At 64.0% G+C, this 57,671-nt stretch carries 49 protein-coding genes (2 of these 49 running past the window's edge); 22 read left to right on the top strand and 27 right to left on the bottom strand.

The window, feature by feature from the left end:
• Positions 1–2,430, bottom strand: the 5' portion of a protein-coding gene (locus IVB48_RS22590; protein WP_247402957.1) for a CARDB domain-containing protein. 408 nt of this gene lie to the left of the window's left edge; only the first 2,430 of its 2,838 coding nucleotides appear in the window; the start codon lies at positions 2,428–2,430; its stop codon lies off the left edge, out of view.
• A gap of 199 nt (positions 2,431–2,629) precedes the next feature.
• Here IVB48_RS22590 and IVB48_RS22585 point away from each other — a divergent pair, with 199 nt between their 5' ends.
• On the top strand, positions 2,630–2,944 hold the full coding sequence (locus IVB48_RS22585; protein ID WP_247290327.1) for a hypothetical protein: 315 nt from the start codon (positions 2,630–2,632) through the stop codon (positions 2,942–2,944).
• A gap of 134 nt (positions 2,945–3,078) precedes the next feature.
• Positions 3,079–4,272, top strand: coding sequence for a CoA transferase (locus tag IVB48_RS22580; RefSeq protein ID WP_247402954.1), 1,194 nt, complete (start codon positions 3,079–3,081; stop codon positions 4,270–4,272).
• Positions 4,273–5,100: 828 nt separating this feature from the next.
• Here the strand turns inward: IVB48_RS22580 and IVB48_RS22575 are convergent.
• From IVB48_RS22575 to IVB48_RS22555, 5 genes are all read right to left on the bottom strand, one after another.
• On the bottom strand, positions 5,101–6,621 hold the full coding sequence (locus tag IVB48_RS22575; protein ID WP_247402951.1) for a tripartite tricarboxylate transporter permease: 1,521 nt from the start codon (positions 6,619–6,621) through the stop codon (positions 5,101–5,103).
• A 12-nt stretch (positions 6,622–6,633) separates the two neighbouring features.
• Entirely contained in the window at positions 6,634–7,176 is a 543-nt protein-coding gene (locus IVB48_RS22570; RefSeq protein ID WP_247290331.1) for a tripartite tricarboxylate transporter TctB family protein, read from the bottom strand.
• Between the two features lie 177 nt (positions 7,177–7,353).
• A complete protein-coding gene (locus IVB48_RS22565) occupies positions 7,354–8,328 on the bottom strand; it encodes a tripartite tricarboxylate transporter substrate-binding protein (RefSeq protein WP_247402948.1) in 975 nt (324 codons plus the stop codon).
• Positions 8,329–8,478: 150 nt separating this feature from the next.
• Entirely contained in the window at positions 8,479–9,276 is a 798-nt protein-coding gene (locus IVB48_RS22560) for an enoyl-CoA hydratase/isomerase family protein (protein WP_204511855.1), read from the bottom strand.
• Between the two features lie 44 nt (positions 9,277–9,320).
• Positions 9,321–10,520 carry an aminotransferase class V-fold PLP-dependent enzyme gene (locus tag IVB48_RS22555; RefSeq protein ID WP_247402946.1) on the bottom strand — a complete coding sequence of 400 codons (1,200 nt, stop codon included), beginning with the start codon at positions 10,518–10,520 and terminating at the stop codon, positions 9,321–9,323.
• A 231-nt stretch (positions 10,521–10,751) separates the two neighbouring features.
• Between IVB48_RS22555 and IVB48_RS22550 the strand changes: the two genes are divergently transcribed.
• The gene (locus IVB48_RS22550; protein WP_247402942.1) at positions 10,752–13,763 is read left to right on the top strand and encodes an FAD-binding and (Fe-S)-binding domain-containing protein; all 3,012 of its coding nucleotides are present in this window, start codon (positions 10,752–10,754) and stop codon (positions 13,761–13,763) included.
• A complete protein-coding gene (locus tag IVB48_RS22545) occupies positions 13,756–14,184 on the top strand; it encodes a heme-binding protein (protein WP_247402940.1) in 429 nt (142 codons plus the stop codon). Before IVB48_RS22550 ends, IVB48_RS22545 begins: the two co-directional genes overlap by 8 nt.
• A 150-nt stretch (positions 14,185–14,334) precedes the next feature.
• On the opposite strand, the gene IVB48_RS22540 is transcribed toward IVB48_RS22545, so the two are convergent.
• A complete protein-coding gene (locus tag IVB48_RS22540; RefSeq protein WP_247402938.1) occupies positions 14,335–15,117 on the bottom strand; it encodes an enoyl-CoA hydratase/isomerase family protein in 783 nt (260 codons plus the stop codon).
• 139 nt (positions 15,118–15,256) lie between these two features.
• The gene (locus IVB48_RS22535; protein ID WP_247402935.1) at positions 15,257–17,347 is read right to left on the bottom strand and encodes a molybdopterin-dependent oxidoreductase; all 2,091 of its coding nucleotides are present in this window, start codon (positions 17,345–17,347) and stop codon (positions 15,257–15,259) included.
• A 252-nt stretch (positions 17,348–17,599) separates the two neighbouring features.
• Here IVB48_RS22535 and IVB48_RS22530 point away from each other — a divergent pair, with 252 nt between their 5' ends.
• From IVB48_RS22530 to IVB48_RS22515, 4 genes are read left to right on the top strand one after another with little or no spacing between them, the layout of a single operon-like run.
• Positions 17,600–18,556 (top strand): tripartite tricarboxylate transporter substrate binding protein, encoded by a 957-nt coding sequence (locus IVB48_RS22530; RefSeq protein ID WP_247403054.1) that lies wholly within the window; start codon positions 17,600–17,602, stop codon positions 18,554–18,556.
• A gap of 15 nt (positions 18,557–18,571) precedes the next feature.
• Positions 18,572–19,042 carry a (2Fe-2S)-binding protein gene (locus IVB48_RS22525; protein WP_247290360.1) on the top strand — a complete coding sequence of 157 codons (471 nt, stop codon included), beginning with the start codon at positions 18,572–18,574 and terminating at the stop codon, positions 19,040–19,042.
• Complete coding sequence (locus tag IVB48_RS22520) at positions 19,039–21,171, top strand: molybdopterin cofactor-binding domain-containing protein (protein ID WP_247290362.1); 2,133 nt, start codon at positions 19,039–19,041, stop codon at positions 21,169–21,171. The genes IVB48_RS22525 and IVB48_RS22520 overlap by 4 nt, the downstream gene beginning before the upstream one ends.
• Positions 21,168–21,866 carry a substrate-binding domain-containing protein gene (locus IVB48_RS22515; protein WP_247290364.1) on the top strand — a complete coding sequence of 233 codons (699 nt, stop codon included), beginning with the start codon at positions 21,168–21,170 and terminating at the stop codon, positions 21,864–21,866. The genes IVB48_RS22520 and IVB48_RS22515 overlap by 4 nt, the downstream gene beginning before the upstream one ends.
• Positions 21,867–21,875: 9 nt before the next feature.
• On the opposite strand, the gene IVB48_RS22510 is transcribed toward IVB48_RS22515, so the two are convergent.
• The 4 genes from IVB48_RS22510 to IVB48_RS22495 all read right to left on the bottom strand — a co-directional run bounded on the left by IVB48_RS22510 (position 21,876) and on the right by IVB48_RS22495 (position 25,595).
• Positions 21,876–22,682: an SDR family oxidoreductase gene (locus IVB48_RS22510; protein WP_247290367.1), complete on the bottom strand. Its 807-nt coding sequence runs from the start codon at positions 22,680–22,682 to the stop codon at positions 21,876–21,878.
• Positions 22,683–22,706: 24 nt separating this feature from the next.
• Positions 22,707–23,999 carry a TRAP transporter large permease gene (locus IVB48_RS22505; RefSeq protein ID WP_247290369.1) on the bottom strand — a complete coding sequence of 431 codons (1,293 nt, stop codon included), beginning with the start codon at positions 23,997–23,999 and terminating at the stop codon, positions 22,707–22,709.
• Positions 23,990–24,538, bottom strand: coding sequence for a TRAP transporter small permease (locus IVB48_RS22500; protein WP_027566714.1), 549 nt, complete (start codon positions 24,536–24,538; stop codon positions 23,990–23,992). The genes IVB48_RS22505 and IVB48_RS22500 overlap by 10 nt, the downstream gene beginning before the upstream one ends.
• A gap of 85 nt (positions 24,539–24,623) precedes the next feature.
• On the bottom strand, positions 24,624–25,595 hold the full coding sequence (locus IVB48_RS22495) for a TRAP transporter substrate-binding protein (RefSeq protein WP_247402932.1): 972 nt from the start codon (positions 25,593–25,595) through the stop codon (positions 24,624–24,626).
• Positions 25,596–25,917: 322 nt separating this feature from the next.
• On the opposite strand from IVB48_RS22495, the gene IVB48_RS22490 reads away from it, so the two are divergent.
• Positions 25,918–26,694 (top strand): cyclase family protein, encoded by a 777-nt coding sequence (locus IVB48_RS22490; protein WP_247290372.1) that lies wholly within the window; start codon positions 25,918–25,920, stop codon positions 26,692–26,694.
• Here IVB48_RS22490 and IVB48_RS22485 read toward each other — a convergent pair.
• Together IVB48_RS22485 and IVB48_RS22480 are read right to left on the bottom strand one after the other, a co-directional pair.
• On the bottom strand, positions 26,691–27,419 hold the full coding sequence (locus IVB48_RS22485) for a Crp/Fnr family transcriptional regulator (RefSeq protein WP_027566711.1): 729 nt from the start codon (positions 27,417–27,419) through the stop codon (positions 26,691–26,693). The genes IVB48_RS22490 and IVB48_RS22485 overlap by 4 nt on opposite strands.
• A 493-nt stretch (positions 27,420–27,912) precedes the next feature.
• Entirely contained in the window at positions 27,913–28,623 is a 711-nt protein-coding gene (locus IVB48_RS22480) for a helix-turn-helix domain-containing protein (RefSeq protein WP_247290374.1), read from the bottom strand.
• Between the two features lie 148 nt (positions 28,624–28,771).
• On the opposite strand from IVB48_RS22480, the gene IVB48_RS22475 reads away from it, so the two are divergent.
• Complete coding sequence (locus IVB48_RS22475) at positions 28,772–29,089, top strand: cytochrome c (RefSeq protein WP_247290376.1); 318 nt, start codon at positions 28,772–28,774, stop codon at positions 29,087–29,089.
• Positions 29,090–29,095: 6 nt separating this feature from the next.
• Here IVB48_RS22475 and IVB48_RS22470 read toward each other — a convergent pair whose 3' ends face one another.
• Genes IVB48_RS22470 through IVB48_RS22460 form a run of 3 tightly spaced genes read right to left on the bottom strand, consistent with a single transcriptional unit; the run spans position 29,096 to position 32,106 of the window.
• Entirely contained in the window at positions 29,096–30,199 is a 1,104-nt protein-coding gene (locus IVB48_RS22470; RefSeq protein WP_247290378.1) for an ABC-type transport auxiliary lipoprotein family protein, read from the bottom strand.
• A gap of 3 nt (positions 30,200–30,202) precedes the next feature.
• Complete coding sequence (locus IVB48_RS22465; RefSeq protein ID WP_247290380.1) at positions 30,203–30,970, bottom strand: ABC transporter ATP-binding protein; 768 nt, start codon at positions 30,968–30,970, stop codon at positions 30,203–30,205.
• 2 nt (positions 30,971–30,972) lie between these two features.
• Entirely contained in the window at positions 30,973–32,106 is a 1,134-nt protein-coding gene (locus IVB48_RS22460; protein WP_247402929.1) for an ABC transporter permease, read from the bottom strand.
• Between the two features lie 175 nt (positions 32,107–32,281).
• Here IVB48_RS22460 and IVB48_RS22455 point away from each other — a divergent pair, with 175 nt between their 5' ends.
• Both IVB48_RS22455 and IVB48_RS22450 read left to right on the top strand, forming a co-directional pair.
• On the top strand, positions 32,282–32,557 hold the full coding sequence (locus tag IVB48_RS22455) for a hypothetical protein (protein WP_027566706.1): 276 nt from the start codon (positions 32,282–32,284) through the stop codon (positions 32,555–32,557).
• Positions 32,558–33,046 carry a phage holin family protein gene (locus IVB48_RS22450; RefSeq protein ID WP_247290384.1) on the top strand — a complete coding sequence of 163 codons (489 nt, stop codon included), beginning with the start codon at positions 32,558–32,560 and terminating at the stop codon, positions 33,044–33,046.
• A 7-nt stretch (positions 33,047–33,053) separates the two neighbouring features.
• On the opposite strand, the gene IVB48_RS22445 is transcribed toward IVB48_RS22450, so the two are convergent.
• Both IVB48_RS22445 and IVB48_RS22440 read right to left on the bottom strand, forming a co-directional pair.
• Positions 33,054–35,747, bottom strand: coding sequence for a bifunctional acetate--CoA ligase family protein/GNAT family N-acetyltransferase (locus tag IVB48_RS22445; protein ID WP_247402928.1), 2,694 nt, complete (start codon positions 35,745–35,747; stop codon positions 33,054–33,056).
• A 70-nt stretch (positions 35,748–35,817) separates the two neighbouring features.
• Positions 35,818–36,657 carry a universal stress protein gene (locus IVB48_RS22440; protein WP_247290397.1) on the bottom strand — a complete coding sequence of 280 codons (840 nt, stop codon included), beginning with the start codon at positions 36,655–36,657 and terminating at the stop codon, positions 35,818–35,820.
• Positions 36,658–36,850: 193 nt separating this feature from the next.
• Between IVB48_RS22440 and IVB48_RS22435 the strand changes: the two genes are divergently transcribed.
• Both IVB48_RS22435 and IVB48_RS22430 read left to right on the top strand, forming a co-directional pair.
• The gene (locus IVB48_RS22435; protein WP_247290399.1) at positions 36,851–38,383 is read left to right on the top strand and encodes a bifunctional aminoglycoside phosphotransferase/ATP-binding protein; all 1,533 of its coding nucleotides are present in this window, start codon (positions 36,851–36,853) and stop codon (positions 38,381–38,383) included.
• A 12-nt stretch (positions 38,384–38,395) separates the two neighbouring features.
• Positions 38,396–39,367, top strand: a complete 972-nt coding sequence (locus IVB48_RS22430; RefSeq protein ID WP_247290402.1) for a CHAD domain-containing protein — start codon at positions 38,396–38,398, stop codon at positions 39,365–39,367.
• On the opposite strand, the gene IVB48_RS22425 is transcribed toward IVB48_RS22430, so the two are convergent.
• Positions 39,364–41,208 (bottom strand): alpha/beta fold hydrolase, encoded by a 1,845-nt coding sequence (locus IVB48_RS22425; protein WP_247402926.1) that lies wholly within the window; start codon positions 41,206–41,208, stop codon positions 39,364–39,366. The two genes, IVB48_RS22430 and IVB48_RS22425, sit on opposite strands and share 4 nt — an antisense overlap.
• Before the next feature lie 190 nt (positions 41,209–41,398).
• On the opposite strand from IVB48_RS22425, the gene IVB48_RS22420 reads away from it, so the two are divergent.
• Positions 41,399–42,127 carry a CBS domain-containing protein gene (locus IVB48_RS22420; protein ID WP_247290406.1) on the top strand — a complete coding sequence of 243 codons (729 nt, stop codon included), beginning with the start codon at positions 41,399–41,401 and terminating at the stop codon, positions 42,125–42,127.
• A 32-nt stretch (positions 42,128–42,159) separates the two neighbouring features.
• On the opposite strand, the gene IVB48_RS22415 is transcribed toward IVB48_RS22420, so the two are convergent.
• The 3 genes from IVB48_RS22415 to IVB48_RS22405 all read right to left on the bottom strand — a co-directional run bounded on the left by IVB48_RS22415 (position 42,160) and on the right by IVB48_RS22405 (position 44,969).
• The gene (locus tag IVB48_RS22415) at positions 42,160–42,618 is read right to left on the bottom strand and encodes a RidA family protein (protein WP_027566698.1); all 459 of its coding nucleotides are present in this window, start codon (positions 42,616–42,618) and stop codon (positions 42,160–42,162) included.
• A 21-nt stretch (positions 42,619–42,639) separates the two neighbouring features.
• Positions 42,640–44,331, bottom strand: a complete 1,692-nt coding sequence (locus IVB48_RS22410; protein ID WP_247290408.1) for a benzoate-CoA ligase family protein — start codon at positions 44,329–44,331, stop codon at positions 42,640–42,642.
• A 146-nt stretch (positions 44,332–44,477) separates the two neighbouring features.
• Entirely contained in the window at positions 44,478–44,969 is a 492-nt protein-coding gene (locus IVB48_RS22405) for a MarR family transcriptional regulator (RefSeq protein ID WP_027566696.1), read from the bottom strand.
• Between the two features lie 277 nt (positions 44,970–45,246).
• Between IVB48_RS22405 and IVB48_RS22400 the strand changes: the two genes are divergently transcribed.
• On the top strand, positions 45,247–46,422 hold the full coding sequence (locus IVB48_RS22400; protein ID WP_247290410.1) for an ABC transporter substrate-binding protein: 1,176 nt from the start codon (positions 45,247–45,249) through the stop codon (positions 46,420–46,422).
• Between the two features lie 29 nt (positions 46,423–46,451).
• The gene (locus tag IVB48_RS22395) at positions 46,452–46,907 is read left to right on the top strand and encodes a cupin domain-containing protein (protein WP_027566694.1); all 456 of its coding nucleotides are present in this window, start codon (positions 46,452–46,454) and stop codon (positions 46,905–46,907) included.
• A 9-nt stretch (positions 46,908–46,916) separates the two neighbouring features.
• Here the strand turns inward: IVB48_RS22395 and IVB48_RS22390 are convergent, their stop codons facing one another.
• The 4 genes from IVB48_RS22390 to IVB48_RS22375 all read right to left on the bottom strand — a co-directional run bounded on the left by IVB48_RS22390 (position 46,917) and on the right by IVB48_RS22375 (position 52,310).
• Positions 46,917–48,167: a flavin-dependent oxidoreductase gene (locus tag IVB48_RS22390; RefSeq protein WP_247290413.1), complete on the bottom strand. Its 1,251-nt coding sequence runs from the start codon at positions 48,165–48,167 to the stop codon at positions 46,917–46,919.
• Between the two features lie 55 nt (positions 48,168–48,222).
• The gene (locus tag IVB48_RS22385) at positions 48,223–50,574 is read right to left on the bottom strand and encodes a bifunctional salicylyl-CoA 5-hydroxylase/oxidoreductase (protein ID WP_247290415.1); all 2,352 of its coding nucleotides are present in this window, start codon (positions 50,572–50,574) and stop codon (positions 48,223–48,225) included.
• A gap of 94 nt (positions 50,575–50,668) precedes the next feature.
• Positions 50,669–51,505, bottom strand: a complete 837-nt coding sequence (locus IVB48_RS22380) for an enoyl-CoA hydratase family protein (RefSeq protein WP_027566691.1) — start codon at positions 51,503–51,505, stop codon at positions 50,669–50,671.
• Between the two features lie 43 nt (positions 51,506–51,548).
• Positions 51,549–52,310 (bottom strand): SDR family oxidoreductase, encoded by a 762-nt coding sequence (locus IVB48_RS22375; RefSeq protein ID WP_247290417.1) that lies wholly within the window; start codon positions 52,308–52,310, stop codon positions 51,549–51,551.
• Between the two features lie 216 nt (positions 52,311–52,526).
• Here IVB48_RS22375 and IVB48_RS22370 point away from each other — a divergent pair, with 216 nt between their 5' ends.
• The 5 genes in view from IVB48_RS22370 to IVB48_RS22350 are tightly spaced (at most 12 nt apart) and all read left to right on the top strand, a layout consistent with a single transcriptional unit that may run on beyond the window.
• On the top strand, positions 52,527–53,324 hold the full coding sequence (locus IVB48_RS22370) for an alpha/beta hydrolase (protein ID WP_051462646.1): 798 nt from the start codon (positions 52,527–52,529) through the stop codon (positions 53,322–53,324).
• 12 nt (positions 53,325–53,336) lie between these two features.
• Complete coding sequence (locus IVB48_RS22365; protein WP_247290419.1) at positions 53,337–54,626, top strand: acyl-CoA dehydrogenase family protein; 1,290 nt, start codon at positions 53,337–53,339, stop codon at positions 54,624–54,626.
• A gap of 2 nt (positions 54,627–54,628) precedes the next feature.
• Positions 54,629–56,152, top strand: a complete 1,524-nt coding sequence (locus IVB48_RS22360) for a long-chain fatty acid--CoA ligase (RefSeq protein WP_247290422.1) — start codon at positions 54,629–54,631, stop codon at positions 56,150–56,152.
• Positions 56,149–57,243: an NAD/NADP-dependent octopine/nopaline dehydrogenase family protein gene (locus tag IVB48_RS22355; RefSeq protein WP_247402923.1), complete on the top strand. Its 1,095-nt coding sequence runs from the start codon at positions 56,149–56,151 to the stop codon at positions 57,241–57,243. The genes IVB48_RS22360 and IVB48_RS22355 overlap by 4 nt, the downstream gene beginning before the upstream one ends.
• Positions 57,240–57,671 carry the beginning of a 3-hydroxybutyryl-CoA dehydrogenase gene (locus IVB48_RS22350; RefSeq protein WP_247290425.1) on the top strand. The gene runs 561 nt beyond the window's last position, so only the first 432 of its 993 coding nucleotides appear in the window; its start codon is at positions 57,240–57,242; its stop codon lies off the right edge, out of view. The genes IVB48_RS22355 and IVB48_RS22350 overlap by 4 nt, the downstream gene beginning before the upstream one ends.

Genomic DNA, 57,671 nt, shown 5'->3' with positions numbered 1-57,671 from the left:
GAAGGATGCTGTCAGGTCGGGCTGCGCCGGTCCGGTTACCGTGATCTGCGTGACGCTGTGGTTGTTGTTTGCCTCGTTGCTCTCGGTGACCGAATTTGCGTAGTCCGCGATCCCTCCGATGTAGTAGGTCCCCGCGGACAGGTTGCCTGGCAGCGTCAACGTCACGGTCTGATGGTCGTAGTAGCCGGCCGTCCCGTTGGCAGTCAGGCCTGGAGATGCGATCGTGGTCAGCAAAGTGTCGCTAGTGGTGATCGTCGCGTCGGTTGAGAGGTAGACGCCTGAAGTTGACATGGCGGCTGCGGCCTTGCCGAAATTCACAAGCCAGAAGTCGATGGTCGTGCTGCCAGCCACCGCGACGCTCGTGCTGCTGACGCTGTCGAAGGATGCTGTCAGGTCGGGCTGCGACGGTCCGGTTACCGTGATCTGCGTGACATTGTGGTTGTTGTTCGCCTCGTTACTCTCAGCGACTGAATTAGTGTAGTCCGCGATCCCGCCGACATAATACGTCCCTGGGACCAGATTGCCAGGCAGCGTCAACGTCACAAATTGATGGTCGTAGTAGCCGGCCGCCCCGTTGGCGGTCAGGCCCGGAGACGCGATCGTGGTCAGTAACGTGTCACCCGTGGTGATCGTCGCATCGGCCGAGAGATAAACGCCCGACGTTGATGCGGCGGCCGCGGCCTTGCCGAAATTCACCAGCCAGAAGTCGACCGTCGTGCTGTCGCCCCCGGCAAGACTCGTGCTACTGACGTTGTCGAAGGAGGCCGTCAGGTCAGGCTGCGCCGGTCCGGTCACGGTGATCTGCGTGACATTGTGGTTGTTGTTCGCCTCGTTACTCTCAGCGACTGAATTAGTGTAGTCCGCGATCCCGCCGACATAATACGTCCCTGGGGCCAGATTGCCGGGCAGCGTCAACGTCACGGTCTGATGGTCGTAGTAGCCGGCCGTCCCGTTGGACGACAGCGTCAGAGAGGTAACCGTAGACAGCAATACGTCACCGGTGGTGATCGTCGCATCGGTCGAGAGATAAAGTCCCGAAGTCGACGCCGGGCTTGATCCGCTGCCAAAATTCACCATCCAGAAGTCGACGCTGATGGATCCGCCTGGCGCGATGATGGTCGTGCCGTTGATGTGATCGAAAGAGGCCGTCAGGTCGGATAGCAAGGATTGAGCAGCAATTGTGCTGCCATCAGCGAACTGGAAATATTCCACTCCTGTGACGGTATCTGTGCCGTCGGGTGAACTGGAGCGCTGATCGACAATGGTGAAGGTCTGCGTCGCCGAGTTGTACAGGATCGAATAGCTCGAACGATTCCCCGAATATATCGCCGTGTCGGTTCCGGCGCCCCCGATGATGGTATCATTTCCACCGCCGCCTGTGATCGTGTCGTTGCCGCCGCCGCCGTTCAGCGCGTTGGCGATGGCATTTCCGATGATCGTGTCGTTGCCGGAGCCGCCGATGGCGTTGTCGATCAGCGAACGCCCGTCGTTGTTGTAGAGATAGGAATTGTAGACGTTGCCCGATGCGTAATGGCCGTTTCCGAGGTTGGCCAGTTGAACCGACGAGAACACGGACGACGCACCTGGATTGAGATTGATGCTCAGGTTCGTCGTGTAGTTCGACAGGTCGTAGGTATCGACGCCGCCACCATCCCAGATTGTCTGGTAGATGCGATTGGCCGACCCACCGGCACCACCATTGTCGGCCGGCTGGCCAACGCCGTTGATGAACTCCTGCCCGGTGGTGGAACTCCATGTATAGACGGTGGTCCCACCCTGAGTCGTGTAGTTCGCGCCGTACATCGTCTGCAGCGCGACGATATCGTTGGCCATATAGGTCTGCGGATATCCATAGGCTTCGTTGGTGTAGCCGCTCGTCGTCGAAGCACCGACATAGCTGCGATAGCTCATGACGGTGTATTCGCTGTCGTCATGCGCGCTCGGCACCGCGACATTGGCGAGGCCGCCTGTCTCCTGACTGTGCTTCAGGCCAAGGGCGTGTCCGAGCTCGTGCAACGCAGTCGTGAAATAGTAGTTGCCGAGCGCAGCCAGCGAATAGTTGTAGGCAGTTCCGAACCAGATGTCGCCGCCGGACGCGTAGTTGCCGGGGTAATAGGCATAGGAGGTCGGACTGGCGGCCGGCGACTGCGCGACCATGATGTCGGCGCCGTTCGTCCCGGCGTACTGGATGTTGGCGTTGGTGTAGCCGAGGATCAGTCCGATCGCGTAATTGATCGCCGCCTGCATCTGACTCGGCGCCGAGGCAAAACCCGAGGTCGTCGGCTCACTGCTGCCGCCGCTGTAGGGACTGGCGTAGTCGCTTGCAGCGTCCGGAAAGCTGTAGGTAATCGTGCCGGTCCATTTGTAGCCCGACAGCAGGCCGTCGATCTCGGCGTTGTTGGTGGCACTGACGTTGACGGCGGTAGCCAAGGGAATCTCCGAAGCAGCAACCCCCGTTCGATTCGGGGCGCGACAGGTGATTCTAGCTTGAGAGTTGAACGTTTGGTTTAATTTTGGCGAACCGGTCCAGACTCCTTCCGTAAGGCCGTGTTAGCCATCAAATCCCGTATTCATACGGGCCAGGGCAAGGACGTCGGTTCCGGCTAGCTGCCGTGTTGCGAGTGAAATCATGAAACCACGTTCCCTCTCGGCCGGTCTGTTCGGCGCCCTGGTGGCGCTCGCAGGGCCGGGCCAACTGCCCTTCGGAGGACTGCCTGACATGGTCGGAAAAGCCAACGCGGATGAGAGCGGCAAACAAGGCGGCACAGCGGGGCGCGCGCCCTCCGTTCCAATGGCCCGCGACCCCTCGGCTGCGGTCGCGGAGGAGTACGAATCCGCCCGTCGCACGGGAACGCGGGCGGCGTTCGAGCTGTTCATTGCGCGCCACGGCGATGACCCGCTGGCCGCGCAGGCGCGCACTGAGCTGAAGCGGCTGGCGCGCTGATCCTTCGCGGGCGCCCCTCAGGCATTGCATTTCGACAGGTGGCATCCGCGCGGCCCTGACCTGCCGCGTGACGTCTTGCTGCATGGTCTTTCGGCACTATGGTAGGCCCGCAATCTGTCCCGGAGCCCATCAAGATGCCCTTTCCGCATGCCTCGGAAGCCCTGTCGCGCTTCACCGTGCTCGATCTGACCCGCGTCCGGTCCGGGCCCACCTGCGTGCGGCAGCTCGCGGATTGGGGCGCGAACGTGATCAAGATCGACGCGCTCACCGAGGATGCCGGCGGCGAACAGCCGGGCGGGCCGCGGCGGGGCTCCGACTTCCAGAACTTGCATCGCAACAAGCGGGCGATGACGCTGAACCTGAAGGACGAGCGCGGGCTCGCCCTGTTCAAGCGCCTCGCTGCCAAGGCCGACGTTGTGGTGGAGAATTTCCGGCCCGACGTGAAGAAGAAGCTCGGCATCGACTATGAGGGCCTCGCCAGGATCAACCCCCGCCTCGTCTACGGCAGCATCTCCGGCTTCGGCCAGGACGGGCCCTACCACAAGCGGCCGGGCTTCGATCAGATCGCGCAAGGCATGGGCGGACTGATGTCGATCACCGGCGCGCCGGGCGAAGGCCCGATGCGGGTCGGCATTCCGGTCGCCGACCTCACCGCCGGTCTGTTCTGTGCCATGGGCATCCTCACCGCACTGCTGGAGCGCGAGGTTTCGGGTAAGGGCCAGTGGGTGCAGACCTCGCTGCTGCAGGCCCAGATCTTCATGCTCGACTTCCAGGCCGCACGCTGGCTGATGGAAAAGGAAGTGGCCAAGCAGGCCGGCAACAACCACCCGACCAGCATTCCGACCGGCGTGTTCAAGACCTCGGACGGCTACATCAACATCGCCACCACGGGCGGCCGGATCTGGGAACGCTGCGCGCAGGCACTCGGCGCACCGGAGCTTTACAGCCATCCCGACTATGTGACCGCGCCGGCCCGCTCCAAGAACCGCGACGCGCTCAACGCCGAGATCGAGAAGCGTACCTTGACGAAGTCCACCGAGACGTGGGTCCGTGAACTCAACGAGGCCGGCGTGCCCTGCGGGCCGATCTACGCCATCGACCAGATGTTCGAAGACGCGCAGGTCAAGCACCTCGGCATCGCGCAGGAGGTACCGAATGACGAGGATCGCGACATCCGCCTGGTCGGCCAGCCAGTCACACTGTCCCGCACGCCGAGCAGGATGGTGGCACGGCCACCGGAGTTCGGCGAGCAGACCGACCAAGTACTCGCCGAATTCGGTTTCGATCAAGAAGAAATTACAGCTCTCAAAGCGGCCAAGGTAGTGTGAGCCTCAAATAAGTTTCGCAGAAGCGATATCACAGAATGAATGGAGCGTTTGGCCCATGCGCTAGCGCGATGCTTTATCGCCAGCACCCCGGAGATCAGCTGACGCAGGGCGAACCGCCGGCACTCGGGTTGGCGGTGGCTCATTAAGGTCGCGAGCCCAAGGGGCACTGGTCCGAACTGCCTTGTCTGAGGAAGTCTGCTGGGAGCTCACGCAAGACGAAACAAAAAGGCTGACCAAGACCGCCAAAGCAGAGGCCGCGGATTTCTTCTCGTTCTTAGTCATGGGAGAACCACCCGTGCGTTCGTCGAAACTCCTCCTGCGATGTTTTATCCTATATAAGGTGCGTACCGAGCGAAAGCGTTGGGTGGGGCGACCTAAGCCGGTCCGCTTTTAGAGCTATGGTGAGGAATTGGCATGTCGACTTCTCATTCCTATGGCCATGTGGCCTGTCCGACGTGCCGCTCTGTTTACGCTCGTTCAATACGGCTCGCAGTGGCATCGGAAGCCGGAGAATTCCACTGTATCACTTGCGGCGAAGTATTTGCACAATGGAGAACACAATATGTGCCTACTTATACTTTATGCGAAGCTCCCGCCAACGGTAACAAAGCACTGGTTTCGTCCGACCCTCGTATTGGCAAAGTAAATCTGGCGGGAATCATTGCCGAAAGCCTGGATCCCACAACTGAATACGATTTTTGTTTGCGGCTCCAAGCAGTGTCAACTTAAAGAGTGTCGTGCCTATCTCACACTGGAATGATCTTGCAGCGCAGGAACTCTCGCGTTCAGAATGGAAAAATGGGGCGAATCTGCTGACTGAAGATTTGCTCATTTGGAGCGACGCGGGCGCGGCGTTCGCGTCAATCCGACACGGGCGAGCAAACCGTCGATCACCGGCCAGAACAGCAGCACAATCGCGAGCGTCGTGATCGAGCCGACCAAGCCGTTCGACCAGAACACCTTGAGGTCGCCGCCGGCACCGATCATCGACAGACGGAAGGCATCCTCGGCGCGGTTGCCCAGCACGAGCGCCAGCGTGAACGGAGCGAGCGGAATGCCGATCTTCTTGAAGACGTAGCCGACGACGCCGAAGCCGAGCATCAGCCAGATATCGAACATCGCATTCTGGATCGCATAGGCGCCGATCGCGCATGACACCACGATCATCGGCGCCACCGCGGCGAACGGCACGCGCAGGATCGAGGCGAAGATCGGCACCGTCGTCAGCACCAGCACGAGGCCGACGACATTGCCGAGATACATCGAGGCGATCAGGCCCCAGACGAAGTCCTTGTGCTCGACGAACAGCAGCGGTCCCGGATTGAGCCCCCACACCATCAACCCGCCGAGCAGGATCGCGGCGGTGCCGGAGCCGGGAATGCCGAGCGCCAGCATCGGCAGCAGCGCCGCGGTGCCGGAGGCATGCGCCGCCGTCTCGGGCGCGAACACGCCCTCGATGCGGCCCTTGCCGAAGCTCTCGGGATCCTTGGAGAAACGCTTGGCGAGATTGTAGCCCATGAAAGAGGCCGCGATCGCGCCGCCCGGGGTAATGCCGAGCCAGCAGCCGATGAAGGAGGAGCGCAGCAGCGTCACCCAGTATTTCGGCAGGCCTTTCCACACACTCAGCACGACGCGCAGCGAAATGCTCGCCGCGTGTCCGCGCAGCGCAAGGCGCTCCTCCATCGTCAACAGGATCTCGCTGATGCCGAACAGGCCGATGACGGCGACGAGGAAGTTGATGCCACGGAGCAGCTCGGACGAGCCGAAGGTCATGCGCAGATTGCCAGACACCGTGTCCATGCCGATGCCGGCGAGCAACAGCCCCAGCGACATCGAGATGACAGTCTTGTGCTTGGCCTCGCGCCCGAGACCGACGAAGGAGCAGAAGGTCAGGAGATACACCGCGAAGAACTCGGGAGGACCGAACTTCAGCGCAAAGGACGAGATCATCGGGGCGAGGAAGGTGATCAGGAGCACCGCGACCAGCGAGCCGATGAAGGAGGACGTGAACGCCGCCGTCAGCGCTTCCGCCGCCCTGCCCTGCTGCGCCATCGGATAGCCGTCGAAAGTGGTCGCGACCGACCATGCCTCGCCCGGGATGTTGAACAGGATCGAGGTGATCGCGCCGCCGAACAGCGCGCCCCAATAGATGCAGGACAGCATCACGATCGCCGAGGTCGGATCCATCGTGAAGGTGAGCGGCAGCAGGATCGCGACGCCGTTGGGTCCGCCGAGCCCGGGCAAGACGCCGACGAAGATGCCGAGCACCAGCCCGACCATCATCAGCGCGAGCGTCTTCCACGTCAGCAGGACCGCAAAGCCGTGAAGCAAGAGACCGAAAGCTTCCATCGCGGGCCCGCCTTAGTGGCCGAAGGCCGCTTCGAGCGGCCCTTTCGGCATGATGACGTCGAAGGCGATGTCGAAGGTCACGAACATGACCGCCGTGAATACAGCAGCGGTGAGCAGCGACTTCCACAGCGCGATCTTGCCGACCAGACGCATGAAGCTGGCGATCAGGAGGAAACTCGCGACATAGAGGCCGAGAAACTGCGTCGTCACGCAGAACAGCAGCGTCGGCCCGAACACCGCCATCACGCGGCGGGCTTGCGCGCGCGTGACGAAGGTCTCAGCTGCCGCGCGGTGCGCGACCAGCGCCACGATCAGGCCGTAGAGGCTGGCACCACCGAGAACGACGGAGAGATAGAAGGGAAAATAGCCGGGCTCCGGCCCGGTCGAATCCCAGGAGGCGCCGGTGCGCCAATTGTCGTAGCCGAGCGTGGCGGCCAACGCGAGCAACAGCAGACAGACGAATATCTCGATCGTGCCGGAGGAGACGACGGAAGGCGAGTCGTCTTCGGGCGCGGTCGGATCGTCGACGACGATTTCAAGATCGGTTTGGGGCATGAGCTGACAACAACCGCTGCGGCTGATCCACTCTCCCCGCTTGCGGAGAGAGGGTTAGGGTGAGGGGAAGTCACGGCGGGGACGGTGAGAGTTGGACTCGCGAAGAGTCCCCCCTCACCCGGATTGCATCTTCGATGCAATCCGACCTCTCCCCGCAAGCGGGGCGAGGTGAAGCAATCACTTCGCGACGAATCCGGCTTCCGTCATCAGCGACTTGTTGACTGCATCGTCCTCCTCGAGGAATTGTACCATGTCCTTGCCGGTGAGGAAGATCGGCTTCAGCGCCTGCTTTTCCATGTAGTCCTTGTATTGGGACGTCTGCGTCACCTTGTGGAACAGCTCGACGTAGAACGCCTGCTGTTCCGCCGTGACCTTGCCGGGCAGGAACGTCGCGCGCAGCATCAGATACTGCACATCGACGCCCTCCTCCTTGCAGGTGGGGATGTCGGCCCAGGACTGCGTGTCCGTCACCTTGCTGGTGTAGGAGATTCGTTCCTTGTCGAACACGCAGAGCGGACGCACCTGGCCCGCGCGCCAGACCTCGAGATTTTCGGATGGATTGTTGACGTTGGATTCGGTGTGGTTGCCGACGAGCTGGGTCGCGGCCTCGCCGCCGGACTTGTAGGGCAGATAGGAGAATTTCGCGCCGGTCTTCTGCTCGAGAAACACGGTCAACACGTGATCCTCGCGCTTTGAGCCGGTGCCGCCCATCTTGAACGGCGCGCTCGCCGCCTTCGCGGCTGCCACGAACTCCTTCACCGTCTTGGGACCCGCGCTGTTGTCCCACAGCACAAACTGGTCGAGCGCGATCACCGAAACCGGGGTCAGCTCACGCCAGTTGAACGGGATCTTTGCCGACAGCGGCAGCATGTAGATCAGCGAATAGGCGATCAGCACCTTGTTGGGGTCGCCCTCGCTGGATTTCATGTACATCAGCGCTTCAGCGCCGGAAGCCCCGCCCTTTAGCGAGACCACGATCGGCTGCTTCATCAGATTGTTCTTCTGGATGGCGGCCTGCATCATCCGCGCCATCTGGTCGGAGGCGCCGCCCGCGCCCGCCGCGACCACGATCTCGACCGGTTTGGTCGGCTCCCATCCCGCAAAGGCCGGCGTGCTCAACGATAGCGCTGCTGCGACGCCAACAGCTTGCATTAGAATTCGCACCAGTTTCGTCCCCTGGATTATTGGCTTTGTTTGCCAGGAATTTATCGATGCATTGTGCGGACTAATGCCGGCGAGTTCAAGCAGGCGGGCATCCCGCCGCCTATGACTTTCGGCTGACGAAGCCAAGCCGGAGATGCCCTACTTGCCCTTCCAGTTCGGCGTGCGCTTGTTGAGGAAGGCGTCCATTCCCTCGCGGAAATCTTCGCTCATATAGGCTTTGAGGATCAGATCCTCGCCCTCTTCGCGCGACAGCGTGCGGCGGATGCGGCGGACTGCCTCCTTGGTCGCTTCAAGCGTCAGCGGGGCGTGGCTCGCCACGAGCCTGGCGGTCTCGTCGGCGCGGCGCTGCAGCGTCTCGACATCAGGGACGATCTCGTTGAGAAGGCCGAGCGCCAGTGCTTCCGGCGCTTCGACGAGGCGTGCCTTGAAGATCAGATCCTTGGTGCGGGCGGGGCCGACCAGCGAGACGACGCGGCTGATGTTCGACATCGACAGGCAGTTGCCGAGCGTGCGCGCGATCGGAAACCCGATGCGCGTCGTTTCAGTCCCGATGCGCAGGTCGCAGCAAGCCGCAATTCCGGCGCCGCCGCCGGTGCATGCCCCCGCGATCGCCGCAATCACGGGCACGCGGCACTGCTCGAGCGTACCGAGCACGCGGTCGATGCGGGCCTCATAGTCGAGCGCATCCTGCGCGGTTTTGAACGCACGGAATTGAGAAATGTCGGTGCCGGAGGCAAACGCCTTGTCGCCGGTGCCGGTCAGGATCAGCGCCTTGATCGAGCGGTCGGCGTTAATCTCCTGGCAGATCTCCGCCATGCGCTCGTACATGGCGAAGGTCAATGCGTTGCGCGCCTGCGGGCGGTTGAAGGTGATCCGCGCGATGCCGTCCGTGACGGAGTAGAGCAGGTCTTCGTTGGCGGTCGTCGGTGCGTTCATCGCGCGCTCTCTTTTCTCTAGGTTAGTTCAGGCAACCTGGGCCTTCAGGCCACCTGAGCTTTGGTCATCGGCACCGCGTCGCGTCCCTTCAGGACGTCCATGGCCGCCAACACGCCGCCGCTCCGGTGCGGGATCTTTGCAAGATCGAGGCCCATCTCGACGCCGGCGAGCGTCCCCATCAGCATCAGGTCGTTGAAATGGCCGATATGGCCGATGCGGAACACCTTGCCCTTGACCTTGTTCAGGCCAGTGCCGAGCGACATGTCGAAGTTTTCCAGCACCACCTTGCGGAAGGCATCGGCGTCATGGCCATCAGGCACGCGCACGCCTGTCAGCGCCGGCGAATGCGCGGCAGGATCGGCGCACTGCGTCTCCAGGCCCCAGACCTTGATCGCGGCGCGCGTCGCCGCGCTATGGCGCTTGTGGCGGGTCCAGACGTTCTCGAGCCCCTCCTCTTCCAGCATCTTGATCGCCTCGCGCAGGCCGTAGAGCAAATTGGTGGCGGGCGTATAGGGGAAGGTGCCGAGCTTGTTGAAGGAGATGACCTCCTGCCAGTCCCAATAGGAGCGCATGCCGGGGTTGGCCTTGGCCACCGCGAGCGCTTTCTCCGAGACGGCGTTGAAGCCGAGGCCCGGTGGCAGCATCAGGCCCTTCTGCGAGCCGGCGACCGAGACGTCGATGCCCCAGGCATCGTGCTCGTACTCGATCGAGCCGAGGCCGGAGATGGTGTCGACCATCAGCAGCGCGGGATGCTTGACCCGGTCGAGCAGCTTGCGCACCTCCAGCGGCGGCGTCACGCAGCCGGTCGAGGTCTCGTTGTGGACGACGCAGACCGCCTTGATGGTGTGCTGCTTGTCGGCGGCAAGGCGCTTCTCGATCTCGGCGAGATCGGCGCCATGGCGCCAGTCACTCGGGATGAAATCGACGTCGAGCTTGAACTTGTCGGCGATGCCGCGCCACAGCACGGCGAACTGGCCGGTCTCGCACATCAGGACCTTGTCACGGGGCGCGAGCACGTTGACCATCGCGGCTTCCCAGGCGCCGGTGCCGGACGAGGGGAAGATGATCACGGGCTGCTTGGTGCGGAACACCCGCTGCATGCCGGCGAGGACGGCGAAACCGAGCTCGGCGAACTCCGGACCGCGATGGTCCAGCGTCGGCATGTCCATCGCCCGCAGCACCCGGTCGGGCACGTTGGTCGGTCCTGGAATCTGGAGAAAATGCCTTCCAGTATGCACGGTCATCGGCGTCCTTCCCGGTCTTTGAATCTGTCTTTTGCGTCTGTCTTGGCCTTGAGCCCAGCTTGACTTCTAGCCTGTTGGTCTCAAGGGGCTGCGCGAGCCGCTCGAATATCACTATTCGCCGGGCTTGTCCCTCGCCGGACGGGGTCCGTCAATGCACAAGAAGCAGGGCTCGCCTTGCCAAGGGCCGTGACCGGAGGCAAGACGGGGGCGGCGAACAGGCAAGAGCGGACCATGGCGGCGGAAGTGCCCGGGAAATCACAGGAATCGGCCAAAAAGGACGGCCTCGCGGCACGTCTGGCCCGGGACGTGACCGGCGACGTCCTGTTCGACGCTTTCAGCCGCGGCCGCTACGCCACCGACGCTTCCTTCTACCAGATCATGCCCCATGGCGTGGTGGTGCCGCGCACCATGGACGAGGCCTTGCGGGCGCTGGCGATCGCGCGCGACGAGGGACTGAAGGTGACCCCGCGCGGCGGCGGCACCTCGCAATGCGGCCAGACCGTCAATGACGGTCTCGTGGTCGATCTCTCGAAGCACCTGAACCGGATCCTGTCGCTCGACGTCGAAGGAGGCACCTGCGTGGTCGAGCCGGGCATCGTGCTCGACGACCTCAACCGCCAGCTGAAGAAACACGGCCTCTGGTTTCCGGTCGACGTCTCTACGGCCTCGCGCGCCACAATCGGCGGCATGGCCGGCAACAATTCCTGCGGCGGCCGTAGCCTGCGCTACGGCACCATGCGCGACAACACACTGTCGATGGAGGCCGCGCTTGCCGACGGCACGCTGAGCCGCTTCGGCGAGGTCTCGCGCGATCTCTCCGATCTCGATGCGAACGACAACGCCCGCGCCCTGTTCCGCGACATGCTCGATCTCGGCGCCCGCGAGGTCGGGGAGATCGCCGCACGCTTTCCAAAAGTGCAGCGACGTGTCGGCGGCTACAATCTCGATGCGCTGGTGCCGCGCAATGCCCGCAACAACATGGCGCACCTTCTCGTCGGCTCCGAGGGGACCCTCGCCTTCACCACCAAGGTCGAGCTGAAGCTGTGGCCTGTGATCCGCAACAAGGCGCTCGGCATCTGCCATTTCGGCAGTTTTTACGAGGCGATGGACGCGGCCCAGCATCTGGTCAAGCTCAAGCCGATCGCGGTCGAGCTGGTCGACCGCACCATGCTCGCACTCGGCCGCGACATCGCGATGTTCCGACCCATCATCTCCACTGCGATCAAGGGCGATCCGGATGCGGTGCTCGTGGTCGAGTTCGCCGAGGTGGATCAGGCGGACAACCTCGTGCGCCTGAAGCAGCTTGGAGAGCTGATGGGCGATCTCGGCTTCGGCTGGAACAACGACAAGCGAAAATGGGGCGGCGTGGTGGACATCACCGAGCCCGCGCTGCAGAGCGGGATAGCCGATTTCCGCGCCGCCGGCCTCAACGTCATGATGTCGATGAAGCAGGAAGGAAAGCCCGTCTCCTTCGTCGAGGACTGCGCCGTGCCGCTGCCGCATCTCGCCGACTACACCGCGCGCTTGAACGAGGTCTTCGCCAGGCACGGCACCAGCGGCACGATGTACGCGCATGCCTCCGAGGGCTGCTTGCACGTGCGGCCGGTGCTGAACCTGAAGCTCGAGAAGGACGTCAAGGCGATGCGGGCCATCGCCGAGGAAGCCTTCGAACTGGTGCGCGAATACAAGGGCTCGCATTCCGGCGAGCACGGCGATGGCCTGGTGCGCTCCGAATTCCACGAAACGATGTTCGGCGAGCGCCTGGTCGCCGACTTCCGGGACGTGAAGCAGCGCTTTGATCCCGAGGGCGTGCTCAACTCCGGCAAGATCGTCGACGCACCGAAGATGGACGATCGTTCGCTATTCCGCTTCAAGCCTGACTATCGCGTCGCAGAGATCAAGACAAAACTCGACTGGTCCGCTTATCCCGGGGCCGGCGGCGGCTTTCAGGGCGCGGTCGAGATGTGCAACAACAACGGCGCCTGCCGCAAGCTCGAGGGCGGCGTGATGTGCCCGTCCTACCGCGCGACGCGCAACGAGAAGGACGCGACGCGAGGCCGCGCCAACACGCTGCGGCTCGCCATCTCCGGCCAGCTTGGCGCGGGCGCGCTCTCCTCCGACGAGATGATGGAGACGCTAAAGCTTTGCGTATCCTGCAAGGCCTGCCGCCACGAATGCCCTGTTGGCATCGACATGGCCAAGATGAAGATCGAGGTGCTCGCCGCGCGCGCGGCCTCGCATGGCCTGACCTTGCGCGACCGGCTGGTCGGCTACCTCCCGCGCTATGCCGGCCTCGCGTCGCGCTTCGCGCCGTTGGCGAATTTGCGCAACCGCAGCCCGCTGCTGCGAAAGCTGTTCGAACGCTTTGCCGGCATCAGCGCCCGCCGCGCGCTGCCCGCCTTCCGCAGCGACGTGTTCGTGCCGCCGGCCGAAGTGGTCGGGCCGGAGACCGGCCGCGAGGTCGTGCTGTTCGCCGATACCTTCAACCGCATCTATGAGCGCGAAAATCTCGAGGCCGCGCTGCGCGTGCTCGCGGCCGGCGGCTATCGCGTGCATCTGCCGAAACCCGCAAGCGGCAGCCGTCCGCTGTGCTGCGGCCGCACGTTCCTGTCAGCGGGCCTTGTCGACGAAGCCAGGTCAGAGCTCGATCGTCTCGTCGCCGCCTTCGCGCCCTTCGCCACGCGCGGCGTGCCGATCGTCGGTCTCGAGCCAAGCTGCCTTTTGACCTTGCGCGACGAGCTCGCCTCGCTGCGCAAGGACGATGAGGCCAAGGCCGTCGGCGCCCACGCGTTGACCTTCGAGGAATTCCTGGTGCGCGAGGCCGAGGCCGGCCGGCTGCAACTGCCGCTCGGCGCCGTTGCCGACAAAGCCCTGGTGCACGGCCATTGCCATCAAAAATCCTTCGGCGCATTCAAGCCGGTCGAACAGGTGCTGCGCCTCATCCCTCGCCTTGAGGTCCAGACCATCGAATCGAGCTGCTGCGGCATGGCCGGCGCCTTTGGTTATGGCGCAGACACCTACGATGCCTCGATTGAGATGGCCGAGCTCTCGCTGCTACCCGCCGTGCGGCGCGCGGACCAGAAGACGCTCGTCGTTGCCGACGGCACCTCCTGCCGGCACCAGATCCACGACGGCGCGGAGCGCGAGGCGCTTCACGTCGCGCGCGTGCTGGCGATGAGCCTTGATCGTGCCGAAACCCAATCCACAACCCCTCCTGTTGCAAAGGAAACCAATCATGGCTGACCTCACCCTCGACGCCGCCCGCAAGATCCTCGACGCCGCCTTCGCGAAATCCACCGAGCTGAAGCTGAAGCCGCTGGTCGTCACCATCCTCGACGCCCGCGGCGTGCTCAAGATCGCCGCGGCGCAGGACGGCACCAGCCTGATGCGCGCCGAGATCGCGCACGGCAAGGCCTATGGCGCGCTCGCATTGGGCATGGGCTCACGCGCCCTGTTTCAGCGCGCGCAGGAGCAGGCCTATTTCATCGACGCCGTGAACACCATGGCCAAGGGCGCGCTGGTCCCGGTCCCCGGCGGCGTGCTGATCATGGACGGCACGACGCTGCTCGGCGCGGTCGGCGTCAGCGGAGACACGTCCGACAATGACGAGACGTGCGCGGTGGCGGGCATCCAAGCCGCGGGGTTGAAGGCCAACGCGGGGTGAGACCTCTTCCGCAGCCTGGATGGAGCGAAGCGCAATCCGGAGCGTCGGCGTCCCACGCGCAAACCCCGGATTACGCTTCGCTCCGTCCGGGCTACAAGATCGTTCCGGTGCCGCGGCGTCGTACTGGCTCCGTCAAGACGACATTGAACTTCATCGCCCCGTCCACACCGGCTTGCGCTTTTCGCTGAACGCCTTCAGCCCTTCCTTGGCGTCCTCGGTCATCGCGAGCAGCGCGATCTGGCTTTCGGTGTAGGCGATGCTCTCGTCGAACGACATCGAGGCGATGGCGCGCATCGCGTATTTGCCGCGGCGAATTGCGGTCGGGGATTTATCGACGATGCGGCCGATCAGCCAGTCGACCTTGGCGTCCAGCTCCGCCGCGGGCACGACGTAGTTCAGCAGGCCCGCTCCCTGCGCCGCTTTCGCGTCGAACGGCTCGCCGGTCAGCGCCCATTCGTTGACGAGGCGAGGTGGAGCAATGGACTGCAACAGGCTCAACACCTGCATCGGGAATACGCCGACCTTCACCTCCGGCAAGCCGAAGATGACGTGATCGGCGGCGACGGCCATGTCGGTCATGCAGAGCAGGCCCATGCCGCCGGCCATGCAGACGCCGCTGAGGCGCGCAATCGCGGGCTTGGTCGCGTTCTGCGACAAGCGCAGCAGATCGGCATAGTCGACATTCGGCTTCGAATGATCCATCGCGAAGGCCGCGCCGGAGTTCTGCAGATCCGCGCCGGCGCAGAACGCCTTGTCGCCCGCGCCCGTCAGCACGATGATGCGGACATCCTTGTCGTCATGCGCGTCGCGGTAGCCGCGCGCGATGCCGGCGATAACCTCGCCATTCAGCGCGTTGCGTTTCTCGGGCCGGTTGATGGTGATCCAGAGCGCCTGCCCGCGCTTCTCGGTGATCACGGCTGTGGTGTCGGTCATGGCGCGCTCGCTTCCTTGGGCTCTCCGTTTTGCAGCCATTTGCGGCAGCTCGGGCGGAAGGTGCAAGCGCAATCTGCGGCGCGGTGCCGCTTTAGCGCCTCGACACAAACTTGTAGCGCGATCGAGGCGCGTGTGCGGCTCAGGCCGCGACTGCTTTCCTGATCCAGACCTTGTTGTCGTGGAACGCGGCGCCGCCGATCGGCGCGATTGTGTCCGCGCCCGTCAGCATATTGATGCCGCGCTCACCGATATGGTTCTTGTTGGGATGAACGGACTCCGCGATCAGCACGCCGCGGCGCACGCCTTCGAACAATGTGGCGATCAGTGTGGTCTCGCCGCGGGTGTTGCCGAGCGTCACGGCATCGCCATCCGCGATGTCGAGCGCGGCCGCATCCAGGGGATGGATCATCACGCTCGCCTTGCCCTCACGCGCCTGGGAGGACGGCGTCTCGTTGAAGGTGGTGTTGAGAAAGCTGCGCGACGGGCTCGTGGCAAGCCGGAACGGATGGGCCTGGTCGGTATGCTCGATCACCGCCCAATGGTCCGGCAGCGACGGCATCTTGTCCAAGTCACCCATCTTCTGGCCGAACGGCGGATGCGCCCAATCGGCCTTGAAATGGAATTTCTTGTCGGCATGGGCGAAGCCGTCGAGATAATGCGACGTGCGGAAGTCCGGCTGCAGGTCGCGCCAGAGATCGGCTTCGAGGCCGGCAATGTCGCCGTGATCGCTCAGCTTCAGCGTCGCGTCGATCAATTCACGCGGCGTCAGCTCGAACCCGGGATGCGTAGCGCCAAGCCGCGGCGCCAGCGCCTGCAAGACCTCGTGGTTGGAGCGGCATTCCCCGGGCGGGTCGATCAGCTTCGGCCCGACCGAGATGTGCTGGTGGCCGCCGCCGTAATAGAGATCGTCATGCTCCATGAACATCGTCGCCGGCAGCACGATGTCGGCCATCTCGGCTGTCTCGGTCATGAACTGCTCGTGCACGGCGACGAACAAATCCTCGCGCGCAAAACCCTGGCGCACAAGCGCCTGCTCCGGCGCCACCGTCATTGGATTGGTGTTCTGGATCAGCATCGCCTTGACCGGACCGTTGCCGTGCAGCGCCTTGGAATCGCCCGTGAGGATGCGGCCGATCTGCGACTGGTCGAGCGCGCGGATGGTTGGGTCGATGGCGTCGTGACCTTCGATGATGGATTCGTTGAAGTGCCACAGCGCGAAATTGTTGAAGAAGGCGCCGCCGCCTTCATATTGCCAGGCGCCGGTCACGGCAGGAATGCAGTTCGCGGCATGCATCTGCGCCGCGCCGTTGCGCGAGCGGGTGAAGCCATAGCCGAGCCGGAAGAAGGTCCGCTTGGTCTCGCCGACCAGTTTGGCAAAAGCCTCGATCTCCGCTACCGGCACGCCTGAGATCGCGGAGGCCCATTCGGGCGTGCGCGTCTTCAGATGCGCCTCGAGCTCGCCAGGGCAATCGGTGTACTTGTCCATATAGGCACGATCGGCATAGCCGTCGCGGAACAGGACATGCATCACGCCGCAGGCGAACGCGCCGTCGGTGCCGGGCCGCAGGATGATCTTGATGTCCGCCTGCTTCATGGTCTCGTTGTCGTAGATGTCGACGGCTGCGATCTTGGCGCCACGCTCCTTGCGCGCACGCGCGGCGTGCGTCATCACGTTGACCTGCGTGTTGACGGGGTTGGTGCCCCAGATCACCACCAAATCGGACAGCGCCATCTCGCGCGGATCGACGCCGGCGATCTTGCCGGTGCCGATCGCGAACCCGATGCGACCGACATTGGCGCAGATGGTCTGGTAGAACCGCGAATATTTCTTCACATGCGTGAGCCGGTTGAGGCCGTCGCGCATCACCAGCCCCATCGTGCCGGCGTAATAGTACGGCCAGATTGAGTCCGCACCGAACTCGCGCTCGGCCTGGTTGAAGCGATCCGCGATCTCGTCCAGCGCCTCGTCCCAGCTGATCCGGGCGAATTGGCCGGAGCCCTTCGCACCCGTTCGACGCAGCGGATACATCAGCCGTTCAGGATGATGGATGCGCTCGGCGTAACGGGCAACCTTGGCGCAGACCACGCCGGCCGTATAGGTCTGCTTTTTCGAACCGCGGACGCGACCGATGCTGCGTCCCTCGAGCACCTCGACATCGAGGGCACAGGCCGACGGGCAATCATGCGGACAGGTCGAATGGCGGATTTCGATCTTGGCGTGCTGGTTCATGTCCAATTTGGTAACACCAAAATACCCCTCAGCCGAGGGTATTTATCCGGCAACGCCCATGCGATTTGCTCAGACCGTGTGCGCCGCCGGTTCCTGCCGCGACCGCGAAGAGCGGCGCCGCCACACCGAAAACCGCCCGATATTCCAGGCACCATCGGTCTTGTGAGGCGTCGACAGTCCGCCTCCCCTGCCGCTACAGTGCCCAACAACAAGAACGACATCAGGGAGGTGGGTGTGACGGCCCGACAATTCATGCTGGCGCTGGCCGCCGGTCTGCTCAGCGCGTCCTCCGCAAGCCCGTCCTTGGCGCAGGACTATCCCAACCATTCGGTCCGGATCGTCGTGCCCTTCGGCGCCGGCGGGCCGGCCGATGTCGCGGCCCGGCTGATCGGCAATGCGCTCCAGGAGAGTTTTGGCCAACCCTTCGTGATCGAGAACCGCACCGGCGCGGGCGGCGTCATCGGCACGGTCGAAGCGGCGAAGTCGCCCGCCGACGGCTACACGCTGCTGATGATGTCCAACACCCAGACCGCGAACGAATCCCTGCTGACGCCGGACAAGCGCAAATACGAGCTGATGCGCGACCTCGCGCCGATCGCACCGGTCAACTCTTCCGATCTCGTCATCGTGGTGAACCCGCAAGTCGCAGCGAAGACGCTGCAGGAGTTCGTCGCGCTCGCCAAGTCGCAGCCGGGGAAGTTGAACTATGCCTCCTCCGGCCAGGGCACGCCCTATCACATGGCCGGCGAGCTGTTCAAAGCCATGGCCGGCATCGATCTCGTCCACGTCCCCTATCGCAACAGTGGTGAGGCGCGCAGCGGCGTGATCGGCGGGCAGGTTCAGATGATGATCGACGCGGTGCCGGCGATGGCGCCGAACATCGGCGAGAACCAGGTCCGCGCGCTCGCGACCACCGGCAAGCAACGCTCAGCGGTGCTGCCGAACGTGCCGACCGCGATCGAGGCGGGGGTCGCAGGCTACGAAGCCACGATCTGGCTCGGCCTGATGGCGCCGGCCGGCACGCCAAAACCTGTGATCGACAAGCTCAATGCCGCCGTGAACGCAATGGTGAAGCGGCCCGACATCGTCAAGCTCTGGACTGCGCAGGGCGCGGTGCCGATGTCAATGACGTCGGAGGGATTCGACAAGTTCCTGCGCGGTGACATCGAAAAATGGGCCGACGTGGTCAAGAAGTTCGACAAGTCCTGAGGCTGTAGAGCGACAATGCCTACCATTCAATTCCAGCTCAACGGCACGGCCGCGGCCGTGGATGCCGATCCGGATCAGACGCTGCTCGACGTGCTGCGCAGCCGGCTCGGCGTTACAAGTCCGCATTTCGGCTGCGGGGCCGGCGAGTGCGGCGCCTGCCATGTCATGGTCGGCGACCGCGCGATGGCCTCGTGCGACCTGCCGATGTGGTCGGTCGCGGACAAGGACGTCGTCACGGTGGAAGGCCTCGGCACAGCGGAGCAGCCGCATCCGCTGCAACGCGCCTTTATCGCCGAGCAGGCGATGCAATGCGGCTATTGCGTCTCGGGGATCCTGATTAGCGCGGCGGCGCTGCTGAAGCGCAATCCGTCGCCGACGGAGGCTGAGGTGAGAACCGCGCTTGATCGCAATCTGTGCCGCTGCGGATCGCACAATCGCATGGTCCGCGCTGTGCTGCGGGCGGCCGCGGAGATGGCGACATCATGAGTGCGCCGTCCCCTACCCCGACACTGCCGGTCAGCCTTGCGGCCAATCCCAAGCTGTCAGCCTGGGTGAAGCTCATCGGCGAAGGCCGTGTGGCGATCTCGCCCGGCAAGGTCGAGATCGGCCAGGGCATCGTCACGGCCCTGGCGCAGATCGCAGCCGACGAGCTCGACGTCGATATTGGCCGCATCGAGATGATCCGCGCCTCCACGGCGGCAAGTCCGAACGAGGGCGTCACCTCGGGCAGCCTTTCGGTCCAGCAGTCCGGCCGGGCGCTGCGCCACGCCTGTGCCGAAATCCGCCAGCGCTTCCTCCTCGCAGCATCGGAGCGTCTCGGTGTCGATGCGTCGCTGCTCGACATCCATGACGGCACGATCTCGGGCCCCGGCAATGTCAGGACGAGCTATTGGGAGTTGGCCGGTGACGTCTCGCTCGACCACGACGCCAAAGCCGGTGCGACAGCGAAGATCGTCGCCAAACGCACTGTGGCCGGACATTCGGTCCAGCGCGTCGACATTCCCGACAAGGTGTTCGCACGGCCGCGCTTTATCCATGACTGTCCGCTGCCGGACTTGCTGCACGGACGCGTGCTGCGGCCGGACATTTCCGGCGCCAGGCTGATCGCGCTCGACGAGACGGCGACGCGAGCCGTTCCCGGCCTCGTCGCGATCGTCCGCGACGGCGGCTTTGCCGGCGTGGTTGCCGACGGCGAGGCAGCGGCGGAAGCCGCGCTGAAAGCCTTGCGTAAGGGGGCGACATGGTCGGCTGGCGAGCCGCTGCCGGAAGCTGATCTCGCCGGGTTCCTGAAGAGCCAGCCGGTCGAGACCACTGTCATCGACACCAGGACCTCTGCAGCAACGATAAAGAACGCTGCTCGCACCCTCCGCCGGCAATACATCCGTCCCTACATCGCGCATGCCTCGATCGCGCCGTCCTGTGCGATGGCCCGATGGGACGGCGATCGCGTCCACGTGTGGACGCACAGCCAGGGTGTCTATCTGCTGCGCGCCGACCTCGCGATCGTGCTCAAGCTGCCGATCGAGAGCATCGTCGTCGAGCACATGGAGGGCGCCGGCTGCTACGGACACAACGCGGCCGATGACGTCGCGCTCGATGCCGTGCTGCTGGCGAAAGCGGCCGGCGGCCGTCCGGTGCGGGTGCAGTGGTCGCGCCACGACGAGATGGCCCACGCGCCGTTCGGCGCGGCGATGGCGATCGAGATCGAGGCCGACCTCGATGGGGACAACGAGATCGTCGGTTGGCGCCATGCGATCTGGAGCAACGGCCACGCGGCGCGGCCCGGGCGCGCAGCACAGCCCGCGCTGCTTGCCGCAACCGAGATTGCGACCCCCTACCCGCGCATGATCTCGACCAATCCGCCCGCGGCCAATGGCGGCGGCGGCGACCGCAACTCCGTTCCGCTCTACGACCTCCCGGCCTGGACGGTCACGAGCCACCGGTTGCTGACCATGCCGGTGCGGACCTCGGCGCTGCGGACACTTGGCGGACAAGGCAATGTGTTCGCCATCGAGTCCCTGCTCGACGAGATCGCCGCGCTGCGCGGCGAAGACCCGATCGCGTTCCGCCTGCGCCATCTGCGCGACGAACGGGCAAAGGAGGTCATTCGCGCGGTGGCACGACGCGCGCAATGGAAGCCGCAAAAGAAGTCCGGCATCGGTCACGGCGTCGGCTTCGCCCGCTACAAGAACATGGGGGCCTATTGCGCCGCGATTGCGGAGATCGAGGGCACTGACAACATCCGCGTCAAGCGGCTGACGCTTGCGGTCGATGTCGGCGAGGCCATCAACCCGGACGGCGTCATCAACCAGATCGAGGGCGGCGCGATCCAGGCGACAAGCTGGGTGCTGAAGGAACGCGTCCGCTTCGACCGCACGCGCATCACATCGACGTCCTGGACCGACTATCCGATCCTCACCTTCAGCGAGGTGCCAATGGTGGATGTCGAGATCGTCCAGCGGCCGGAGATCGAGCCGGTCGGCGCTGGCGAGGCCGCCCACGGCCCGGTGACGGCGGCGATCGCGAATGCCGTTTACGATTGCCTCGGCGTGCGCCTGCGCGACCTGCCGATCACCCGCGACAAGATCATTGCAGCCATGGAGCTGGCATCGTGACGACAGTGAGCATTTTGAGCGGAGGCGCGGCGCAAGGCCTGGTGCGCGGCCTCGGCGATCCCTTCAAGACGCAGACCGGCTTCGGCATCGACGGCGAGTTCGGCGCAGTCGGCATCATGGCCGACAAGCTGCGCACGGGAACGGCGGCCGATCTGGTGATCCTGACGCAGGCGCTGCTTGCAAAGCTTGCCGAAGAGACGCTCGTCATCCCTTCCTCGATCACAAATGTCGGGCGGGTCGAGACCGCGCTGGCGGTCCGGAGCCGCGATCCCAAGGTGACCGTGAAGACCGAGGCCAATTTGCGCGAGGTACTGCGCAGCGCCGACGCGATCTACGTCCCTGATACGAAAGCCTCGACGGCGGGACAGCACGTCGCAAAGGTGCTGGATCAGCTCGGCATCGCCTACGAGGTCGCTTCGCGCCTCAAGATCTTCCCCAACGGCGCGACCGCGATGCGGGAGCTTGCGGCGTCCACCGCCGCGCATCCGATTGGCTGCACGCAAGCGACCGAGATCATTGCAACCGACGGCATCGCGCTGTCAGGAGCGCTGCCGCCGGGCTGCGAGCTCGTGACGATGTATACGGCCGGCGTGACCACGCGGGCCGTACATCCACAAGAGGCGGCCGCGCTGATCGCGTTGCTGACCAGCGCAGACCGCAGGGATCTGCGCCAGCGCGCCGGCTTTGCAGGCTAGATAATCGCCCTATGTGTGCAACTGGGTGAGACCGGTCGGCGGACCGTCGACGGCGGTCCAGCCACCATCGACAAACAATGTGCTGCCGCTGACATAGCTCGCGGCGTCCGAGGCGAGATAGGCGACGGCTGTCGCGACCTCGTCGGCGCTGCTCCAGCGGTTGAACACGGTATGGCCGGCATAGAGATTGTAGATGTCCGGACGCTGCTTGAACGGGCCGGTCAGCGCGGTCTCGGCGATGCTCGGCGCGATCGCGTTGACGCGCACGCCGGAGCGTCCAACCTCCGAAGCAAAGCCCTTCACCAGCAGGCCGATGGCGGCCTTGGTCGAGCCGTAGACGCCAAGGCCCGGCTCGATAGTCACCGCCCGCACCGAGGAGCAGGCAATGATGCTGCCGCCCTTCTGCTCGACCATGATGCGGCCGAAGGCCTGGAAGAACCAGACCGTGCCCTTGATGTTGAGGTTGAGGACGCGGTCGAGATCCTCCTCGGTGTAGTCGAGGATGGTCTTGCGGATGTTGAGCCCGGGCGTCGTCACCGCGATGTCGAGCCGCGAAAATTTCTGCATCACGGTCTTCGCCAGTGCATTGACGTCCGCAGCGCTCGCCGCGTCACACGCAGCCGCCTCGGCCCAGCCGCCCTTCTCACGAATGCCGGCGGCGGTTGCTTCAGCGCCTTCAAGCGCACGATCGGCGCAGACGACACGGGCGCCGAGCCCGGCCAGCGCCTCGGCCGACGACTTGCCGATTCCGGAGGCGGCGCCCAGCACCACGGCCGTCTTGCCGGTGAGATCGAAGAGCTTGCGATAGTCAGTCACGGATAGATTCTCCCTTCGTTGCTGCTAGCCCTTGTAGCCCATCAGCAGACGGGGCAGCCACAGCGAGAAGGCGGGGACGTAGGTCACGAACATCAGAGCTGCGATCAGGGCGGCGTAGAACGGCAGGATAGTGCGCATCACCGCGCCCACCGAGATGCCGCCGATGGCGCAGCCCACGAACTGCGTCGTCCCGACCGGCGGGGTGTTCAGCCCGAGCGCGCAGTTGATCAGCATCAGCATGCCGAACTGCACCGGATCCATGCCCGCCTTCATCGCGATCGGCAGGAAGATGGGCGTGCAGATCAGGATGGTCGCGGCCATGTCCATGAACGTGCCCAGCACGAACAGAATGACGTTGATGAGCAGGAAGATGACCCAGGGCTGGGTCGAGACCCTGCTCATCATCTCGCCGGCGAAGTCGGCCACCTCGTAAAGCCCCATCAAATACTGGAACATGGTGGAGACGCCGATCAGCAGCAGCACCACCCCCGTGGTCTTCACCGCCTTGGCCGCCGCGCGCAGGAAGTTCGGCAAGGTCATGGTGCGGTAAATGAAGAACGTCAGCAGGATCGTGTAGGTGACCGCGACGGCCGCGGATTCGGTCGCCGTGAACACGCCCGACAGGATGCCTGAGAGGATGATGCCGACGATCAGAAGGCCGGGCAGAGCGGCCGCGAACGAACGGAAAACCGCGGGCCAGCCCGGGAACTTGCCGGCCGGATAGCCGCGCTTCACCGCGACCGCGTAAGCGGCGACCAGCATGCACACCATCAGCACCAGCGCCGGCAGCAGGCCGGCGGCGATCAGCGCTCCGATCGAGACCTTACCGCCGGCGGCGAGCGCATAGATGATCATGTTGTGACTGGTCGGCATCAGTGCTCCGACCAGCGAAGCATGGGTCGTGACGTTGACGGCATAGTCGGTGTCGAAACCTTCCTTCTTCATCATGGGGATCATCACCGCCCCCATCGCCGACACGTCGGCCACGGGCGAGCCGGACACGCCGCCGAACAGCGTGCAGGCGACCACGTTCGACATGCCGAGCCCGCCGCGGATGTGTCCGACGAGATTCTTGGCGAGCTGCACGATCTTGTCGGCGACGCCGCCATGCAGCATCAGCTCACCGCTGAAGACGAAGAACGGGATGGCGAGGAAGGAGAAGATGTTCATCCCCGACATCATCTGCTGGAAGATGACCGCGACCGGGAGGCCTTCGTAGAGGATGGTGCAAATCGCCGAGAGGCCGATCGCGAAGGCGACGGGGACGCCGAGGACGAGGAAGCCGAAGAAACTGGCGCCGAGAATGATCAGTTCCATGAGGGGACGACCTCTTCGCCGCGCAGGAGAGCGATGATGTGCTCGATTGAAAAGGAGACGATCAGGACGCCGGAGGCGATCAGCGGCACGTAGCGGATGACTTCGGGCAGGCCGAGATTGGGGATCTTCACCGTTCCGACCGAGGCTCCGAGGATCCAGCCGTTATAGGCCATCGCGACGCCGAACCCGGCCACCAGGACGTGGATCACAAGCTCGATCTTCTCCCGCGCATGATCCGGCAGCATCACCAGCAAACTATCCATGCCGATATGTCCGGCATCGCGCACGCCGACCGCGGCGCCGATCAACGTGACATACAGGATCAGAACCAACGCAAGGTTCTCCGTCCAGGTCGGGCTGGAATTGAGCACGTAGCGTCCGAACACCTGGTAGAAGACGATGGTGACGATGACGAGCAGTCCGGTCACCGACAGATACATCCCTAGCCGAGCGACGGGAGCATTGATCCGGGACAGCAAACCGGTGGACGGGCGTCCGGCTACGTCCAGTTCGTGGTCTGCGACGTGAGGGTCTGTCATCCAAGTCTCCTTGCAAGTCTCCTTGCGCGCCTCCAACGCGTCGGTCCGGCGTCGCCAGTCGGCGCGCCGGACCGACGCTATGGTCTTACTTCGTGTCCTGGATACGCTTGACGAGGCCCTTCAGCTTCTCGTCACCGGCGAACTTGTCGTACACCGGCTTCATCGCGTCGACGAATGCCGCCTTGTTGGCGATCGTCACGACCTGAACACCGGCCGCTTCGACGGTCTTGCGGGACGCCTGCTCACGCTCGTCCCAGAGCTTGCGCATGACGGGAACCGATTCCTTCGCCGCCTTGCGGACCATCGCCTGGTCCTCCTTGCTCAGCGTGTCCCAGACCGTCTTCGACATCACGAGAACTTCGGGCGCCAGGGAGTGCTCGGTGACGTTGTAGAACTTGGCGGCCTCGAAATGGCGCGAGGACTCGTAAGACGGCCAGTTGTTCTCGGCAGCGTCCACCAGACCGGTCTTGAGAGCGGTATAGACCTCGCCGTAGGGCATCGGCGTCGGATTGGCCCCGAGGCTCTGGATCATGCCGACCCACAGATCGGATTGCTGGACGCGAATTTTCAGACCCTTGACGTCCGCGAGCGACTTGATCGGTGCCTTGACGGTGTAGATGGACCGGGCGCCGCTGTCGTAATAGGCGAGGCCGATCAGGCCTGCGGGCGCCATGGCCGCCAGGATCTCGTCGCCGATCGGCCCGTCAAGAACGGTACGCATGTGCTGCGTGTCCCGGAAGATGAAGGGCAGGCACAACGCGATCGTTTCCGGCACGAAGTTGTTCAAGGGCGATGCGTTGATCCGCATCATGTCGAGTGCGCCGATCTTGAGCTGCTCGATGGTGTCCTTCTCGGAGCCCAGCGCACCGTTGGGGAACACCTTCACGCCGAGCTTGCCGCCGCTCGCCGCTGCGAGCTGCTTGCCCATGAACTTGACGGCCTCGACGGTCGGATAATCGGCGGGATGGATGTCGGCGGAACGGAAATCGCGTGCGGTCGCCAAGGGGGCTGAGACCGCCAGCAGAGCGGCTGCGATGACGCCGGTAAGTATCTTCATCTGAGCTTCCTCCTGAGTTGATTATGTCGTTGGGCAGAGCTGCGGGCCGCCTTGGGTCGCTCCACTTCCGGTGTGAAGTCAAGCGCCATTGTCGTCCCTAGGGCGCGCGGCATTCTCTGTCCAAGCTAAATCCGGCATCGATCAATGCTAGAGTTGCATCGATGGATCAAGCCGGCTTTGGGCAGACAACCGGCCCATCGTCCAGTTTTTCCGAAATCATCTGGTCGTCCGGCGCGGGAAGCGTTCATGGGCGTTGCTTGACGACGCCGGTGCGGCCCCCTCAAGATGCTGCGAAACAAAACGACCATCCCGAGGAATGCCCATGCCGCGGAAGCTGATCGACATCTCCGTGCCGCTCAGAAACGACGTGACGGCCGATCCGCCGGGCAATCACCCGGCAATCCAGTACATCGATCACCAGCAGGGTCTGCCGCGGATGCTGCAGTTCTTCGAGGGCCTCACGGCGCAGGACCTGCCGGACGGCCAGGGCTGGGCGGTCGAGCAGGTCTCGCTGTCGACCCATAACGGCACGCATCTCGATGCGCCCTGGCACTTCCATCCAACCATGAATCGCGGCGAGCGGTCATGGACGATCGACGAGGTGCCGCTGGAATGGTGCTTTCAGCCCGGCGTGAAGCTCGACTTCCGTCATCTCCCCGACGGCTACGTGGCGAGCGCCGACGACGTCGAGAAGGAGTTGAGGCGGATCGGGCATGCGCTGTCGCCGCTGGAGATCGTCGTCGTCAACACCGGCGCCGGCGCCAGGTTCGGCCAAGCCGATTATGTCAGCTCGGGCTGCGGCATGGGCTATGAGGCCACCATGTATCTGCTCGAGCGCGGCGTGCGGCTGACCGGCACCGACGGCTGGAGCTGGGACGCGCCGTTCGTCCATACCGCGAAGAAATACGCCGAAACGAAAGACGCCGGCCTGATCTGGGAGGGCCACAAGGCGGGGCGGCACATCGGCTATTGCCATCTCGAGAAGCTGCACAATCTCGACCAGCTGCCTTCGACCGGGTTCACCGTCTCGTGCTTTCCGGTGAAGATCGAGCGGGCCTCCGCAGGCTGGACCCGCGCCGTCGCGATCATCGACAGCTAGCTGTCGAGCCCGCTCTCGGCGAGTTCGCGCAAGGCATCCATATCGAGCACGACGATGGCGCCGTGCTCGAGGCGAACCCAGTTGCGGCCCGCCCAGGCGCGCAATTGCTTGTTGATGCTCTCGCGCGTCATCCCCACCATCTCGCTGATCTCCTGCTGCGTGATGACGAGCGTGCCGCTGCCGGAGTCGAACTTGCGCTCTTCGGTGAGCCCCAGCAGCGCGCTCGCAAGCCGGCCCGGCAGATTTTGCAGGATCACCTGCTCGACCTGCTGGCTGGTCCAGCGCAGGCGCGCGCAGAGCAGCTCGATGAATTTCATTGCGAGCGCCGGTTGGCTCTTCACGAACGGCAGGAAGTCCCGGCGATCGATGATGTAGAGCTCGCAATTGGTGTTGGCGGTCGCATCGGCCGACCTGGGGGCGCCGTCGAGCACCGCGATTTCGCCGAAGATCTCGCCGGGACCGATCAGATTGAGAATGGCGTTACGGCCATCGGGCGACGAAGAGGAGATCTTCACCGTTCCCGTGATCACCGCAAACAGGTTGTTGCCGGGATCGCCCTTGGCGGCGATCGTCGCGCCGCGCTTCACCGTGGTGTGCTTGGCGTAACGGCAGAGCTGATCCAGCGCCTCCGGCCCCAGATCCGCAAAGATCGGGTGCTTGCGCAGGACCGATAATTTATTTCCCGCCGCTTGTCGGGGGTCGTCGCCGGTCTTGTCCTGAGGCACGCCACTGGGCTCCTAAGACTGCGAGGCACTGGGGTCCCTGCGTAGTCAGTGTAGCCCAGTTTTTCAACCGGAAAGCATGCTCCCTATTTGAGGCAAACGCGGCGAAAATGCCGCGGTCAGGCGTGAAGCCGGCAGCCGAAGGATGAGCCAATGCGTCCTAGGCGATGCAGAGTTGCAGGCGCCGCACGCCGCCTTGCGTTGAGGCGCTGCCAACCCTCCCGCACTCGCGCGGCATAGCCCGCGCCGCGGGCGCAAATGCGACCGTGATCTCAGGAGCTTCGACGCTTGACGTCCGATTTGAGCGGGCCTGCACTGGTTTGCCGGTCTGCCCAGGCCAGTGCCCCGGCGAATGTGACAAAGATTGCTACGACAATGATGCTCATAAGCAACGCGTCAGCCGGCATGATGCCCTCCCCTGTGGTTTCAGGCATTATTCGGGGCACGCGGCCGAATGCATTGATCCCGATCAAAATCGAGCCGCGCTGCGTCGGAATCAGGCTGCGGCCAAGGCCTCGACCTTCGCCGGATCGAGCAGGCTGATCCCGCCATGAATGATCTCGATCACGCCGTGGCGCTCCAGCTTGGTGAACGTGCGGCTGACGGTCTCGATGGTCAGGCCGAGGTAATCGGCGATGTCCTGGCGGCTCATCGGAAGCGGAACCGTGTCCGACGCCGCCTTCAGCGAAACCAGCCGCTCGCGCCAGCCGAGCAGAAAGGCCGCAACCTTTTCGTCCGCCGAACGGCGGCCGAGCAGGACCATGTGGTCCCGGGCCTGGTTCAGCTCGCGAATCGCCAGCTCGTTGATCCGCCTGAGGAGGTGCAGCCGGTCCTCGATGAAACGGCCGAAGGGTGCCTTCGCGAACTGGCACACGGTCACCGCGCCGATCGCATCGGCCGAAAAATTGTGCCTGCCCGAAATATTCATCCCCAGGAAATCGCCGGGCAAGGCAAAGCCCACGATCTGCCGGCGGCCGTCGGGCAGCAGCTTGTACAGCCGCATGACGCCCTCGAAGAGATTGTAGAACGAGGTCGTGATGTCCTCCTCGGAGAACACAGTCTCGCCCGAGGAAAAATGGACGCGCCGGCCGAGATGCTCGAATTCCCGAAGCTCGACGGCGTCCAGCGACGAACAAACCGCTGATGAGCGGACGGCGCAATCGCTGCAGAGCTGCCAGTTCGGCTCAATCGTGACTACGGGCTTCATCGACCGCTCCAAGCGCCGGCTGCCCATCAGGCCCACCCCGTCGCGCGGATGCATTTTACTGCACTGCGCCAAAGCCGGTTGACCCAGATCAATTTTGAAGGGAATCCCCGCCCTATTCTTCTCCCGGACTTAAACGGGGTCACTTTACATGCTGCAAGGCACGCTGCGTCACGGGTTGGTCGGGTTGCTTCTGATGACGCGTGCCCTGGCGGCCCCGACCGCCGAACAACGCGGCAAGGCCTTTGCGCGCGCCAATTGCGCCCGTTGCCACGCGATCGACCGTGCGTCGAACAGTCCGCTCAAGATCGCGCCGCCGCTGCGAGCCCTGCACCAGCGCTATCCGATCGAGAGCCTTGGGGAGGCGCTGGCCGAGGGCATCAACACCGGCCACGCCGACATGCCGGCCTTCGAGCTCAGTCCGGACCAGATTCACGATCTCCTGTCCTACCTCAAGACCCTGGAATAGCCGCCCTCATACCGCTTGCACCGTCCAGCCGATCAGCTCCTTCGCGATGCGCGTGAAGGCCGTATCGAACGCTGCGACCGCCGCGGCCGGTTCAACCTTGTCGAGCTTTTCGCTGGTCTCGATGAGACGCGAGGCGACCACCTTGCCGTTCTTGTCGACGATCCGGGCCGACAGGACGATCTCGACCCGTGTCTCTCCCTCGGTGGCAATGCGGAAGCGCCTGATGTCGATCAGCAGCTGATAGTCCGCCTGCCCGAGATCGGCCGTGCGCAACGGCGCATGGGCGATGTCGTAGTTCTCAAAACTGTCGATCAGCCGCGCCTGCACCAGCTTCGGAATGCTGTCGGCCCAGAGGAAGTCCGCAAAGCCCGGATTATCCCCGCCGGGCGCGAACAGCATGCGCTGGGTCTGGAGCATGGCGACCGCCGTCGGCTCGGGAATGGCCAGTGACGCCGCGAGCGTCTTGGTCGCAGGACCGAGGTTCTGCGGCGTGCGCAGGTCATAGGTGACTTTCTGCGCCGGCGTTCCGCCGCCAGTCATTTTCTCCAGGCCCGCCAAAATGCCGTCAATCTTGCCGGTGTTGCGCGCAAGCCCGTCCGAGAAGGTCTTGAGATTGGCGATGGTGTCCTTCAGCGGGCCCGAATTGTCCTCCAGCACGGTGTCGACCCGCCGCAGTGCATCCCGCGCGGCCTGCGTCATGCTCTGGCCCGCACCCGCCTCGGCAATCAGGGTCGGGGGCTCGCCGGATTTGGCGACGATGATGCCTCCCTCAAGGGTCACCACCGGCACGCCGGTCAGCCCTTGGAAATCGAGCCCGACCCTGCTGTCGGCGCGCACAGGCGTGGTTGAAGCAACCGATATCGTCGCATTGACGAAGCGTGGATTGTCCGGCGCAAGCCCGAGCTGGGTGACCTCGCCGACGCGGATGCCGTTGAACAGCACACCGGCGCCGACCAGAAGACCGGGCACCGGGCCCTGGAATTGCACGTGATAGCTCGTGCGCGGCCCGATGCCGCCGGTGTTGTTCAGCCAATAGACGAAGCCGAACACCGCGAGAATCGCAGCCAGGACGAAACTGCCGATCAGCACGTAGGGAGCGCGGGTTTCCATGTCTCATCTCATCTCGTGTTGCAGCATCTGCGAGCGCTTGCCGTGGAAATAGGCCCGCACCCAGGGATGCTCGGATTGCAGCAGTTCGCGCATCGGACCGATCGCCACGATCTTGCCGTCGGCGAGAGCGGCGACGCGATCACAGACCGTGGTGAGGCTCGCCAGATCATGGGTGACCATGAACACGGTGAGGCCGAGGGTCTTTTGCAGGGTCCCGATCAGCGCGTCGAAATCGCCCGCAGCGATCGGATCGAGACCTGATGTCGGCTCGTCCAGGAACAGGATCGGCGGATCGAGCGCGAGCGCGCGCGCCAGCGCGACTCGCTTGGTCATGCCACCGGACAGCTCCGCCGGATATTTATCGGCGTCCTGCGCCCGCAGCCCGACCATTTCGAGCTTGGCGATCGCGATCTCGTCCATCAGCTCCTGCGACAGGACGAGATTTTCACGGAGCGGAAACTGGATGTTCTGCCGGACCGTCAGCGAGGAGAACAGCGCGCCCTGCTGGAACAGGATGCCCCATGTCGTGGCGGCGCCTTCGGTACGGCCGCCGATCGGCCGTCCCGTAACCTCGATGGTCCCGCCTTGGCGCGGGATGAGGCCGATGATGGTTCGCATCAGCACCGACTTGCCACCACCGGACGCCCCCACGAGCCCGAGGATCTCACCCCGGCGCACGTCGAGGGACAGATGATCGAGCACGGTCTGCCGGCCGAAGCCGACCACGAGGTCGCGGACGCGGATCGCGAACTGCTCTTGCGATTCTTCCATGATCACATTCCGATCGAGGCGAAGAAGATCGCGAACAGGCCGTCGAGCACGATCACCAGGAAGATCGACTTGACCACCGACGTCGTGGTCTGTCGTCCCAGCGACTCGGCGCTGCCCTTCACGCGCAAGCCCTCGCTGCAGGCGACTACTCCGATCACCAGCGCCATGAACGGCGCCTTCAGGATGCCCACCTCGAAATGGGTGACCGAGATCGCCTCGTGCAGCCGCGCGATGTAGATCGCCGGCGCCATGCCGCCATAGAACTGCGCGACCAGGCCGCCGCCATAGAGTGCGGCGATCGATCCGATGAAAGCAAGGATCGGCAGCGCAATCACCAGGGCCGCAACCCGCGGCAGGATCAGGACGTGGACGGGATCGAGGCCCATGGTCGACAGCGCGTCGACCTCCTCGCGCATCTTCATCGAGCCGAGCTCGGCGGTGTAGGCGCTTCCCGAGCGGCCGGCGACCATGATGGCGACGATCAGCACGCCGAGCTCGCGCAGCACCAGGATGCCGACCATGTCGACGGTGTAGGACTCCGCGCCGAACCTGCGGAAATGGAAAAATCCCTGCTGGGCGATGATGGCGCCGATCAGGAAGGTGATCAGCACGACGATGGGGATGGCCTGCCAGCCGATGCGGTAGAGCTGGTAGATCAGCGATGTCAGTCGCAGCGAGCGCGGCCGGCGCAGCACGCCGATCAGGGCCATGAACAGCGCACCCAGCATTTGAAGAAAGATCGTGATGTCTTCGCGCGCGCCGACCGTGGACTTGCCGAGATCGTTCAGCCTGAGCAGAACAGGGTTGGGTGCAGGCGCCGGCGGCGGGGTGTGGCGGTTGACCTGGCGCACCTCGTCCATCAGGCCACTGAAATGGTCGGCGACACCGATAAACTCGGCCGACCTGCCGGATGATGAAGCCCTGCGCGACAGCTTTTCCAGGACCCAGGCGCCGAGCGTGTCGAGCGCGCTGACGCCCGACATGTCCAGGGTCACGGCTCTGGATTGATCGACATCAGCCCCGACCGACCGGGACAATGTCTCCAGCATCGACACGTTCGCGGCAATCCACGGCCCTTCCGGGCACAATTTCAGCTCTTCGTGGGAGGTTGCCAGCAACAGCGGTTCGGAGTTCACGCTTCCACCTCATCGGGACAACCGGGTCCCCATTCAGCCGGTCATTCTAGGCCAGCATGTGGCAGCCGGTTTGACCTGTCTCAAGACCACGACGCGTCTGCCTTCTTGACGCAAATCAAGCCCGGTCGGGCCGGTGAGTCCTAGGTTTGTTTCCATTAACGGGGAAATCAGATCCATGTTCGACAGCGACAGGATGAGCGAAGAACTGCGCACGCTGAAGCTTGACGTCACACGCTTGCTGAGCACGGCCGGCGAGGAGATGTTCGACAGTTCGAAAGACCGCGCGGAGGCGCTTGCCGATCAGATCAGGGCCGCGCTCGCCGAGCTCGGCGAGACCGTCGACGAGGAGCAGCAGCAGCTTCAGGGCCTCATTGCGGACCGCCCGATCACATCATTGGCCTCGGCCTTCGCGCTCGGCGTGGTCGTCGGCTTTATGCTGCGGAGGCACTAGGTGAACACCGAAAATGTCGTCAAACATCTGCGTGTGCTCTGGCGTACCGACAGGATCATCGCGGACATCAGGCTGCGCCACCTTCTGATCGGCCTAGGCCTGCGCGCCTTTGCGGCGCTGATCGCCGCGTTCGGGCTCCTGATGCTGGAGCTGTCCGCCTATTTCGCACTGGTGCAGATCTGGAGTGCCATTGGCGCGGCGGCCATCCTCGGCGCCGTCAATTTTGCCATCGCCACAATTCTCTTTGTGATTGCCGGCCGGCCTCCTGCAGGCCGCGACATCGAACTCGCCAACGAGATTCACTGCGCATCCATCGAAGCACTTCAGCTCGAGGCACGCACATTCCAGGCCCAGGTGTCGGGGGCCGTGCACCATCCGCTCGGCACGATCGTGCCCGTGCTGGTGCCGCTGATTGCGGTCCTGGTCAAGACTTTGCGGAGACCGGCCAAGGACTCCGCCGCGGCAAATCCGGCCGAAGCGCGCTCATAGCGGGCGCTCAAAGTTTCAGCCTGACGTCGCAAATATCCGGCTCGGTCGGATCCGGCTTCACCTCGAAGCCGAGCTGCCGGCACATTTCGAGCATCGTGGTGTTCTCCCTGAGAACATCACCGGAGATCGCTTTGAGCCCCTCCGATCTCGCGTAGTCGATGATCAGCTGCATCAGGGCCCATCCCAGCCCCTTGCCCTTGAGATCGGACCGCAGCAGGATCGCATATTCACCGCTCTCGTAGATCGAGTCCGAATGGAGTCGGACCACGCCGACCATCTCGCCGGTCGCCTCGTCGAACGCGATAAAGGCCATTGCGCGCGCGTAGTCGAGCTGGGTCAGGCGCGCGATGAACTCGTGGGTGAACTCCTTCATCGGCGCGAAGAAACGCAGGCGAAGGTCGTGCGCCGTGACATGACGCAGAAATGCGTGGATGGTCGGCTCGTCCTCCGGACGCAGCGGCCGCGCGAAGATCCGCCAGCCCTCTTTGAGCTTGAGGCGGCGCTCCCATTGCGACGGATAGGCCCGAACGGCGAAATTGGCGGCGCCGGAGCCCGCAAACTTCCGTTGCGGTGGCCCGACCGCGACGCGAGCGTCGACCGCGGTCACGCCGGTTTCGTCCGCCAGCAGCGGATTGATGTCGAATTCACGGATCCCGGGAAGGTCGGCGGCCATCTGCGCCAGCTTGACCAGGATCATGGCGACCGCGTCGGGCTTCACCGCCGGCACGTCCCGGTAAGCGCGAAGCAGCCGTGACACGCGCGTGCGGTCGATCAGGTCGCGGGCCAGTTGCAGATCGAGCGGCGGCAGCGCAAGCGCCTTGTCGTTGATGATCTCGACCGCGGTCCCGCCGCGGCCGAACACGACGACGGTGCCGAAGGTCGGATCGTCGGCGAGGCCCAAGATCAACTCGCGCGCCTTCGCCTTCACGACCATCGCCTGCACGATGACGCCCTCGATGCGAGCTTCGGGACGCAGCTTCCCCGCCCGGGCGAGAATGTCGGTGGCGGCGGCGCGGACCGCCTCGACCGTCGTCAGATTGAGCACGACGCCGCCGACATCGGATTTGTGGACGATGTCGCGCGACATGATCTTCAGCACGACCGTGGCGCCTTGCGCAAAGATGTCTTTCGCGTAGGCCACCGCCTGCTCGACATCGGCCGCGGCGTATGTGGGCACCATCGCGATATCGTAGGCTTCGAGCAGGTGCTTGATCTCGACGGGCTCGAGCCATTGGCGGCCGTCTGCGATGGCAGCAGCTATGATCTGTTTTGCAGCACGCGCGTCCGGCACGAAAGTCTCGGGCATCGCCGGTGGAACCTGGCTCAGCTCCTCCACGACTTCGCGGTGCCTCACGAGGTACATGAAGCCGCGCACGGCGTCATCCTCGGTCGGATAGTTCGGGATGCCCCCACCGGACAGTGTTTCGATGATGTTCTGGTCTGCTCCGATCCACGAGGCGAGCACGGGCTTGGCCCAACTGCGGTGCTTCTCGCGATATGCCTTGACCCGTTCGGTCACCATCGTTGCGATATCGGCAGCCGAGGCGATCGCGGTCTGCACGTTGAGAACGAGGACCGAATCGTTGTCGGGATCGGCGAGCAACACCTCGAGCGCCGCCGCATAGCGCGACGCATCGGCGTCGCCCACGATGTCGACGGGATTTGCGCCGGACCAGGTCGGCGGCAGCGCGTCATCGAGTTTCTTGCGGGCGTCGGCCGAGATGGCTGCCGGAATGCCGCCGAGCTCGACCAATCGGTCAATGGCGAGGACGCCGATGCCGCCGCCATTGGTCAGGATGGCGAGGCGCTTTCCCGCCGGCGATTCGACGCGGCCGAGCGTCTCGGCGCAATCGAACAGCTCACGCAGATCGGAGACCCGCAGGACGCCCGCGCGCCGGAACGCCGCGTCATAGACGGCGTCGGCGCCGGCGAGTGCACCGGTATGGGTGGCGGCCGCCTTCGCGCCCTGCGCCATTCGGCCGGACTTCACCACCACGACCGGCTTCACACGCGCCGCGGCTCGCGCGGCCGACATGAACTTGCGCGCGTCCTTGATGGCTTCGATGTAGAGCAGAATCGCGCGGGTCTTGTGATCCATCGCGAAATGGTCGAGCAGATCGGCAACATCGACGTCGATTTGATCGCCGATCGAGACGATGCCGGAGAAGCCGACGCCGCGCTGCGCGGCCCAATCGACCATGCCGGCCGCGATCGCGCCTGATTGCGAGATCAGCGCGAGATTCCCCGACCCCGGCATGTGCGCGGCAAAACTGGCATTGAGGCTCACGCCGGGCATCATGATGCCCAGGCAGTTCGGCCCGATCAGCCGCATGCCGTATTTGCGGGCCGCAGCGATGGCGGCTTCCTGCAGGGACCCCGGTCCGTGACCGAGCCCGGCCGAGACGATCAGGGCGCCCGCCGAGCCGCGTCGCCCGGCTTGATCGACGATGCCGGGAACCGCGCGCGCCGGCGCGGTGATGATCACGAGCTCGGGTACGAACGGCAATTTGTCGAGGCTGTCCACGGCCGCGACGCCGCCGATCTCGGCATGGCGCGGATTGACGAGGCCGAACTGTCCCGTGAATCCAGCCTTGCGGATGTTCTCCAGAACGGCGCGTCCAACGGACACCGGGCGGGCGCTCGCACCGACGAGCGCGACCGAACGCGGCGACAGCAGGTTCTTCAGACGATAGGTTGACATGAAAACAAATGCGCCCGGTCGGTGGCGGTTCCGATGGTTGACGATCAAGCCCGATAAACTGGCGACCCGCCTAGTACGAGAGCATAACCCAGCACGGTGGCTCGCCAATGACGGTCTTTGTCACACCGCCCCAAACGATCTCGTTCAGGCGCGAATGATGGTAAGCGCCCATCACGATTGCATCGATGGCATGGGAATTCGCCCAGCTTCCGAGCACCTTGCCAATCGAGCTGCCGCTGCCCGTCGTGGTTTCGAACGAGGCGTAGACCCCATGTTCCCTCAAATGATCGACCAGAGCCGTCCCGGATTGCACGATCGCGTCTGACTTGTCGTCCGCCACGGTCACGACGCGGACCAGGGCTGCTGCCTGAAGGATAGGCAGCGCGTCGCCGACCGCACGCGCCGCACGCGCGGAGTGATCCCAGGCGATCATGACGTTCTCGAATTCCGGTCGCAGTTCGTCCACATGCTGCTCCGGGCAAAGCAGCACTGGCCGCCCGGATTCGAACAGGAGCGTCTCGATGATGTGCTCGGTTCGGCTGTCGTGCTGCTTCACGGGGAGCAGCGTGAGATCGCTGAAGCGTCCGTGCTCGGCCAGCACTGAGGCGATCTGGTCTGCCGGCACCTTGGCCGACCGGCTTTGAGCGCGGATGCCGGTGCGGGAGGTTGCACGGGTGAACGCGCCCAGGAGATCCTGCGTGTCGCCCGCCCCAAGCGGCCCGTTTGCCTCGGCCGCATCGGAATCATCGGGGAGCATCACCTTCGGCCGCACGAAGACATCCTCCTCGAGGGCAAGCGCGGTGATCCTGGCGCCGAGGTCGGCGGCAACGGCCACGCATTTCTCGATCGCAGCAAGGGCCGGGCCGCGTGGCTGGCCTACGAGCGGCAGAAAGACGTCCTTGATCGGCATCGGGATTCTCCTCAGGCGCCAGAATAGGCTGGCTTTGGTCGGGACGCTTGATCCTCGTCAAGCCCGGGAACTTCGACCGGCCGGAAGGAGACAGGCGTTGACCGAAGTCAAGGACTGGCCGCGATCTGCTTCTATGGATTACCCTGATCGCGGGGCGAGCCGCCTTCCGACGCATCTGGACGTACCAGCTGGAATGACAGACGATTCTGCGACTCAGGACCGGATCTTTGCGGCGCTCACCAATTCCGCGGATCATCCAAACGTGAGGCGGATCGATACGCACGCCGCTTCAGTCTTCCTCGAAGGTAGACGCGCCCTGAAAATCAAGCGCGCCGTGAAATTTCCATTCCTCGATTATTCGACGCTCGAGAAGCGCAAGGCGGCGTGTGAGAAGGAGATCAGGATCAACCGGGCGCTGGCGCCGCAGATCTATCACCGCGTCGTGGCGATCACGGAACAGTCCAATGGATCGGTGAAGGTCGACGGAAGCGGCCGGCCGATCGAGTATGCGGTCGAGATGTTGCGCTTCGACGAAAGCCGCACGCTGGATCATCTGGCCAAGGCCGGAGCGCTGGATGACACTTTTGCTTCGGCTGTCGCCGACGCGATCGCCGCTTCGCATGCGCAGGCTGTTGGCGCCAACGGCAACGCATGGGTTTCCTCCATCCCCGGCCTGATCGATGGCAACAGCAATGGCCTGCGGACCGGCAATCATTTCGAAGGCGAAGAGATCGCAGAACTCGGCAGAGACTCGCACGCGATGTTGGTCCGGCTCCGGCCTTTGCTCGAAGAGCGCGGCCGTCAAGGCTTCGTCCGCCGCTGCCATGGCGACCTGCATCTTGCGAACATCGTGTCGATCGACGAGAAGCCGGTGCTGTTCGACGCCATCGAATTCGATGCGCAGATGGCAACCACCGACGTGCTCTACGATCTCGCATTCGGATTGATGGACCTGTTGCACCACGGTCAGGCACGCGCGGCCAACATCGTGCTGAACCGTTATCTCGCCGCGACTCCGGTCGAAAATCTCGACGCGCTCTCCGCACTGCCATTGTTCATGTCCATCCGGGCGGCGATCCGCGCCCAGGTCGCGCTGGCACGGCTGAAGCCGCCGCATTCCGATGATCCCAGCATTCTCGACGGGGCGCGGCGCTATTTTGGCCTAGCCCGCGCGCTGATCCAGCCGCCGGCTCCCCGGCTAATTGCAGTCGGCGGATTGTCAGGCACCGGAAAGACGATCTTGGCACGCACGCTCGCGCCGGAGGTCACGCCGCAGCCGGGCGCAGTCGTGCTGCGCAGCGACCTGGTCCGCAAGCAGATGTTCGGAGTCGAGGACACGGACCGGCTGCCGGCATCCGCATACACGCCGGAGGTTACCGCCCGCGTTTACGACATGTTGGCTGAGTACGCCGGGCGGGTGCTGGCGCAAGGCCATTCAGCGATCATCGACGGCGTGTTCGCCCGCGAGGACGAACGAGACGCGGTCGCCGCGCTGGCGCGCGAGCGCAACGTGCCGCTGAGCGGCCTGTTTCTGGTTGCCGACCTCGCGACCCGGCAGGCGCGGATCGGAGGCCGCCGGGGCGACGCATCCGACGCCACGCAAGAGGTTGCCGCGCTGCAAGAGCACTATAATATCGGCCATGTCGGTTGGGCGACCATCGACGCATCCGGGACGCAAGAGCAGACGCTCCAGAACTGCCGGGACGCGATCGCCGAGAGCAAGTAAGGCAATCTGCAAATGGCGCGACCCAGCACGAATTCGACGGCCGCGCGCGTCAAGCCTGCGGCGAGGCACGATGTCCTGCCCGGCCGCCTCAGCCCCGGCATGGTTTGCGACACCGCGTTCCGGATCATCGCCCGCCGTCACCTCGCCGCCGTTCTCGCCCAGCATGACGGCACCTGCCGCGGCGATCCCGAGGCACTGCACCAGATCCGGATTGCACTGACGCATCTGCGCACCGCCATCCGCTTCTTCTCGCCGATGGTCGATGATGCCCTTCGGCCAGAGGTCTGGATCGAACTGAAATGGTTGAACAGCCAACTCGGCATGGTCCGGGACCTCGACGTGGCAATCGAGCGGGTCATCGCCGAGAGTGGAGGCGAGTTGACCGTGATTGCCGAGCTCCAGCATTGGGACGAAAAGCGCGCCGAGAGCCACCGCCTGCTGGCGCGCGCGCTGCAATCCGCGCGGTATCTCCGTCTCGTCGAGCAGACGTCAGCCTGGATCGAGAGCGGCCCCTGGTCGACCCGGCGCAGCAAGGAAGCTATCAGGCTACGCCGCTGCACGCTCGCCGACCACGCAACAGCGAAACTCACGCAATGGGAAAAGACGCTGCTCAAGACAGCGCGCAAGCTCCGCAAGCTTGACGTCGAGAAACGGCACAAGCTGCGGCTTCTCAACAAGCGGCTGACCTATTCGATCGAGTCGCTCGAGGACCTGTTCGCCGACGAGTCGCTGACCAAGCAGAAGTCGATCCTCAAGCAATTGCGCAAGGCGCAAAAGTCCCTCGGACAACTGAACGACGATGCGCGAGGTCAGGCCCTGGCGGCGTCGTTGAACGAGGCCGTCCCCGAGGCGGGCATTCGCTTCCTCAATCGCAAGCGCGAAAAGAAACTGTTGCGGATCGCTTCGGACGCCTACCGGAAACTGGACAAGGCCAAGCCGTTCCGCTCCGCCGACCTTGCGCCGAATGCTGAGCCTGAGGACTAGGTGTGGACGTAGTCTCCCGGCGCGTCGGGCAGACCGTCAAGGTCTCCGCCTCCGATTTGCGGCGGATCGCAGGGCGCCCCGGAGTGTGCGGCCAGCCATTCGGCCCATTCCGGCCACCACGATCCCTCGACTTGCGGTGCCAGCTTCAGCCATTCGTCCGGGCCAACATAGCGCGCATCGGCGGCCTTGATCAGCACCTGATAGCTGTGGCCGGGCTCGTCCGGCGGCGCGACGACGCCGGCATTGTGGCCGCCGCTGGTCAACACAAAGGTCACGTCGGCATCGACCTGATAGTGGATCTTGTAGACCGATCGCCACGGCGCCACGTGATCGGCGAGCGTGCCGACCACGAACATCGGCGCACGGATGTCGGAAAGCGACACACTCTTGTCCTCGACACGATAGCGGCCCTCGGCGAGATCGTTGCCCAGGAATAGCTTTCGCAGATACTCCGAATGCATGCGATAAGGCAGCCGCGTGGCGTCGGCGTTCCAGGCCATCAGGTCGCTCGGTGGCGCGCCCTCGCCCATCAGATAGTCGTGCGACAGCCGCGACCAGATCAGTTCGTTGGAGCGCAACAACTGGAACGCGCCGGCCATCTGCGTCGTGTCCAGATAGCCCCGCTGCCACATCAGGTCCTCGAGAAAGGCGACCTGGCTCTCGTTGACGAAAAGCGTCAGCTCGCCGGCCTCGGTGAAATCCGTCTGTGCGGCAAGCAGGGTGGTCGTGCACAGTCGCTTGTCGCCATCGCGTGCCATCGCAGCCGCAGCCATCGACAGCAATGTGCCACCCAGGCAGTAGCCGAGCGCATGGGTCTTCCGGCCCGGCAGGATCCGGCCGATCATGTCCAACGCCGCCATGACACCCAGCTTGCGATAGTCGTCGAAGGCAACATCCCGGTCTTTGGCATCCGGATTTCGCCAGGAAATCGCGAATACGGTGAAGCCTTGGCCGGTCAGATACCTCACCAGAGAATTCTGCGGCGACAGATCGAGGATGTAGTACTTCATGATCCAGGCGGGCACGATCAGGATTGGCTCGGGTCGCACTTGAGCCGTCGTCGGATGGTACTGGATCAGCTCGATCAACGCATTGCGATAAACGACCTTGCCCGGCGAAGCCGCGACCGTCTTGCCGACGATGAACTGTTCGTCGCCCGCTGGCCTTGCGGAGAGCAGGCGCATCAGGTCGCTGCACCAGTTCTGCCAGCCGAATACGAAATTCTCCCCGCCGCTCCGGAACGCCTTCTCCAGCACTTGCGGATTGGTCGCCGCGAAATTCGACGGCGCCAGCATGTCGAGCATCTGACGCATCGAGAATTCGACGATGGCTTCATTTGCGTGCGACACGCCGCGTACGCCGGTCGTGGCATCGTGCCACCAGCGCTCTCTGAGCAGGAACGCCTGCGCAAGCAGATTGAACGGTGCGGCTTCCCACTGCGGCCCCCTGAAGCGACGATCCCGTCCCTGCGGTGCAATCACGGACCACGGCTTTTGCGACGTCGCATGCGCGGCGGCTTCCAGGAACTGGCCCATGTCGCGAAGGACATTGCGCGACATCTCCACCTGACGCTGCGGCGCGGCAGCCAGATGAGAGCTCCAATCGAGCCAGGCGAGCAACAAGGCCAGCGGCGAAATCCCGCCCGTCAACCGCGCCAGCATCGCATGAAACGCGCGATCGAGAGGGTATGGCTCCGATACAGGCAGGGGATCGGCGGCGACTGGCATTCCAGCCGGCGCTTCGGGGCCGGTCGTAGAGGCTTCTGGCTCAACGACAGGATTGACGGAGAGAGCCTGCGCGGCCGGCCCTTCGGACCTTGGAAATATCTGCACGACGCTCATGGCTGAATGTTCCTGCCGGCTTCTTGGCTGCGTGGCAGCAGGATATGGCGAGGCTTGGGATGCGCGTTGAGCTGCATCAAGTCCGGGCATCGGAAAGAGCCCCGCTTCACCCCTTGACCTGCGTCAAGCCGCAGCACGACGCGAGAGCTAGGTTTTGCGCATCGACATCGACAAGCCAGCGGAGTCTGCCATGCGCGCCCATCAGATCATGACCCGGTCGGTCATCTCGGTTACGCCCGACACCAGCATCGTCGAGGCGGCAAACATCATGCTGAAGCGGCATGTCAGCGGTCTCACGGTCGTGGACAATGCCGGCAAGCTGGTCGGCGTGGTCTCGGAAGGCGACTTCATCCGCCGCAGCGAAATCGGCACGGGACGCAAGCGCGGGCGCTGGCTGCGGTTCATTCTCGGATCCGGCAAATCGGCCAGCGACTTCGTCCACGAGCACGGCCGCAAGGTCTCGGTGGTGATGACCTCTTCACCGGTGACCATCACCGAGGATACGGCGCTTGCCGAGATCGTCGATCTCATGGAGCGGAACAACGTGAAGCGTCTCCCGGTAATCCGCGGCGACAAAATCGTCGGCATCGTGTCGCGCGCGAACCTGCTCCAGGCGGTGGCGGACCTCGCCCGAGACGTACCCGACCCGACCGCGGACGACGATCACATTCGCAGCCGCATCATCGATACCATGGAGAAGAACGACTGGTGCCCGTTCGGGCTGAACGTCATCGTCCGCGACGGCATCGTTCATCTCAGCGGCGTCATCACCGAGGAGCGCGTGCGACAGGCCGCGGTCGTCGCAGCGGAGAACGTCAACGGCGTGAAGAAGGTGCACGACCATCTCTGCTGGGTCGACACCATGTCAGGAATATACCTGAACTCGCCCGAAGACGATGACCTCGCCAAGGCAAGCTGACCAAGGCAAGCTGACCGCGCACCGATCGCAGTTCAGCGCGGAATGACGGCGGTGGCTTCGATTTCGACGCGCGCCGTCTTCTCGACGAGGCGGACGACCTGAACCAGCGCCATCGCCGGGTAGTGCGCGCCGAAGATGGTGCGGTAGGCCTTGCCGAGCTCTTTCAGGTTCGTCAGGTACTCGTCCATGTCGACGACGTACCAGGTCAGGCGCACCAGATGCTCGGGCTGCGCGCCGGCCTCCGCGAGGATCGCGGCGATGTTGCCTAGGGTTTGGCGCACCTGCGCGACAAAACCCTCCGCGAGACGCTCCTCGGCATCCCAGCCGATGACACCGCCAGTGACGACGATGCGTCCCTCGGCGGCCATGCCGTTGGCATAGCCTTTCGGCACCGGCCAACCGGACGGTTGGAGCACCTGCGCCCTGGCGCGGGTTTCGTCCTCAGCTGCTGTCGGCAGCACCGCAAGCTGCGGGCTTTTCGGCGTCGTCACGGACAATTCTCTATCCTTCTCTCATTCCGCCGCGACGCCGGAGGACGTCACCGCGGTCTGCGCCAGTTGCCGCAGGGCAAAGCGCTTTAACTTGCCGGTCTCGGTCTTCGGTAGTTGCGTCACGAACTCGATCGCGCGCGGATATTTGTATGGCGCGATCTCGCGTTTGACATGCTCCTGCAACGCAGCCACGAGCTCGGCATCCGGCGTTACGCCCGGCGCGGCAACGACATACGCCTTCACGATCATGCCGCGCGCCTCGTCCGGCGCGCCGACGACCCCGCACTCGAGGACGGAGGGATGCGTAAGCAGCGCCGCCTCGACGTCCGTGCCTGCAATGTTGTAGCCGGCCGACACGATCATGTCGTCCGAGCGCGACTGGTACCAGAAATAGCCCTCGCTATCCATCAGATAGGTGTCGCCCGTGATGTTCCAGCCGTTCTGGACGTATTTGCGCTGCCGCTCGTCAGCGAGATAGCGGCAACCGGTCGGCCCGCGTACCGCGAGCCTTCCCATCGTGCCCGGCGGAACGTCATTGCCGGAATCATCGACGATCTTCGCTTCATACCCCGGCACCGGCTTGCCCGTCGCACCGGGGCGGATCTCGTCCTCGGTCGCGCTGATGAAGATGTGCAGCAGCTCGGTCGAGCCGATGCCGTCCATCAGCTTGATGCCGGTCGCCTTCAGCCAGGCATCGAATGTCGGCTTGGGCAGCGTCTCTCCGGCGGACACGCATTTGCAAAGCGAGGAAATATCGCGGCCCGGAAGCTTGCCGATCAACGCCCGGTACGCGGTCGGCGCGGTGAAACAGACCGTGGTCTTGTACTGCTCGATCGCATTCAGAATGTCGTCGGGCGCCGTCTTCTCCAGAACGACGAAGGAGGCGCCGATGTGCATTGGAAACAGCACGCCGCCGAAGCCGAACGTGAAGGCGAGCGGTGCCGAGCCGACGAAGCGATCCTTCTGCTCCGCGCGCAGGATGTTGCGCGCATAGCCATCGCAGACCGCCAGCATGTCACGGTGGAAATGCATGGTGCCCTTGGGATCGCCGGTCGTGCCCGACGTGAACGCGATCAGGCAGACGTCGTCGGAGGCGGTATCGACAGCCCTGAACTCCGGACTTGCATCCTCCATCAGCGCCTCGAGCGAGTCGCTGCCGCCGTTGCCCCAATAGACCACGCGCTTGAGGCCGGGGGCTGCGGCTTTCGCCTTCTCCATTTCGTCGGCGAGCTTGCCGTCGCAGAGTGCGAGTGTGATCTCGGCCTTCTGGATCGGATAGGACAGCTCCTTGGCACGCAACAGCGGCATCGTCGCGACGACGATGCCACCGGCCTTGATCACTGCCAGATAGGTCGCGACCATCAGCGGATTGTTGGCCGAACGCAGCAGCACGCGTCCGCCGGTGACGAGACCAAGCTTGCCGACCAGCACATTGGCGATGCGGTTCACGACCGTTTGCAGCTCACGATAGGTGTAGCTGACGGCGGGGCTGATCACGCAAGGAGCGTCGCCATGTCCCTGCTCGACCCAGCGGTCGAGGAAATAGCTGACGCAGTTGAGGCGGGGCGGATACTGCAGTTCCGGTCGCGTGAAGATGAATTCCGGCCAGAGCTCGGCTGGCGGAAGATGCTGCCGCGCGAACGTATCGACATGGGCTGTCGCGGCGTTATCGTCACGCGAGCCCGAGACTTGAACCTTGGCGGCGTTGGCCATCGCACGCTCCTTTCAGCATGGAAAGCACCCGGCAGCACTCACTCGGAAACATTTTAGGCTTAAAGCAATTTCGTGCAATAGCGGATTTTGGGCATCCCGTGCTTTTTCCGGCGGCAAATGGGATTGGTGGGCGCGTCAGCCGCGCACTAGGCCCGGCGGCGACCGGCCGATTTCTGCGCCGATGCCTTGGTCTTGGCGAGCAGCCGCATCAATTCGCGCACATCCTTCGGCGTCAGGTCGGCGAAAAGATCGGCGATCCAGGTCTCGTGTTCCGCGGCCATTCTGCGAAATTCGGCGCGACCGAGTTTGGTCAGCCGGATCACCTGGACGCGGCGGTCGGTCTCCGACGTGCGGCGGTCGAGATGACCGGATTCCACGAGGCGCTCGACGAGACCGGTGACGTTGCCGTTCGACACCATCATGCGCTTGGAGACGTCGGACAGCGTCATGCCGTCGGGTGCCTTGTCGAGCTGCGCCATCAGGTCGAAACGGGGCAATGTGACGTCGAAGCGCTGCCGCAACCGGCCACGGACCTCGCCCTCGATCAGCGTCGTGCAGGTCAAGAGGCGCAGCCACAGCCGAAGCTCTTCGGCGTGATCCTCCGGAGTTTCGACGGCCTTGGTCTCGGAATCGAGCATGTTGATGCAGTCACTCACGGCCTAGCATTGGCGCCCGGCACGGATTCCCAACATTTTGAGCTTCAAATAAATCGAAGCCGGCTGCAAGCCTAAAGCCGCAACAATCGATCGCATCCCGATTTCTTTAGGCTTCAAATAATTGGCGCGCCGCTTGCATGCGCCGCTGTCCGCAGATGACGACGCTTTGAGCTCGCTTGCCGCGGCAGCAATCATCGGCATAAACTTGGATTGGAGTAGCGGCTTGCAGCGCAAGTCCTGTTGTCACGGGGGACAGATCATGAAGACGCAAATGACGTTGGCCGCAGCCGCCTTGCTGCTTGGCACCACGGTGAGTCCTTCCCTCGCCCAGGAGAAAATCAAGCTGGGTGTGATCGTGACCCTGTCGGGACCCGCCGCCGCGCTCGGCCAACAGGTTCGCGACGGCTTTGCGCTCGGAATGAAGGATCTCGGCGGCAAGATGGGCGGCCGCGATGTCGAGGTCGTCGTGGTCGACGACGAATTGAAGCCGGACGCAGCGGTTACCAAGGTCAAGGGCCTTCTGGAGCGCGACAAGGTCGACTTCGTGGTCGGCCCGATCTTCTCCAACATCCTCCAGGCGATTCACCGGCCGGTCACGGAATCGAAAACCTTTCTGATCAGCCCCAATGCCGGCCCGTCCACTTTTGCCGGCAAGGATTGCAACCCGTTCTTCTATGTGACCTCGTATCAGAACGATCAGGTGCACGAAATCCTCGGCAAGGTCGCGCAGGATCGCGGCTACAAGCGCATGTATCTGATGGTGCCGAATTATCAGGCCGGCAAGGACTCGGTGGCGGGCTTCAAGCTCGACTACAAGGGCGAGATCGTCGAAGAATCCTACATGCCGCTCAACACGCTGGACTTCCAGCCGGAGCTTTCCAAGATTTCATCGCAGAAGCCGGATGCGCTCTTCACGTTCATGCCCGGCGGCCTCGGGGTCAATCTCGTCAAGCAATACCGGCAGGCTGGCCTCGCCGACAGCATTCCGGTGCTCTCGGCTTTCACGGTGGATGAATCGACGTTGCCGGCGCAGCAGGACGCGGCGGTCGGCATGTTCGGCGGCGCGAACTGGGCGCCCAATCTCGACAATCCCCAGAACAAGAAGTTCGTCGCCGCCTACGAGGCCGCCTATAACGGCGTGCCCGGTACCTACGCCTTCCAGGCGTATGATGCCGCGATGCTGATCGACAGCGCCATCAAGGCCGTGAAGGGCGACCTCTCCAACAAGGACGCGGTCGCGGCCGCTCTGAAAAAGGCCGACTTCACCTCGCTGCGCGGCGCCTTCAAGTTCAACACCAACGGTTATCCGATCCAGGATTTCTACCTGACCAAGGTCGCCAAGCGCGCGGACGGCAAGTTCCAGACCGAGATCGTCCAGAAAGTCTTTGAGAATTACGGCGACCGCTACGCCAAGGACTGCAAGGCGGCGAACTAAGCCGCACGTCGCGTCGAGGGAGGATCACGATGAAAAGCGAAATCACCGGCATCACACGGGCCAATGAGGGGATCCAGGGCATCTCCTGGAACATCCTCGGCCAGACCTATGTGCCGAAGAGCAACACGGAGCACAGCTTCTCCTGGCATGCGACGCTGCCGCCGGGCACGTTCGTGCCGCCGCACATTCATCCGGACCAGGATGAATATCTCTACATGCTGGAGGGCAAGCTCGATTTCATGCTCGGCAATTCCGAGTCGCAGGCGACCGCGGGCGACCTGATCCGGCTCGGCATGGGCGTGCCGCATGGCATCTTCAACAAATCGGATCAGACCGCGAAGGTGTTGTTCTGGGTGTCACCGACCCGCAAGCTGTTCGACCTGTTCTGGGGCCTTCACAACATGAAGGAACAGAAGCCCGAGGACGTGGTGGCGATGGCCGCCGAGTTCAACATCCACTTCCTGCCGCCGCCTCCCGGCGGCTAGCAGCGCATCTCAAGCCCGCACCGCCGCAAGTCCCGGCACTGCGGCGAAGCCGGCCTTGGTGGCATAGCCGCGCACGATCGCCTCGCGCTGGGAATAGCTCAGCACGTTGTCGACATTGTCGAAACCATCAGGCGCGAGCTGCTCGACGGCGTCGATGACGCCCTCGGGGCCGCCGCGCCGGTTGGAGCGGACGATATCCCCGGTCATGGGCAGGCGCTTCTTCTCGTATTCAAGCAACGCCTGGCGCGGATGCTCGGCGCGCACCAGCGCGTCGGCGAGGCAGCGCGCGTCGAGGATGGCCTGCGAGGCACCATTGGAGCCAACCGGATACATCGGATGCGCGGCATCGCCGAGCAGCGTCACTCTGCCGGACGACCAATAGGGCAACGGATCGCGGTCGCAGGTCGGATATTCGTAGAACTCGGGCGTGGCCGAGATCAGGCTCTTCACGTCGACGTAAGGCACCGAAAAGCGCGCCACATGCGGCATCAGCTCCTCGCGACGGCCCGGCCGCGACCAGTCTTCCTTCCGCGGCGGCGGCGCGTTGCCCTCGCCGACCCTCACCAGCACCGCCCAATTGGTGAGACGGCTCGCCGGGCTCGATCCCTCCGCGATGGGATAGATCACCACCTTGGCGTTGAGCCCGCCGGCGACGATCATCGACTTGCCGGTAAGGAATAGCGGCCAATCCCGCGCACCGCGCCACAGCATCAGGCCGTTCCAGCACGGCGGCCCCTCGCTCGGGAACAGCGTGTCACGGACCCGCGAATGGATGCCGTCGGCACCAATCAGGATGTCGCCGCGCGCGGTATGGATGTGCGCGCCTGAGCGGTCGAAGAAGTACGCGGTGACGCCGCCCTCGTCCTGCGTGAAGGCACCGAGGCGGCAGCCGGTGTGGATGGCCTCCGGCCCGAGCCGCTCCTCGACGGCCCGATGGATGACGCCTTGAAGGCGGCCGCGGTGGATCGAGAATTGCGGCACATCGTGGCCGGCGTCGATGCCGCGGGCCTCGCGCCAGACTTCCTGGCCGTGACGGTTGAGGTAATAGAGCTGGTCGGTGCGGATCGCGACATCGTCAAGCTGCTGCAGCAGACCGAGGCCTGCCAGCTCACGCATGGCATGGGGCAGCGTGTTGATGCCGACGCCAAGCTCGCGGATGGTGTCGGACTGCTCGAAGATCTCGCAAGCGAGGCCCCGCGAGCGCAGCATCAAAGCGGTGGTGAGACCACCGATACCGCCACCGACGATAATCGCCTTCATCGCCCTCACTCCACTCGGTACACACCAGGCAATGCGGCCAAAGTCGCACGGGCGGTCACTCGGCCGCAAGCGGCTTTGTCGCCTCCGCCTTGAGCTCGGCCCGGGTCTTGGGCTTAGCCTTAATTCTCAGCTCCTCGAGATCCTGCCGGTCGCGCACGCTGTTGCGGAAAATCTGATCTTTTCCGGGAAGATATTGCGGCGGGCAGAACGCGTCGTCCGCCCCGTACCAGGCTGCCGCCCTCATGGTGAAGGAGGGATCGACCAGATGCGGCCGCCCGAGCGCGACGAGGTCGGCCCGGCCGGCAGCCAGGATGGTGTTGGCCTGGTCCGCCATCGTGATGTTGCCGACGCACATCGTGGCCACGCGCGCCTCATTGCGGACTTGGTCGGAGAACGGGGTCTGGAACATGCGGCCATAGATCGGCTGCGCATCGCGCACGGTCTGCCCGGTCGAGACGTCGACGAGATCGACGCCGGCTTCGGCAAACGCGCGCGCGATCGCCACCGCATCGTCGCCGCCGATGCCACCCTCGGCCCAGTCGGTCGCGGAAATGCGCACAGACATCGGCTTGTGCGACGGCCATATGGCCCGCAGCGCCTCGAAGATTTCGAGCGGGAAGCGCAGGCGGTTTTCGAGCGAGCCGCCATACTCATCCGTGCGGGTGTTCGTCAGCGGCGAGATGAAGCTCGCAAGCAGATAGCCGTGGGCGCAGTGCAGTTCGAGCATGTCGAAGCCGCAACGCTCGCCGCGCTCGGCCGCCGCAACGAAAGCGTCCTTCACTGCATTCATGCCGGCGCGATCGAGCTCGCGCGGAACCTGGCTGTCGGGGAAATAGGGCAGCGGCGACGCCGAAAACACCTCCCAGCCGCCCTCCTCGAGCGGACGGTCCATGCCGTCCCACATCAGCTTGGTCGCGCCCTTGCGCCCGGCGTGGCCCAACTGCAGGCAGATTTTTGCGGCTGAATTGGTATGTACGAAATCAACGATGCGCCGCCATGCAGCCTCCTGCTCGTCATTCCACAGTCCTGCGCAGCCCGGCGTGATCCGCGCCTCACGGCTGACGCAGACCATCTCGCTGAAGATCAGGCCGGCGCCGCCGATCGCGCGCGATCCGTAATGCACCAGATGGAAATCGGTCGGCACGCCCTCCTTCGCCGAATACATGCACATCGGCGACACCACGGCGCGATTGGCGATCTCCATCTCACGCAGCCGGAAGGGCTGGAACAGCGGCACCATTGGCTTCTCGGTGTCGACTTCGAAACCGCTGTCACGAACACGCTTGGCAAACGATCTTTCGACCTCCGCCACGAAGTCAGGTGCGCGAAGCTTCAGATTATCGTAGGTGATCGCCTTCGAGCGCGTCATCACGCCGAAGGCAAACTGCACGGGATCGAAATCCCAGAAGCGGTCGACATGCTCGAACCAGACCAGCGAGACGTCCGCGGCGTGCTGCGTCTTCTCGACCTCCTCACGCCGCCCGTGCTCATAGACGTCCAGCGCCGCCTTGATGCTGGGCGCCTTCTCCATCGCCTCTGCCAGCGCAATCGCATCTTCCATCGCGAGCTTGGTGCCCGAGCCGATCGAGAAATGCGCGCTCGCCTTGGCGTCGCCGAGCAGAACCATGTTGTCCTTGACCCAGCGCTTGCTGCGGATCATCGGGAAGTTGCGCCACGTCGAACGATTGGTGAGCAATTGATGCCCATCGAGGAACCAGCCGAAGATCTCGGCCATTCGCGCAGCCGACTGGGTCTCGTTCAGCCCCGTCAGCCCGGCGCGCTCGAACGTCTCCGGATCGGTCTCGAAAATCCAGGTCGAGTGCCCGGCTTCATATTGATAGGCATGGGCGATGAACGGTCCCCACTCCGTCTCCTGGAAGATGAAGGTGAAGGCATCCAGCGGCCTGGTCGAACCCATCCAGGCGAACTTGTTGGCACGGAGATCGACTTCCGGCGCAAAATGATCGACATATTTGTCGCGGAAGCGGCTGTTGATGCCGTCCGCGACCAGGATCAGATCGGCGTCGGTGAAGCGGGACTCGTCCTCGACGTCTGCTTCGAAATTCAGGACGACGCCCAGCTCGCGCGCGCGCGCCTGCAGGATCAGGAGCAGCTTCTGCCGCGAGCAACCACAAAAGCCGTTGCCACCGACCCGATGGACCGTTCCGCGGAAGTGCACGGCGATGTCATCCCAGTAGGCGAATTCCTGGGTGATGCGGCGATAGCTCGGAAGGTCGTGCTTCTCGAAATTATCTAGCGTGGCGTCCGAGAACACCACGCCGAAGCCGAAGGTGTCGTCGGCGCGGTTGCGCTCGTACACCGCGATCTCGGCGCTCGGCCGCTGCTTCTTCAGCAGGATTGCAGCGTAGAGACCCGCAGGTCCGCCACCGATGATCGCGACTTTCATGGGAGCCTCGCCAATTCAACCCGGCGAAACTATTTTAAGCCTAAAATAATCTCGCGCAAGTCCCCATTGCAGCAGGCTGCCGGCAAAGGCCGGCCTAGTCGCCCCTGAAGACCGGCTTGACCTTGTTGGCAAAGGCCTCGAAGGCCCGTTCGAAATCGGCGGTTGTCATGCACAGCGCTTGAGCAACGGCCTCCGCCTCGATCGCCTCCTCCACCGACATCGCCCATTCCATGGCCAGCATCCGCTTGGTCATGGTGTTGGCGAAGGTCGGTCCCTCAGCAATCTGCTTGGCCAGTAGCTGTGCCTGGGGCAGCACCTGCTCCGACGTGACGATACGGCTGAAGAAGCCCCAGCGCTCGCCCTCCTCCGCGGTCATGAACCGGCCGGTGTAGAGCAACTCGGAAGCGCGGGACTGTCCGATGATCCGCGGCAGGATCGCGCAGGCGCCCATGTCACAACCGGCAAGGCCCACCTTGTTGAAGAGGAAGGCGACCTTGGCCCCGCTCGCCGCAAGCCGCATGTCCGACGCCATGGCGATGATCGCGCCCGCGCCGGCGCAAATGCCTTCAACCGCAGCAACGATCGGCTGCGGACAGGCCCGCATTGCCTTGACGAGGTCACCGGTCATCCGCGTAAACGCCGTCAGCCCCTTGGTGTCCATCTTCACGAGCGGACCGATGATCTCGAACACATCGCCGCCGGACGAGAAATTGGCACCAGCGCCGGTCACGACGATGGACTTGACCGCATCGTCGAACGCGCAGGCGCGAAAGAAATCGGTGAGTTCACGATAGCTCTCGAAGGTCAGCGGATTCTTCCGTTCCGGACGATTGAGCGTCACGGTTGCAACACCATCGACGACGGCCAGCAGGAAGTGCTGCGGCGAATAGTCCGCAAGCGGTAAGGTCACAGGATTGGCTGGTCTGCTCATACGATCTCCTTGGCTTTCTTGTTCCGTGCCGGTGCCATGCGCGCTAAATCTCACCACCGGCAACAGCGATCGCCTGCCCTGTGATTGCGCCGGCACCCTCGCCGCACAGCCAGAGCACGGTATCCGCGACCTGCTGAGGAGAGATCAATCGTCCCTGCGGATTATGCTTTGCGAGCTCGGCAATGGCCTGCTCGCGGCTACGCCTCGTCTTTTTCATGATGTTCTCGATGCTGCCGGCGACCAGATCGGTGTCGGTGAAACCGGGACACACCGCGTTGACGGTCACATTGCTGCCGGCCATTTCAATGGCGAGGGAACGCACGAGACCGACCACAGCGTGCTTGGCCGCGGTGTAGGCGCTGACATAGGCATATCCCTTGAGCCCCGCCGTCGACGCGATCGCGACGATACGGCCATAGGGACGATCCTTCATCCCGGGCAGCACAGCGCTGACAGCATGGACCACGCCCATGAAATTGACGTCCATCATGCGCGCGAACAGTGCGCTGTCGGATTTGGCGAACGGCGCGGACTCGGCGCTTCCCGCATTGGCGATCAGGATATCGATCGGCTGCCGCGCACTCGCTTGAGCGATGGCGACTTTCATTGAGGTTTCGTCCGAGACGTCGGCGACGGCCGCAAAATGCGCTGCCCCTGCGCTGACAGCATCTTCAAGCGTCGCAGCGTTCCGCCCAAGGACGGTCACGGTGGCACCGCCCCCGACGAGCGCTGCTGCGATGGCGCGACCGATGCCGCGACCGCCACCGGTCACCAGCGCGTGCGGCGAATGCGGTAATCCGGACATGCGCTGGCTTCCTTGCATTCTGCTGATCGCTCTTCTCGATATATTTTAACCTTCAAACTTTTGCAAACAAAGCTCGACTTGGCCTCGCAAACAGCCGCACGCCAAAGACCGGCCTGAAAATTGCTTTAAGTATAAAATTATCTCTTCCCATCCCTCACAGGCCTGTTAGCATCGAAGGGCCAAGCAAAAGGATGTCGCGTGTCGCAGCCTGCGCCAATGATAACGAAGGACGGCCGCTTCGCCTATGAAGCAGCGGGCGATCCGGGCGGGACACCTCTGATTTTCCTGCATGGCATCGGCGGTGCGGCACGGGCCTGGCGGCAGCAGCTTGCGACATTCGGCGACCGCTTCCACGCGATTGCATGGGACATGCCGGGCTATGGCGGCTCGGCGCCGCTCGCCACCGTCAGCATCGCTGCCCTGGCGGATGCGCTTCAGCGATTCATCGAGCAGCTTGGGGCGAGCAAGCCAATTCTGGTCGGACATTCCATCGGCGGCATGATCGTCCAGAAATGGCTGGTGCAATCCCCAAAACTGGCGCGCGCGGTCGTGCTGGCGCAGACCAGCCCGGCGTTCGGCAAGGCCGACGGCGATTGGCAGAAATCGTTTATCGCCGCCCGGCTCGGGCCGCTCGATCGCGGCGAAACGATGAAGTCGCTGGCTCCCTCTCTGGTGAAGGAGCTGGTGGGCGACGATCCTGATCCCAGGGGAATGGAGCTTGCACGCGAGTGCATGGCAAGTGTGCCCGAGGCGAGCTATCGCGCCATGATGCTGGCCTTGATCGGCTTCGACCAACGCAGCACCCTCAAGGATATTTCCATCCCGACGCTGCTGCTGTCCGGCTCCAAGGACAACAACGCGCCAGCCCCAATGATGGCGAAGACGGCGACCTACATTCCTTCCGCGGAATATGTCGAGCTCGACGCTGTCGGCCATCTCGCCAACCTCGAACGCCCCGATGCCTTTAACGAGGCGCTCGGCCGATTCCTGAATTCCGTCGCGACGAAAACGTAGGATGACTGCGCCATGACCATGCAAGTCAGCAAGACCATCGGCGCGAGTGACAAGGTCGCGCTGGATGCGCCGATCTTCGATCCCGTCGCATTCCGACTGAGCGACGAGCAGGCCGGCATCATCGCGCGGGCGCGCGAGATCGGCCAGAGCGTGTTCGCCGGCCGCGCCGCGACTTACGACCGCGAGGCGATCTTCCCGTCTGAGAATTATCGCGACCTGCATCGCGTCGGCCTGCTCGGTATTGCCGTACCCAAGAAGCATGGCGGGCTCGGCGCGAATTATCAAACCTACGCACTGGCGGCAGCCGAAATCGGCCGGTATTGCGGCGCGACTGCGCTCACCTGGAACATGCATGTCTGCTCGACGCTGTGGTCCGGTCCGCTCGCCGACGATCTCGACATGGATGCTCAAACCCGCGCCGAGCACGAGCAGCGGCGTGCAGTCCACTACAAGCGCATCGTCGAGGATGGCGCGATCTATTCGCAGCCTTTCTCCGAGGGCGGTGCGGCAGCGGCAGGCGGCGTCGCTTTCGGCACGGAAGCAAGGCCGGTCGAGGGTGGCTGGATCGTCAACGGCAAGAAGATCTTTGCATCGCTCTCCGGCCATGCCGACTATTACGGTGTTCTCTGCACGGAGATCGAGGAAGGCGAGAAGGCTTCGCGCCGCAATACGCTTTACCTCGCCATTCCTGCGAAATCGGAAGGCGTTTCGGTCGTCGGCGACTGGGATCCGCTCGGCATGCGCGGGACGGTCTCGCGCACGCTGCTGTTCAAGGACGTGTTCGTGCCGGCAGATTCGGCGCTGATGCCGCGCGGCGTCTATTTCCAGGCCGCGATGCGCTGGCCGCACATGTTCCTGACGCTGTCGCCGACCTATATGGGCCTTGCGCAAGCCGCCTATGACTTCACCGTGCGGTATCTGCGCGGCGAAGTACCGGGCATGCCGCCGGTCAAGCGCAGGATGTATCCGACCAAGCAAATTGCGGTCGCGCAGATGCAGATCAAGCTCGAGCAGATCAAGGCGATCTGGTTCCAGGCAGTCACCGAAGCGCGCGCCAATCCGAGCAAGGAGCAGGTGCTTCGCGCTTATGCCGCACAATATTCGGTGATGGAGGGTGCCAATGAGCTCGCCGCGCTCGCGATCCGCACCTGCGGCGGACAGGCCATGCTGCGCTCGCTGCCGCTGGAGCGCATCTATCGCGATAGCCGCTGCGGCTCGCTGATGTTGCCCTGGACAGCCGAGCTCTGCCTCGACCGGATCGGGCGCGAGGCGCTGTACGAGGCCGGCGAAACGGACGACTAACGGTGGATCTCTGCAGTCTGATCGATCGCAACGCGGCGTTCGCGCCAGACAAGACGGCCATCGCCTTCGAGGGCGAACGGTTGAGCTATGCGGCATTCGCTGCACGCATCGAGCGGACGGCGGCGACGTTGAAGCAGGAGCTCGGCGTAGGCCGGGGCGACCGCGTTGCGATCCTCAGCCTGAACCGGCCGGACTATCTGGTTCTGCTCTATGCCTGCGCGCGGCTCGGCGCGATGCTGGTGCCCCTGAACTGGCGGCTCGCTGTGGCCGAGCAGCTCTTCATCCTCAACGATGCCGGCGCCAAGGTCCTGGTGCTCGAGCAGGCATTTGAGGGGGTACTCGCCGAGCTTGAGGGGACCGCAATCGTCGGGCTCGATTTCGAGCCGGCCCGCAGCATGACGTTCGAAAACCTGTTGGCTCGAAGCCGCGGCACCGGCCGCAACCCGCACACTGATCTCTCCTGTCCGCTCCTCATTGTCTACACATCGGGAACGACCGGACGGCCCAAAGGCGCAGTGCTGCGCCAGGAGGCGTTGTTCTGGAACGGCGTCATGAGCCAGCACATGCACAACATGACGTCCGATGACCATGTGCTGACGCTGCTACCGTTCTTCCACGTCGGCGGCCTCAACATCCAGACCACGGCGGCGCTCCAGCTGGGCGCGACGGTCACGGTTCACGCACGCTTCACGCCGGACACCGCGCTTGCAGCCATCGAACGGGAACGGCCGACCTTGACCGTGATGGTGCCGGCGATCATCCAGGCGGTGAGCGAGCATCCCGCCTGGCCCACGACCGACCTTTCGTCACTCAAAGCCGTTGCGACCGGCTCGACCATCGTGCCGCCGCATCTGATCGACCGCTTCGTGGCGCGCGGCGTACCCGTGCTTCAGGTCTACGGCTCGACGGAAACTTGTCCCATCGCCGTCTACACCCGGCTTGGTGGCGATCTCTCGCGCGCGGGATCGACCGGACTTGCCGGCCTGTGCTGCGAAGCGAAAGTCATCGATCAGGCCGGCAACGAGGTGCCGACGGGAGCGCCGGGGGAGATCGCAGTGCGCGGCCCCAACGTGTTCTTCGAATATTGGGGCAATGCGGACGCAACGCGCGATGCGCTGCACGACGGCTGGTATCGTACCGGCGATATCGGCCTGTGCGACGCGGACGGCTATTTCTGGGTGCGCGACCGCAAGAAGAACATGATCATTTCCGGCGGCGAGAACATCTATCCGGCGGAGGTCGAACGCGTCCTGCTGGAACATCCCGATGTCAGCGAATGCGCCGTGATCGGCCGGCCCGATCCACGATGGGACGAGGTGCCCATCGCCTACGTGATCCCGCGATCCGGCTGTCGGCTCGAAGCAGACGCGTTGAAAGCGCATCTTCAAGCCCAACTCGCCCGCTACAAGGTTCCGCGCGACATCGTTTTCGTCACCGACCTGCCGCGCACAGCGCTGGGCAAGGTCCAGCATTTCCTGCTGAAGCAGCTTGATGCGCAATCGCGCGCGCAAGGAGAAGCATCTTGAAGATTGCGGTTTTGGGTGGGGGAAACGGCTCTTTCGCGGCCGCGGGCGATTTTGCGCTGTCGGGACATGAGGTCCGGCTCTGGCGCCGCGACGCGGATCAGGTCGCAGCCCATCGCGCCGCCGGCTCGCGCATCCTGGTGAAGGATCATGACGGCCGTCACGACGTCAAGCTCGCGCTGGTCACCGCTGCCATCGCCGAAGCCGTCAACGGCGCAGAGCTGATCCTGTGCCCCGCCCCCGGCTTCGCGCAGCCTGATATTGCGCGCCTGCTTGCTCCACATCTGCGGGATGGACAGGTCGTGTTTCTGCCGCCGGCCACGTTCGGCTCGATGATCTTCGCCCAGGCTGCGCGGGATGCCGGCAACCGCGCCAAGGCGTGCTTTGCCGAAACCGGGACCTTGCCCTGGCTGACCCGCAAGCACGGCCCGTTCGAGGTCGCGATCACCATCCGCGCCAAGCGACTGCCCGTCGGCGTTTTCCCGCTCGATCAGGCGCCGCGCGCACTTGAGGTGATCGGACAGGCTTTCGCCGGCGCAATCGAGCCGTGCGGCGATGCTCTGTCCGGCGCACTGATGAACGCAGGTCCGATTATCCATCCGCCCCTGATCGTGATGAATGCTGGCCCGATCGAGCATTTCGAGAAGTGGGACATCCACAAGGAAGGAACGCAAGCCGCGATTCGCCGTGTCACCGACGCGCTCGATGCCGAACGGATTGCCGTGCGTGAGGCGCTCGGATATGGCGCACCGCATTTTCCGCTCGCCCATCACTATGCCAAGGAAGGCGAGATCTGGATGTATGGCCGCGGCTCGCACGACCGGCTGACCGATTCCGGCGACTGGCGCGAGCGGATCGTGCTGACCGAGCACCGCTACATGAGAGAAGATTTGCGGCTTGGGCTATCGCTGCTGGTCTCTGTCGCCGGCCTGGCGTGCGTGGCTACGCCGCTGGCCAAAGGATTTCTGGCCATCGGTGGCGCAATCTGCGGTGAGGATTTTACGCAAGGCGGCCGAACCCTCGAGACGCTGGGCCTCGGCAATCTCGACAAGGCCGCTTTGCAGACGCTTCTTCGCAGGGGATTTGGCCGATGACCAGCCGAGCCACAATCGCCTGTCTCGGGGCCGGCCGGATGGGCCGCGGCATCGCCGTCGCGTTCGCCTACGCGGGGCATATGGTCACGATGATCGACATCAAGGCCCGTTCAGCCGAAGATTTCGCCATGCTGGAGGCAGATGCGCTCGGCGAAGTCAGGAAGACCTTTGCCAGCCTGGCGAAGCTGGGGCTACTGACCGAGGCGGATGTCGATCCGCTGATCGCGCGGGTCTCGGTGGTGCCGGCCAGCCAGAGCGATGCGGCACTGTCCGATGCGGGAATAGTCTTCGAAGGAGTCCCAGAGATCGTCGAGCTCAAGCGGGATGTGCTGGGGGCGGCCTCAAAACAAGTCGGCCCCGATACGATCATCGCATCGACGACGTCGACCATCCTTGTCGACGATCTCTCTGGCGCGATCGTGAATCCT

It is taken from the genome of Bradyrhizobium sp. 76, assembly GCF_023073025.1.
In the GTDB taxonomy this organism is placed as follows: domain Bacteria; phylum Pseudomonadota; class Alphaproteobacteria; order Rhizobiales; family Xanthobacteraceae; genus Bradyrhizobium.
This window is presented reverse-complemented; position numbering and strand designations above follow the sequence as displayed.

Excerpts from the sequence above, each read along its gene's own strand:
- IVB48_RS22585 (WP_247290327.1), top strand. The coding sequence starts at position 2,630 with ATGAAACCACGTTCCCTCTCGGCCGGTCTGTTCGGCGCCCTGGTGGCG.
- IVB48_RS22580 (WP_247402954.1), top strand. The coding sequence starts at position 3,079 with ATGCCCTTTCCGCATGCCTCGGAAGCCCTGTCGCGCTTCACCGTGCTC.
- IVB48_RS22575 (WP_247402951.1), bottom strand. The coding sequence starts at position 6,621 with ATGGAAGCTTTCGGTCTCTTGCTTCACGGCTTTGCGGTCCTGCTGACG.
- IVB48_RS22570 (WP_247290331.1), bottom strand. The coding sequence starts at position 7,176 with ATGCCCCAAACCGATCTTGAAATCGTCGTCGACGATCCGACCGCGCCC.
- IVB48_RS22565 (WP_247402948.1), bottom strand. The coding sequence starts at position 8,328 with ATGCAAGCTGTTGGCGTCGCAGCAGCGCTATCGTTGAGCACGCCGGCC.
- IVB48_RS22560 (WP_204511855.1), bottom strand. The coding sequence starts at position 9,276 with ATGAACGCACCGACGACCGCCAACGAAGACCTGCTCTACTCCGTCACG.
- IVB48_RS22555 (WP_247402946.1), bottom strand. The coding sequence starts at position 10,520 with ATGACCGTGCATACTGGAAGGCATTTTCTCCAGATTCCAGGACCGACC.
- IVB48_RS22550 (WP_247402942.1), top strand. The coding sequence starts at position 10,752 with ATGGCGGCGGAAGTGCCCGGGAAATCACAGGAATCGGCCAAAAAGGAC.
- IVB48_RS22545 (WP_247402940.1), top strand. The coding sequence starts at position 13,756 with ATGGCTGACCTCACCCTCGACGCCGCCCGCAAGATCCTCGACGCCGCC.
- IVB48_RS22540 (WP_247402938.1), bottom strand. The coding sequence starts at position 15,117 with ATGACCGACACCACAGCCGTGATCACCGAGAAGCGCGGGCAGGCGCTC.
- IVB48_RS22535 (WP_247402935.1), bottom strand. The coding sequence starts at position 17,347 with ATGAACCAGCACGCCAAGATCGAAATCCGCCATTCGACCTGTCCGCAT.
- IVB48_RS22530 (WP_247403054.1), top strand. The coding sequence starts at position 17,600 with ATGCTGGCGCTGGCCGCCGGTCTGCTCAGCGCGTCCTCCGCAAGCCCG.
- IVB48_RS22525 (WP_247290360.1), top strand. The coding sequence starts at position 18,572 with ATGCCTACCATTCAATTCCAGCTCAACGGCACGGCCGCGGCCGTGGAT.
- IVB48_RS22520 (WP_247290362.1), top strand. The coding sequence starts at position 19,039 with ATGAGTGCGCCGTCCCCTACCCCGACACTGCCGGTCAGCCTTGCGGCC.
- IVB48_RS22505 (WP_247290369.1), bottom strand. The coding sequence starts at position 23,999 with ATGGAACTGATCATTCTCGGCGCCAGTTTCTTCGGCTTCCTCGTCCTC.
- IVB48_RS22500 (WP_027566714.1), bottom strand. The coding sequence starts at position 24,538 with ATGACAGACCCTCACGTCGCAGACCACGAACTGGACGTAGCCGGACGC.
- IVB48_RS22495 (WP_247402932.1), bottom strand. The coding sequence starts at position 25,595 with ATGAAGATACTTACCGGCGTCATCGCAGCCGCTCTGCTGGCGGTCTCA.
- IVB48_RS22490 (WP_247290372.1), top strand. The coding sequence starts at position 25,918 with ATGCCGCGGAAGCTGATCGACATCTCCGTGCCGCTCAGAAACGACGTG.
- IVB48_RS22480 (WP_247290374.1), bottom strand. The coding sequence starts at position 28,623 with ATGAAGCCCGTAGTCACGATTGAGCCGAACTGGCAGCTCTGCAGCGAT.
- IVB48_RS22475 (WP_247290376.1), top strand. The coding sequence starts at position 28,772 with ATGCTGCAAGGCACGCTGCGTCACGGGTTGGTCGGGTTGCTTCTGATG.
- IVB48_RS22470 (WP_247290378.1), bottom strand. The coding sequence starts at position 30,199 with ATGGAAACCCGCGCTCCCTACGTGCTGATCGGCAGTTTCGTCCTGGCT.
- IVB48_RS22465 (WP_247290380.1), bottom strand. The coding sequence starts at position 30,970 with ATGGAAGAATCGCAAGAGCAGTTCGCGATCCGCGTCCGCGACCTCGTG.
- IVB48_RS22455 (WP_027566706.1), top strand. The coding sequence starts at position 32,282 with ATGTTCGACAGCGACAGGATGAGCGAAGAACTGCGCACGCTGAAGCTT.
- IVB48_RS22445 (WP_247402928.1), bottom strand. The coding sequence starts at position 35,747 with ATGTCAACCTATCGTCTGAAGAACCTGCTGTCGCCGCGTTCGGTCGCG.
- IVB48_RS22440 (WP_247290397.1), bottom strand. The coding sequence starts at position 36,657 with ATGCCGATCAAGGACGTCTTTCTGCCGCTCGTAGGCCAGCCACGCGGC.
- IVB48_RS22435 (WP_247290399.1), top strand. The coding sequence starts at position 36,851 with ATGACAGACGATTCTGCGACTCAGGACCGGATCTTTGCGGCGCTCACC.
- IVB48_RS22430 (WP_247290402.1), top strand. The coding sequence starts at position 38,396 with ATGGCGCGACCCAGCACGAATTCGACGGCCGCGCGCGTCAAGCCTGCG.
- IVB48_RS22425 (WP_247402926.1), bottom strand. The coding sequence starts at position 41,208 with ATGAGCGTCGTGCAGATATTTCCAAGGTCCGAAGGGCCGGCCGCGCAG.
- IVB48_RS22420 (WP_247290406.1), top strand. The coding sequence starts at position 41,399 with ATGCGCGCCCATCAGATCATGACCCGGTCGGTCATCTCGGTTACGCCC.
- IVB48_RS22410 (WP_247290408.1), bottom strand. The coding sequence starts at position 44,331 with ATGGCCAACGCCGCCAAGGTTCAAGTCTCGGGCTCGCGTGACGATAAC.
- IVB48_RS22405 (WP_027566696.1), bottom strand. The coding sequence starts at position 44,969 with ATGCTCGATTCCGAGACCAAGGCCGTCGAAACTCCGGAGGATCACGCC.
- IVB48_RS22400 (WP_247290410.1), top strand. The coding sequence starts at position 45,247 with ATGAAGACGCAAATGACGTTGGCCGCAGCCGCCTTGCTGCTTGGCACC.
- IVB48_RS22395 (WP_027566694.1), top strand. The coding sequence starts at position 46,452 with ATGAAAAGCGAAATCACCGGCATCACACGGGCCAATGAGGGGATCCAG.
- IVB48_RS22390 (WP_247290413.1), bottom strand. The coding sequence starts at position 48,167 with ATGAAGGCGATTATCGTCGGTGGCGGTATCGGTGGTCTCACCACCGCT.
- IVB48_RS22385 (WP_247290415.1), bottom strand. The coding sequence starts at position 50,574 with ATGAAAGTCGCGATCATCGGTGGCGGACCTGCGGGTCTCTACGCTGCA.
- IVB48_RS22380 (WP_027566691.1), bottom strand. The coding sequence starts at position 51,505 with ATGAGCAGACCAGCCAATCCTGTGACCTTACCGCTTGCGGACTATTCG.
- IVB48_RS22375 (WP_247290417.1), bottom strand. The coding sequence starts at position 52,310 with ATGTCCGGATTACCGCATTCGCCGCACGCGCTGGTGACCGGTGGCGGT.
- IVB48_RS22370 (WP_051462646.1), top strand. The coding sequence starts at position 52,527 with ATGATAACGAAGGACGGCCGCTTCGCCTATGAAGCAGCGGGCGATCCG.
- IVB48_RS22365 (WP_247290419.1), top strand. The coding sequence starts at position 53,337 with ATGACCATGCAAGTCAGCAAGACCATCGGCGCGAGTGACAAGGTCGCG.